Annotated in this window: 56 protein-coding genes (2 of these 56 running past the window's edge); 42 read left to right on the top strand and 14 right to left on the bottom strand. The window is 64.7% G+C overall.

Annotated elements, in window-relative coordinates:
• Together ftsY and ffh are read left to right on the top strand one after the other, a co-directional pair.
• Window positions 1-531 carry the final stretch of a signal recognition particle-docking protein FtsY gene (gene ftsY, locus IAU68_RS07630; RefSeq protein WP_171192714.1) on the top strand. The gene continues 1,035 nt to the left of window position 1, outside the view, so the window shows 531 of its 1,566 coding nt (coding positions 1,036-1,566); the start codon falls outside the window, past its left edge; its stop codon occupies window positions 529-531.
• A 108-nt stretch (window positions 532-639) separates the two neighbouring features.
• Window positions 640-2,256, top strand: coding sequence for a signal recognition particle protein (ffh, locus tag IAU68_RS07625; protein WP_171192713.1), 1,617 nt, complete (start codon window positions 640-642; stop codon window positions 2,254-2,256).
• Here the strand turns inward: ffh and IAU68_RS07620 are convergent.
• Window positions 2,253-4,457, bottom strand: coding sequence for an acyltransferase family protein (locus IAU68_RS07620; protein ID WP_171192712.1), 2,205 nt, complete (start codon window positions 4,455-4,457; stop codon window positions 2,253-2,255). The genes ffh and IAU68_RS07620 overlap by 4 nt on opposite strands.
• 342 nt (window positions 4,458-4,799) lie before the next feature.
• Here IAU68_RS07620 and rpsP point away from each other — a divergent pair, with 342 nt between their 5' ends.
• The 12 genes from rpsP to IAU68_RS07560 all read left to right on the top strand — a co-directional run bounded on the left by rpsP (window position 4,800) and on the right by IAU68_RS07560 (window position 15,648).
• On the top strand, window positions 4,800-5,306 hold the full coding sequence (gene rpsP, locus IAU68_RS07615; protein WP_171192711.1) for a 30S ribosomal protein S16: 507 nt from the start codon (window positions 4,800-4,802) through the stop codon (window positions 5,304-5,306).
• Window positions 5,307-5,403: 97 nt separating this feature from the next.
• Window positions 5,404-5,904 carry a ribosome maturation factor RimM gene (rimM, locus tag IAU68_RS07610; protein ID WP_171192710.1) on the top strand — a complete coding sequence of 167 codons (501 nt, stop codon included), beginning with the start codon at window positions 5,404-5,406 and terminating at the stop codon, window positions 5,902-5,904.
• Window positions 5,897-6,985, top strand: a complete 1,089-nt coding sequence (gene trmD, locus IAU68_RS07605) for a tRNA (guanosine(37)-N1)-methyltransferase TrmD (protein ID WP_171192709.1) — start codon at window positions 5,897-5,899, stop codon at window positions 6,983-6,985. The genes rimM and trmD overlap by 8 nt, the downstream gene beginning before the upstream one ends.
• Window positions 6,982-9,270 (top strand): Tex family protein, encoded by a 2,289-nt coding sequence (locus tag IAU68_RS07600; RefSeq protein WP_171192708.1) that lies wholly within the window; start codon window positions 6,982-6,984, stop codon window positions 9,268-9,270. The genes trmD and IAU68_RS07600 overlap by 4 nt, the downstream gene beginning before the upstream one ends.
• Before the next feature lie 113 nt (window positions 9,271-9,383).
• Window positions 9,384-9,731, top strand: coding sequence for a 50S ribosomal protein L19 (gene rplS, locus IAU68_RS07595; protein WP_095555173.1), 348 nt, complete (start codon window positions 9,384-9,386; stop codon window positions 9,729-9,731).
• A 181-nt stretch (window positions 9,732-9,912) separates the two neighbouring features.
• Entirely contained in the window at window positions 9,913-10,641 is a 729-nt protein-coding gene (lepB, locus tag IAU68_RS07590; RefSeq protein ID WP_231699140.1) for a signal peptidase I, read from the top strand.
• A 4-nt stretch (window positions 10,642-10,645) separates the two neighbouring features.
• A complete protein-coding gene (locus IAU68_RS07585; protein ID WP_171192706.1) occupies window positions 10,646-11,296 on the top strand; it encodes a ribonuclease HII in 651 nt (216 codons plus the stop codon).
• Complete coding sequence (locus IAU68_RS07580; protein WP_171192705.1) at window positions 11,293-11,598, top strand: DUF2469 domain-containing protein; 306 nt, start codon at window positions 11,293-11,295, stop codon at window positions 11,596-11,598. The genes IAU68_RS07585 and IAU68_RS07580 overlap by 4 nt, the downstream gene beginning before the upstream one ends.
• A 72-nt stretch (window positions 11,599-11,670) precedes the next feature.
• Complete coding sequence (locus tag IAU68_RS07575) at window positions 11,671-12,051, top strand: YraN family protein (RefSeq protein WP_171192704.1); 381 nt, start codon at window positions 11,671-11,673, stop codon at window positions 12,049-12,051.
• Window positions 11,996-13,561, top strand: a complete 1,566-nt coding sequence (locus IAU68_RS07570) for a YifB family Mg chelatase-like AAA ATPase (protein WP_328700687.1) — start codon at window positions 11,996-11,998, stop codon at window positions 13,559-13,561. Before IAU68_RS07575 ends, IAU68_RS07570 begins: the two co-directional genes overlap by 56 nt.
• Window positions 13,558-14,736 carry a DNA-processing protein DprA gene (locus IAU68_RS07565; protein WP_171192703.1) on the top strand — a complete coding sequence of 393 codons (1,179 nt, stop codon included), beginning with the start codon at window positions 13,558-13,560 and terminating at the stop codon, window positions 14,734-14,736. The genes IAU68_RS07570 and IAU68_RS07565 overlap by 4 nt, the downstream gene beginning before the upstream one ends.
• Before the next feature lie 18 nt (window positions 14,737-14,754).
• Window positions 14,755-15,648 (top strand): tyrosine recombinase XerC, encoded by an 894-nt coding sequence (locus IAU68_RS07560; RefSeq protein ID WP_171192702.1) that lies wholly within the window; start codon window positions 14,755-14,757, stop codon window positions 15,646-15,648.
• On the opposite strand, the gene IAU68_RS07555 is transcribed toward IAU68_RS07560, so the two are convergent.
• Window positions 15,611-16,132 carry a M23 family metallopeptidase gene (locus IAU68_RS07555; protein WP_171192701.1) on the bottom strand — a complete coding sequence of 174 codons (522 nt, stop codon included), beginning with the start codon at window positions 16,130-16,132 and terminating at the stop codon, window positions 15,611-15,613. The genes IAU68_RS07560 and IAU68_RS07555 overlap by 38 nt on opposite strands.
• 312 nt (window positions 16,133-16,444) lie before the next feature.
• On the opposite strand from IAU68_RS07555, the gene rpsB reads away from it, so the two are divergent.
• From rpsB to pyrH, 3 genes are all read left to right on the top strand, one after another.
• Window positions 16,445-17,377, top strand: coding sequence for a 30S ribosomal protein S2 (rpsB, locus tag IAU68_RS07550; protein ID WP_171192700.1), 933 nt, complete (start codon window positions 16,445-16,447; stop codon window positions 17,375-17,377).
• A 194-nt stretch (window positions 17,378-17,571) separates the two neighbouring features.
• Window positions 17,572-18,390 carry a translation elongation factor Ts gene (gene tsf / locus IAU68_RS07545; protein ID WP_171192699.1) on the top strand — a complete coding sequence of 273 codons (819 nt, stop codon included), beginning with the start codon at window positions 17,572-17,574 and terminating at the stop codon, window positions 18,388-18,390.
• Between the two features lie 204 nt (window positions 18,391-18,594).
• On the top strand, window positions 18,595-19,278 hold the full coding sequence (gene pyrH, locus IAU68_RS07540; RefSeq protein ID WP_222129927.1) for a UMP kinase: 684 nt from the start codon (window positions 18,595-18,597) through the stop codon (window positions 19,276-19,278).
• Here pyrH and IAU68_RS07535 read toward each other — a convergent pair.
• Window positions 19,267-20,343, bottom strand: a complete 1,077-nt coding sequence (locus IAU68_RS07535) for an amidase family protein (RefSeq protein ID WP_171192697.1) — start codon at window positions 20,341-20,343, stop codon at window positions 19,267-19,269. The two genes, pyrH and IAU68_RS07535, sit on opposite strands and share 12 nt — an antisense overlap.
• A gap of 74 nt (window positions 20,344-20,417) precedes the next feature.
• Between IAU68_RS07535 and frr the strand changes: the two genes are divergently transcribed.
• From frr to rlmN, 3 genes are read left to right on the top strand one after another with little or no spacing between them, the layout of a single operon-like run.
• Window positions 20,418-20,975, top strand: a complete 558-nt coding sequence (gene frr / locus IAU68_RS07530) for a ribosome recycling factor (RefSeq protein WP_171192696.1) — start codon at window positions 20,418-20,420, stop codon at window positions 20,973-20,975.
• 7 nt (window positions 20,976-20,982) lie between these two features.
• Entirely contained in the window at window positions 20,983-21,897 is a 915-nt protein-coding gene (locus IAU68_RS07525) for a phosphatidate cytidylyltransferase (protein WP_171192997.1), read from the top strand.
• A 52-nt stretch (window positions 21,898-21,949) separates the two neighbouring features.
• Window positions 21,950-23,053 (top strand): 23S rRNA (adenine(2503)-C(2))-methyltransferase RlmN, encoded by a 1,104-nt coding sequence (gene rlmN / locus IAU68_RS07520; RefSeq protein ID WP_171192695.1) that lies wholly within the window; start codon window positions 21,950-21,952, stop codon window positions 23,051-23,053.
• A 53-nt stretch (window positions 23,054-23,106) separates the two neighbouring features.
• Here the strand turns inward: rlmN and IAU68_RS07515 are convergent, their stop codons facing one another.
• The gene (locus IAU68_RS07515) at window positions 23,107-23,622 is read right to left on the bottom strand and encodes a DUF2631 domain-containing protein (protein ID WP_171192694.1); all 516 of its coding nucleotides are present in this window, start codon (window positions 23,620-23,622) and stop codon (window positions 23,107-23,109) included.
• A 160-nt stretch (window positions 23,623-23,782) separates the two neighbouring features.
• Here IAU68_RS07515 and dxr point away from each other — a divergent pair, with 160 nt between their 5' ends.
• Genes dxr through map form a run of 5 tightly spaced genes read left to right on the top strand, consistent with a single transcriptional unit; the run spans window position 23,783 to window position 30,159 of the window.
• A complete protein-coding gene (gene dxr, locus IAU68_RS07510; RefSeq protein WP_171192693.1) occupies window positions 23,783-24,982 on the top strand; it encodes a 1-deoxy-D-xylulose-5-phosphate reductoisomerase in 1,200 nt (399 codons plus the stop codon).
• Window positions 24,983-25,018: 36 nt separating this feature from the next.
• Complete coding sequence (locus tag IAU68_RS07505; protein ID WP_171192692.1) at window positions 25,019-26,227, top strand: M50 family metallopeptidase; 1,209 nt, start codon at window positions 25,019-25,021, stop codon at window positions 26,225-26,227.
• A 20-nt stretch (window positions 26,228-26,247) separates the two neighbouring features.
• Complete coding sequence (ispG, locus tag IAU68_RS07500) at window positions 26,248-27,411, top strand: flavodoxin-dependent (E)-4-hydroxy-3-methylbut-2-enyl-diphosphate synthase (RefSeq protein WP_171192691.1); 1,164 nt, start codon at window positions 26,248-26,250, stop codon at window positions 27,409-27,411.
• A gap of 1 nt (window position 27,412) precedes the next feature.
• Window positions 27,413-29,218 carry a penicillin-binding transpeptidase domain-containing protein gene (locus tag IAU68_RS07495; RefSeq protein WP_171192690.1) on the top strand — a complete coding sequence of 602 codons (1,806 nt, stop codon included), beginning with the start codon at window positions 27,413-27,415 and terminating at the stop codon, window positions 29,216-29,218.
• Between the two features lie 41 nt (window positions 29,219-29,259).
• Window positions 29,260-30,159, top strand: a complete 900-nt coding sequence (gene map, locus IAU68_RS07490) for a type I methionyl aminopeptidase (RefSeq protein ID WP_171192689.1) — start codon at window positions 29,260-29,262, stop codon at window positions 30,157-30,159.
• Between the two features lie 135 nt (window positions 30,160-30,294).
• On the opposite strand, the gene IAU68_RS07485 is transcribed toward map, so the two are convergent.
• From IAU68_RS07485 to IAU68_RS07470, 4 genes are all read right to left on the bottom strand, one after another.
• Complete coding sequence (locus IAU68_RS07485; RefSeq protein ID WP_171192688.1) at window positions 30,295-30,714, bottom strand: hypothetical protein; 420 nt, start codon at window positions 30,712-30,714, stop codon at window positions 30,295-30,297.
• Between the two features lie 53 nt (window positions 30,715-30,767).
• Complete coding sequence (locus tag IAU68_RS07480) at window positions 30,768-31,175, bottom strand: hypothetical protein (protein WP_171192687.1); 408 nt, start codon at window positions 31,173-31,175, stop codon at window positions 30,768-30,770.
• Between the two features lie 322 nt (window positions 31,176-31,497).
• Entirely contained in the window at window positions 31,498-32,910 is a 1,413-nt protein-coding gene (gene mtr / locus IAU68_RS07475; RefSeq protein ID WP_171192686.1) for a mycothione reductase, read from the bottom strand.
• A 41-nt stretch (window positions 32,911-32,951) separates the two neighbouring features.
• Window positions 32,952-33,962, bottom strand: a complete 1,011-nt coding sequence (locus tag IAU68_RS07470; protein WP_171192685.1) for an alpha/beta hydrolase — start codon at window positions 33,960-33,962, stop codon at window positions 32,952-32,954.
• Between the two features lie 129 nt (window positions 33,963-34,091).
• Between IAU68_RS07470 and mqo the strand changes: the two genes are divergently transcribed.
• Window positions 34,092-35,588, top strand: coding sequence for a malate dehydrogenase (quinone) (gene mqo / locus IAU68_RS07465; RefSeq protein WP_171192684.1), 1,497 nt, complete (start codon window positions 34,092-34,094; stop codon window positions 35,586-35,588).
• A 15-nt stretch (window positions 35,589-35,603) separates the two neighbouring features.
• Here the strand turns inward: mqo and IAU68_RS07460 are convergent, their stop codons facing one another.
• Window positions 35,604-36,809 (bottom strand): protein adenylyltransferase SelO family protein, encoded by a 1,206-nt coding sequence (locus IAU68_RS07460; RefSeq protein ID WP_171192683.1) that lies wholly within the window; start codon window positions 36,807-36,809, stop codon window positions 35,604-35,606.
• 24 nt (window positions 36,810-36,833) lie between these two features.
• Between IAU68_RS07460 and cobA the strand changes: the two genes are divergently transcribed.
• From cobA to IAU68_RS07440, 4 genes are read left to right on the top strand one after another with little or no spacing between them, the layout of a single operon-like run.
• Window positions 36,834-37,574, top strand: coding sequence for a uroporphyrinogen-III C-methyltransferase (gene cobA / locus IAU68_RS07455; protein WP_171192682.1), 741 nt, complete (start codon window positions 36,834-36,836; stop codon window positions 37,572-37,574).
• Complete coding sequence (locus tag IAU68_RS07450; protein ID WP_171192681.1) at window positions 37,558-38,508, top strand: class I SAM-dependent methyltransferase; 951 nt, start codon at window positions 37,558-37,560, stop codon at window positions 38,506-38,508. Before cobA ends, IAU68_RS07450 begins: the two co-directional genes overlap by 17 nt.
• A gap of 41 nt (window positions 38,509-38,549) precedes the next feature.
• Window positions 38,550-38,801: a type II toxin-antitoxin system Phd/YefM family antitoxin gene (locus tag IAU68_RS07445; protein WP_171192680.1), complete on the top strand. Its 252-nt coding sequence runs from the start codon at window positions 38,550-38,552 to the stop codon at window positions 38,799-38,801.
• Window positions 38,801-39,055, top strand: a complete 255-nt coding sequence (locus IAU68_RS07440; RefSeq protein WP_171192679.1) for a Txe/YoeB family addiction module toxin — start codon at window positions 38,801-38,803, stop codon at window positions 39,053-39,055. The genes IAU68_RS07445 and IAU68_RS07440 overlap by 1 nt, the downstream gene beginning before the upstream one ends.
• Here IAU68_RS07440 and IAU68_RS07435 read toward each other — a convergent pair.
• Window positions 39,052-39,780, bottom strand: coding sequence for an NAD-dependent deacylase (locus IAU68_RS07435; RefSeq protein ID WP_171192678.1), 729 nt, complete (start codon window positions 39,778-39,780; stop codon window positions 39,052-39,054). The two genes, IAU68_RS07440 and IAU68_RS07435, sit on opposite strands and share 4 nt — an antisense overlap.
• A gap of 124 nt (window positions 39,781-39,904) precedes the next feature.
• On the opposite strand from IAU68_RS07435, the gene gltS reads away from it, so the two are divergent.
• Window positions 39,905-41,125, top strand: a complete 1,221-nt coding sequence (gene gltS, locus IAU68_RS07430; RefSeq protein WP_171192677.1) for a sodium/glutamate symporter — start codon at window positions 39,905-39,907, stop codon at window positions 41,123-41,125.
• Between the two features lie 4 nt (window positions 41,126-41,129).
• Here gltS and IAU68_RS07425 read toward each other — a convergent pair whose 3' ends face one another.
• Complete coding sequence (locus tag IAU68_RS07425) at window positions 41,130-41,852, bottom strand: DUF1648 domain-containing protein (protein ID WP_171192676.1); 723 nt, start codon at window positions 41,850-41,852, stop codon at window positions 41,130-41,132.
• Window positions 41,853-42,098: 246 nt separating this feature from the next.
• On the opposite strand from IAU68_RS07425, the gene IAU68_RS07420 reads away from it, so the two are divergent.
• Window positions 42,099-42,956 (top strand): hypothetical protein, encoded by an 858-nt coding sequence (locus IAU68_RS07420; protein ID WP_171192675.1) that lies wholly within the window; start codon window positions 42,099-42,101, stop codon window positions 42,954-42,956.
• On the opposite strand, the gene IAU68_RS07415 is transcribed toward IAU68_RS07420, so the two are convergent.
• On the bottom strand, window positions 42,940-43,605 hold the full coding sequence (locus IAU68_RS07415) for a YaaA family protein (protein ID WP_171192674.1): 666 nt from the start codon (window positions 43,603-43,605) through the stop codon (window positions 42,940-42,942). The genes IAU68_RS07420 and IAU68_RS07415 overlap by 17 nt on opposite strands.
• Before the next feature lie 31 nt (window positions 43,606-43,636).
• Between IAU68_RS07415 and IAU68_RS07410 the strand changes: the two genes are divergently transcribed.
• Window positions 43,637-45,424, top strand: coding sequence for a proline--tRNA ligase (locus IAU68_RS07410; RefSeq protein WP_171192673.1), 1,788 nt, complete (start codon window positions 43,637-43,639; stop codon window positions 45,422-45,424).
• On the opposite strand, the gene IAU68_RS07405 is transcribed toward IAU68_RS07410, so the two are convergent.
• Window positions 45,421-46,206: a DUF4439 domain-containing protein gene (locus tag IAU68_RS07405; RefSeq protein ID WP_231698993.1), complete on the bottom strand. Its 786-nt coding sequence runs from the start codon at window positions 46,204-46,206 to the stop codon at window positions 45,421-45,423. The two genes, IAU68_RS07410 and IAU68_RS07405, sit on opposite strands and share 4 nt — an antisense overlap.
• A 30-nt stretch (window positions 46,207-46,236) precedes the next feature.
• On the opposite strand from IAU68_RS07405, the gene rimP reads away from it, so the two are divergent.
• The 9 genes from rimP (at window position 46,237) to IAU68_RS07360 (ending at window position 55,561) form a co-directional block, all read left to right on the top strand.
• Window positions 46,237-46,788, top strand: a complete 552-nt coding sequence (gene rimP / locus IAU68_RS07400) for a ribosome maturation factor RimP (RefSeq protein ID WP_171192672.1) — start codon at window positions 46,237-46,239, stop codon at window positions 46,786-46,788.
• Window positions 46,785-47,798: a transcription termination factor NusA gene (nusA, locus tag IAU68_RS07395; RefSeq protein ID WP_171192671.1), complete on the top strand. Its 1,014-nt coding sequence runs from the start codon at window positions 46,785-46,787 to the stop codon at window positions 47,796-47,798. The genes rimP and nusA overlap by 4 nt, the downstream gene beginning before the upstream one ends.
• A 173-nt stretch (window positions 47,799-47,971) precedes the next feature.
• Window positions 47,972-48,304, top strand: a complete 333-nt coding sequence (locus tag IAU68_RS07390; RefSeq protein WP_171192670.1) for a YlxR family protein — start codon at window positions 47,972-47,974, stop codon at window positions 48,302-48,304.
• 106 nt (window positions 48,305-48,410) lie between these two features.
• The gene (gene infB, locus IAU68_RS07385; protein ID WP_171192669.1) at window positions 48,411-51,254 is read left to right on the top strand and encodes a translation initiation factor IF-2; all 2,844 of its coding nucleotides are present in this window, start codon (window positions 48,411-48,413) and stop codon (window positions 51,252-51,254) included.
• Window positions 51,255-51,353: 99 nt separating this feature from the next.
• Window positions 51,354-51,794, top strand: a complete 441-nt coding sequence (gene rbfA / locus IAU68_RS07380; protein WP_171192668.1) for a 30S ribosome-binding factor RbfA — start codon at window positions 51,354-51,356, stop codon at window positions 51,792-51,794.
• Window positions 51,794-52,780 (top strand): DHH family phosphoesterase, encoded by a 987-nt coding sequence (locus IAU68_RS07375; protein ID WP_231698992.1) that lies wholly within the window; start codon window positions 51,794-51,796, stop codon window positions 52,778-52,780. The genes rbfA and IAU68_RS07375 overlap by 1 nt, the downstream gene beginning before the upstream one ends.
• Window positions 52,777-54,111, top strand: a complete 1,335-nt coding sequence (locus IAU68_RS07370; RefSeq protein ID WP_171192667.1) for an MATE family efflux transporter — start codon at window positions 52,777-52,779, stop codon at window positions 54,109-54,111. The genes IAU68_RS07375 and IAU68_RS07370 overlap by 4 nt, the downstream gene beginning before the upstream one ends.
• On the top strand, window positions 54,108-54,908 hold the full coding sequence (locus IAU68_RS07365) for a metallophosphoesterase family protein (protein WP_171192666.1): 801 nt from the start codon (window positions 54,108-54,110) through the stop codon (window positions 54,906-54,908). Before IAU68_RS07370 ends, IAU68_RS07365 begins: the two co-directional genes overlap by 4 nt.
• Window positions 54,908-55,561 carry a 4'-phosphopantetheinyl transferase family protein gene (locus tag IAU68_RS07360; protein ID WP_171192665.1) on the top strand — a complete coding sequence of 218 codons (654 nt, stop codon included), beginning with the start codon at window positions 54,908-54,910 and terminating at the stop codon, window positions 55,559-55,561. The genes IAU68_RS07365 and IAU68_RS07360 overlap by 1 nt, the downstream gene beginning before the upstream one ends.
• Window positions 55,562-55,566: 5 nt before the next feature.
• On the opposite strand, the gene truB is transcribed toward IAU68_RS07360, so the two are convergent.
• Window positions 55,567-56,049, bottom strand: partial view of a tRNA pseudouridine(55) synthase TruB gene (truB, locus tag IAU68_RS07355; protein WP_171192664.1) — the 3' portion only. It continues 411 nt past the right edge of the window; 483 of the gene's 894 nt are visible here — the last part of the coding sequence; the start codon falls outside the window, past its right edge — the gene reads right to left on this strand; the stop codon is at window positions 55,567-55,569.

Here is a 56,049-nt window from a genome sequence, read left to right as displayed (position 1 = left end):
CTGGTGTCCATGGGCCACTCGGTGGTGCTTGGCGCTGCTGATACGTTCCGTGCCGCGGCTGCGGACCAGTTGGAGACCTGGGGTCGCCGCGTTGGCGCCTCCACCGTGCGCGGTAAAGAGGGGGCGGACCCTGCATCCGTTGCGTTCGACGCGGTCGCGACCGGTGTGGATGAGGGGGCGGATGTGGTGCTCGTCGATACGGCGGGCCGCCTGCACACGTCCACCGGGCTGATGGACCAGTTGGGCAAGGTCAAGCGTGTGGTGGAGAAGAAGAGCAATGTTGACGAGGTGCTGCTCGTCCTCGACGCCACCGTCGGCCAGAACGGTATCGCCCAGGCACGTGTGTTCCGCGAGGTCGTCGACATCACCGGCGTCGTGCTGACCAAACTGGACGGCACCGCGAAGGGCGGCATTGTCTTCCAGGTCCAGGAGGAGCTCGGCGTGCCGGTTAAGCTAGTCGGCCTCGGCGAGGGCGCGGATGATCTCGCGCCGTTCGAAGTGGAGAGTTTCGTCGACGCACTGCTCGGTTAGCGGTTGCTTGACGACGACTCCGCGCCCCGGTGATGTGCCCATCGCCCGGGGCGCGCGCTAGTCTTGTGGGGATTATTTTCCGCTAGCAGCAAAGGGAGCGTGCACACCGTGTTCGAGTCACTGTCCGATCGCCTCCAATCAGCCCTGGGTGGACTGCGGGGCAAGGGCAAGCTCACCGAGGAGGACATCAACGCCACCGCGCGCGAGATCCGTATCGCGTTGCTTGAGGCGGACGTGTCGCTGCCGGTTGTGCGTGCGTTTATCAAGCGAGTGAAGGAGCGCGCGCTCGGCGCCGATGTCTCCGCGGCGCTGAATCCGGCGCAGCAGGTGATCAAGATTGTCGACGAGGAACTCACCGGCATCCTCGGTGGCGAGACCCGCCGGCTGAACCTGGCGAAGAACCCGCCGACCGTGATCATGCTCGCCGGTCTCCAGGGTGCGGGTAAGACGACCCTGGCCGGCAAGTTGGCGAACCACTTGGCGAAGCAGGGGCACACCCCGATGCTGGTCGCATGTGACTTGCAGCGCCCGGGCGCGGTGCAGCAGCTCCAGATTGTCGGCGAGCGCGCAGGCGTGCCCACTTTCGCGCCGGATCCGGGCACGTCCATCGACTCCTACGAGCACGAGATGGGCAGCTCGCACGGTGACCCGGTCGCCGTGGCGCAGCAGGGCATCGACTACGCCAAGCAGAATAAGAACGACGTGGTCATCATCGATACGGCGGGCCGCCTCGGTATCGACGAGACGCTGATGACCCAGGCGCGCAACATCCGCGACGCGGTTAACCCGGACGAGGTCCTCTTCGTTATCGATGCAATGATCGGCCAGGACGCGGTGAAGACCGCGGAGGCCTTCGCCGAGGGCGTCGACTTCACCGGCGTCGCCCTGACCAAGCTCGACGGCGACGCCCGTGGCGGCGCCGCGCTGTCGATTCGTGAGGTTACCGGCAAGCCGATCCTGTTTGCCTCCACCGGCGAGAAGCTCGACGATTTTGATGTCTTCCACCCGGACCGCATGGCCAGCCGCATCCTCGGCATGGGCGATCTGCTCTCGCTTATCGAGCAGGCCGAGCAGACCTACAACGAGCAGGACGCCGAGGCGGCCGCGAACAAGCTCGCTTCCGGTGAGCTGACGCTGGAGGACTTCCTCGACCAGTTGCTCATGATCCGTCGCATGGGTCCGATTGGCAATCTGCTCAAGATGATGCCGGGCGGCAAGCAGATGAACCAGATGGCGGACATGGTCGACGAGAAGCAGCTCGACCGCATCCAGGCCATCATTCGCGGTATGACGCCGGCGGAGCGCCAGGATCCGAAGATCCTGAATGCGTCACGCCGCAAGCGCATTGCCAACGGTTCGGGTGTGAAGGTTTCCGATGTCAACCAGCTGGTGGAACGCTTCTTCGAGGCGAAGAAGATGATGGGCCAGATGGCCAGCCAGTTCGGTATGCCGGGGATGCCGGGCATGGGCCGCAGCGCCACGAAGAAAAAGCCGAAAGGCCGCAAGGGCAAGAACGGCAAGCGCAAGCCAGCCAAGCGCGGTGGCGGCGGTATGCCGGGCATGCCGAAGATGCCGGGTATGCCGGGCATGGGCGGCGGCATGCCGGACCCGAAGGAGCTGCAGAAGCTTCAGGAGCAGCTGCCGGCCGGCATGCAGGGAATGGATTTGAACAACCTCGACTTCAACGAGGCGATGAAGAGGATGCAGAAGGGGAAGTTCTTCTAAGCGTCCGCGGGGGCGGAGTCCTCGATAGCGGGGGCTTCACCGGGGGCTTCGGGCGACTCGGCGGCGGGGGTGTCGTCGATAAGCCCGAGCTCGGTGAAGATGGGCTCGAGGTGCTCCCACAGTAGGGGGGTGAGCGTCGCGGCGTACGCGTTCGAGATGTGGTTCTGGTCGCGGTAGATGTAGACGTTTCCGATCTGTGGCGGGCACGTACCGTCGATGCAGTACCAGTCGGCGGTGTCGATTTCCCATTGGCGGTTTGTTCCGTCGAGGAAGAAGGATGCGGGATCCTCCGGCGCGTAGGCCATGGACGCGTCCATGGAGCATTCCGCCTCGGAGTAGCCGGCGACGATGCACAGGTTCGGGTCCATCGGGTTGCCGTCGATGGTGAACATCCACGGGTTGTCACGCAAGCCGACGAACGGGATGTCGAGCTCCGCGAGGTGGTTCCACAAGTCGGTGTAGGCGGCGGGCACGTAGTCGGCCGAGGCGACGCCGTCGCCGGCGCGGCCCGCGGGTCTAGTGGAGGTGGACACGATCATGTCGGGATCCAGGTCCACAATCCTGGCCAGGGCGTGCTCGCCCCACTCGGCGCACGTGTCGGAGACAATGTCCTGGTTCGACGGGTTTTCTGGGCCGCCGACGACGAGTGGGCACTCCTGGCGCACGAAGGAGACGACCTTGAAGTGGTGCTCGCGCCCCAGGATTTCGAGTGGGATGACAAACGGTTCGATGTGGGATCCGCCGACCATGACGATGGTGGTCTCCGCCTCGAGGTCGCCGTAGACGCAGTCTTCCGGCGGCATGTAGTCGGCCTCGTGCGGTTTGAACACCATGCAGCCGGTTTCACCGATGACGGGGAACATGCCGGCGATCAGGTTCGGATCCGGCTTGGGCTCGACCTGCGGGACGTCGGCGCCCGCCAGTGCCATCGCGCCCGGGTAGGTTGTCGGGTCGAGCGGTTTGTCGGCGGAATCGACACGGTTGTTCCAGAACGGCTGGACCGCCAGCGACACGCCAAACAACGCCACGGTGACCATACCGCCGATTGCGCGGAACATGCCGGGCCAGGTGCGTAGCGACGACCGCGCGTCCGCCACCGGCGTATCCGTCGCAAGCGGGCGGCGGCGGTGCTGGCGAAGCGGGTCTTCAACGAGCATGTGGGTGATGTGCGCGAGCGCGAGCGAGACGAGGATGACCAGCGCGCCGAGCCAGGCCGGCGGGGTGTCGTAGCCGCCCAGCGAGGTGACGATGATCAGTAGCGGCCAGTGCCACAGGTACAGCGAGTAGGCGATCTTGCCCAGCCACGTCATCGGTGCAGACGAGAGCACGGTAGAGACCGCGTTGTTGTTGCCGGAGAGCACCACAAGGGCAGCACCGGTCAGCGGCAGCAGCGTCAGCGGGCCAGGGAATGCCAGCGAAGTGGGGATGACGATGCCGGTGATGGTGATCATTGCCACGCCGAGCAGTGCGGTGAACCAGGCGGTGGCCTGCGGCAGGAAGCGTTCGGCAGGGACGAACGCGAGCAGGGCACCGAGGGAGAGCTCCCATGCGCGGGAGAAGGTGGAGTAGTAGTTCTCGCCCGTGCCGACGAACCCGAAGCGGGCGGACCATGCGAACGACGTGATGGTGATCACGGCGAGCACCCCGATGGCGACGCGCCTGGTGATCTTCGGGTCCGCCTTGAGCTTCGAGACCACGAAGGCGATGAGCGTGCCCATGAGGATGCCGAAGATGTAGAACTGGCCCTGCACGGACATCGACCACAGGTGCTGCAGTGGGGACGTGTCCTGGCTAGCTGCCGCGTAGTCGGCGTTCTGCGCGATCAGCTCCCAGTTTTGGTAGTACAGCATCGACGCAGTCACTTGGCGGGCGAGCTCGTCGCTCATCAGCTCCGGGGTCAGCGCGAGGACCAGCAACACCACGCTGACGACGACGAGCGCGAGCGCCGGCACGAGCCTGCGCATCGTGCGCCACAGCGGCCACCACGGATTCAGGTTCGGGTTCGGCCGCAGGGCGTAGCGCAATTGACCGCCGAGGAAGAAGTAACCGGAGAGCAGGAGGAACACGTCCACGCCGCCGGAGACGCGTCCGACGAAGACGTGGAAGAGGACGACGAGTGCGATGGCGTATCCGCGGAGCCCGTCCAGGTCCACCCGGTATGCGCTGGAGCCCTTCTTTTGTTGCGCCCCCTGACCTGACATCGTGTCCAACCTCGCCAACTACATCTATTTCTTTTGACCGCGACCCGCGTCGCAAAACCGTAAAGACCATACCGCCTGGAATGGCTTGAGCCGAAACGCAAAACGCGGGTGCGGGTTTGGTTTCCCGCGGTTGTACCCCGTAAAGTGTCACAGGTTGTCCGGCAATTGTGTTGCCAGGCACGACAAGTCCATAACTGCGTACGCGCCGGATCCGTCTTGCTCTTGCTCTGTCAAGGCAGGTCGCCCGGCCAGGCACGCGCAGGGTAAATAAGAAGGGTTGAACCGGCTCGTCGATAAGCGACGAGTGTCTGCACTGCCCAGTGACCTAAAAGGAAGTACACCATGGCTGTAAAGATCAAGCTGCAGCGCGTCGGTAAGATCCGCAACGCGCAGTACCGTGTTGTCATCGCTGATGCCCGCACCCGCCGCGACGGTGCCGTCATCGAGAACATCGGCATCTACCACCCGAAGGAAGAGCCGTCGCTCATCCGCATCGATTCCGAGCGCGCTCAGTACTGGCTGGGTGTCGGTGCGCAGCCGACCGAGCCGGTGCTCGCACTGCTGAAGGTGACCGGCGACTGGCAGAAGCACAAGGGCCTCGACGGCGCTGAGGGTACCCTCAAGACCGCTGAGGAGAAGCCGTCCAAGCTCGACCTGTTCAACCAGGCGCTCGAGGAGGCCAAGAACGGTCCGACCGCCGAGGCCATCACCGAGAAGCGCAAGAAGGCTAAGGAAGACGCCGAGGCCAAGGCTGCCGCTGAGGCCGCTGCCGCTGAAGAGGCTGAGGCTGCCGAGTCTGCCGAGGGCGAGTCCGCTGAGGCTGAGTCTGAGGAGACCTCCGCCGAGTAAGCGCCCTTCGCTTAGCGACGACACCCCGCACCGCATCTCGCGGCGCGGGGTTTTGTCATGTGAGCGGACAGGCCCCAGCCTGCTACCGTTTCTCCCCATGGAGCTCAACATCGGCCGCGTGGTCAAGTCCCACGGTGTGAAAGGTGAAGTTGCCGTCGAGTTGCTGGCGGACGAATCGGAGGAGCACATTGTTGTCGGCGCTGTGCTCACCGGCCGCCAAGCGGGCAAGGAACAGCACTTGACTGTGAAGACGGTGCGCCCGCACCAGAAGCGGCTGCTGGTCAGCTTCGAGGAGATCCCAGACCGCACTGCCGCGGACAGTTTGCGCGGGATGAAGTTTGTCACCGCACCGCTGGAGCGCGACGAGGATTCTGACGAGTACTACAACCACGAACTCATCGGCTTGCTGGTGCGCCACGACGGCGCCGAGGTCGGCAAGGTCACCGGCGTGATGGATGCGCCGAACCGGAAGATCCTGGAGATCGACTACCGGGGCAAGGAAGTGCTCGTGCCGTTCGTGATGGACTTTGTCCCGGATCTTGATCTGGACGAGGGGTATCTCACTATCACCCCGCCGGAGGGGCTGCTTGATGTCTAGCCCGAAGCTGCGCTTAGACGTCGTCACCATTTTCCCGGAGTACCTTGATCCGCTGCGCCACGCGCTGCTGGGCAAGGCGATCGAGCAGGGCATCCTGGCTGTGGGCGTGCACGATTTGCGCGACTGGGCGGCTGGAAATCACAAGTCGGTCGACGCGCCGCCGCTCGGGGGAGGTCCGGGCATGGTGATGAAGCCGGAGGTGTGGGGGCCGGCGTTGGACGACATCGCCCAGGGGCGCGCAGGCGCGGAGCTCGACAGCGCGGAGGCGCACCGCAACGACCGATTGCGCCACGACGACGTCGCCCAGGTCGCACCACGTCCGTACGAAGCTCAGGACGAGGACCGCGACAAGCCGCTGTTGCTGGTTCCCACGCCGGCGGGAACACCGTTTACTCAGCGAGACGCCCAGGCGTGGTCGCGCGAGGAGCACATCGTGTTTGCCTGCGGGCGCTACGAGGGGATCGACCAGCGCGTGTTCGAGGACGCGGAGAAGAAGTACCGGGTGCGTGAGGTCTCTATCGGCGACTACGTGCTCATCGGCGGCGAGGTCGCGGTGCTGGTGATCGCCGAGGCGGTCACGCGGCTTATCCCCGGCGTGCTGGGCAACACCGAAAGCCACGAGGAGGACAGTTTCTCCGACGGGCTGCTCGAGGGGCCGAGTTACACGAAGCCCCGGGTGTGGCGCGGCCTTGAGGCCCCGGCGGTGCTCACCTCCGGCGACCACAAAAAGGTCGAGGCATGGCGCCGGGAGCAGTCGCTGAAGCGGACCCGGGCGGTCCGACCGGATCTGCTCGAGCGAGCGGCGCTTAGCGACGACGACCGGTTCATGCTCGATGCGCGCGAGGTGGAAACGAGGGTGGATGTGGGGGACAAGCGTGTCGTCGCCAAGCAAGTGCGGCGCGCGTTGAAGAAGGCCGGTTACCGCGCGGACCGTATCGAGCGGGACGGTGCAACGCTCACGGTTCGTGGCAGGACGGCGCTGGCGTTAGACGAGGCGACGCGGGTTGTCGCAAACGCCGTCGGCGCCTATGAAGGCGGCGACACCCTAGGGAATTTCGCGCGACTAGAATCGCCGGAATGACATCAATCGCAGCCACCGTCGCGAACGAACTCAATATCCGGGACAACCAGGTCGAGCAGGCGCTCAAACTGCTCGCCGAAGGCAACACCGTCCCGTTCATCGCCCGTTACCGCAAGGAGGTGACGGGCGGCCTCGACGACGCGCAGCTGCGCCACATTGAGGAGCGCAACACCTACCTCGTTGAACTCGCCGAGCGCAAGCAAGCCGTGCTGGAAAGCATTGAGGAGCAGGGCAAACTTACCGACGATCTGAAGCGCGAGATCCTCGCCGCCGACACCAAGGCGCGCGTGGAGGACCTCTACCTGCCGTACAAGAAGCGCCGCAAGACAAAGGCGGACATCGCGCGCGAGGCTGGGCTGGAAGATCTCACGCAGCTGCTTATCGACGACCCCGCCGCCGCCCCCGAAACTCTCGCCGAGCGATTCACCTCTGAGGGCTTCCCGGACGCGAAGGCGGCGCTCGACGGGGCGCGTGCGATTTTGGTGGACCGCTTCGCCACCGACGCCGACTTGGTCGGTGCCGTGCGCGACCGGGTGTTTGAGCAAGGCACCATGCGTGCCGGTGTTGTGGAGGGCAAGGAGCAAGAGGGTGCGAAATTCGCCGACTACTTCGAGTTTGCCGAGTCCTTCGACAAACTGCCCAGCCACCGTATTCTGGCGCTGTTTCGCGGGGAGAACGAGGGCGTGCTCACGCTCGACCTCGATGCGGGCGACGAGGCCGTCTACGAAGGCATGATCGCCGAGCGATTCGATCTACCCGTGAAGGATTCGGCCTGGTTGGCCAAGGCGGTGCAGTGGGGGTGGCGCACGAAGCTGCAGGTGTCAGCGAACCTGGATACACGTATGCGTCTGAAGGAGAAGGCGGAGGCCGGCGCGCTCGAGGTGTTCAAGACGAACCTGCGCGACGTGCTGCTCGCAGCCCCCGCAGGCCAGCGCTCCACGCTCGCGCTCGATCCGGGCTACCGCAACGGAGTCAAGTGCGCGGTTGTCGATGGCACCGGCAAGGTGCTGGCCACCACCATCGTCTACCCGCACCAGCCGCAAAACCGGTGGGACGCCTCGCGGGCCGAACTCGCGTCGCTTGCCGCTCAGCACGGGGTGGAATTGATCGCTGTGGGCAACGGCACGGCGTCGCGCGAGTCGGAGAAGCTCGCCGGCGAGGTCGCGGACCTCATCGCCCAGGCTGGGGGCAAACGCCCGACGCCGGTGGTGGTGTCCGAGTCCGGTGCGTCGGTGTACTCCGCAAGCCCGATCGCGGCCGAGGAGTTTCCGGATATGGACGTCTCGCTGCGCTCTGCGGTGTCGATTGCGCGCCGCCTCCAGGACCCGCTTGCGGAGCTGGTCAAGGTGGACCCGAAATCCATCGGTGTCGGCCAGTACCAGCACGACGTGAACCAGACCGCGCTCGCGCAGACGCTCGATGCTGTGGTGGAAGATGCGGTGAACTCCGTCGGTGTGGACGTCAACACCGCTTCGGCGCCGTTGCTGGAGCGAGTCGCTGGGCTTTCCGGCACGGTGGCGAAGAACATCGTGGCTTACCGCGATGAGCACGGCAGCTTCACCACTCGCAAGGAGTTGGGCAAGGTGCCGCGTTTGGGCCCGAAGGCGTTCGAGCAGGCCGCGGGCTTCCTGCGCATCCAAGGTGGGAAGAACCCGCTCGACGGCTCCGCGGTGCACCCAGAGGCGTACCCGGTGGTCGAACGCGTCGCGCAGTCCACTGGCTTGAGCACCGAGCAGCTCATCGGCAACACGGCGGTGCTGACCAAGCTGACACCCGCCGACTTCGCCGACGACACGTTCGGCGTGCCCACGGTGACCGACATCCTGGCCGAGTTGGACAAGCCGGGCCGCGACCCGCGTCCGGAGTTCAAAACCGCCGAGTTCAAAGAAGGTGTCAACGAGGTCAAGGACCTCAAACCCGGCATGATTCTCGAGGGCACGGTGACCAACGTCGCCGCCTTCGGCGCATTCGTGGACGTGGGCGTGCACCAGGACGGCCTCGTGCACGTGTCCGCCATGAGCCACAAGTTCGTCTCCGACCCCCACGAGGTGGTCCGTTCCGGCGAGGTGGTCAAGGTCAAGGTGATGGACGTCGATGTCGCGCGCAACCGCATCGGGTTGAGTTTGAGGCTTGACGACGAACCCGGCCAGCCCAACTCACCCAAGCAGCGTGGCGGGCAGAACCGGAAGCAACACCAGAAGCGGGGTGGTGGCCGTGGCGGGGATCGTCGTCAAGCGTCAGGCTCGATGGCGGATGCGTTGAAGCGTGCGGGATTTGGGAAGTGACCGGGCAGTATGTAAAATGCTGCAGGTTGTTGTAACCGACACGAACCGGCCGAGCGCCCCAAAAGGGGAAGAGCCGCCAGGGTCCTCTGTCCGAAACGAAAAGGATTGCTTTCATGAGCAACGGCATCATTGATCTGGTCGACGCAGGCCAGCTCCGCGACGATATCCCGGATTTCCGCCCGGGCGATACCCTCGACGTGCACGTCAAAGTTATCGAGGGTTCCGTCACCCGTACCCAGGTGTTCACCGGCTTCGTCGTTCGTCGCCAGGGCGGCGGCATCCGCGAGACCTTCACCGTCCGCAAGGTTTCCTTCGGTATTGGCGTTGAGCGTACCTTCCCGGTGCACTCCCCGAATATCGAGAAGATCGAGGTCGTCCGCAAGGGTGACGTCCGTCGCGCGAAGCTGTACTACATGCGCGACCTGCGCGGCAAGGCTGCCCGCATCAAGGAGCGCCGCTAGTTTCTAGCCGGCATCGCGTGCCCCGTCCGAGTTCGCTCGGGCGGGGCACGTTGCGTTCTCGGAAGTGTCGGCCCGCGGTGCTAACGTATGCCGGGTGACCAACACGAACGTGCCCGCGAACGGGCAGCCGCAGAACCCCAAGCCGCACAACCCCTACACCACCGGGGATGAGGCCTACGAGGTGGCGCCGGTGGAAGACAAGCAGGCGGAGAAGAAAGACCTGCCCTGGTACATCGAGATTCCGGTGGTGGTGGCGCTCACGCTCGTCATCATGTTCGTGCTGCAGACCTTCATCGGCCGGCTTTACGTCATCCCGTCCGCGTCGATGGAACCGACCTTGCACGGCGAGGACGGCTCGGGCGACCGCATTTTTGTGGAGAAGGTCAGTTACTACTTCTCTGACCCGGAGCCGGGCGATGTCATCGTGTTTGCCGGTACTGATTCGTGGAACACAGGTTTTTCCTCGAACCGTTCCTCCAACCCGGTGATCCGCGGCATGCAGGAGGTCGGCTCCTGGGTCGGCCTCGTGCCCAAGGATGAGAACACGCTGGTCAAACGCATCATTGCTACCGGCGGCCAGACGGTGTCTTGCCAGGAGGGTGACCCTGCGGTGATGGTGGACGGCGAGCCGATCGACCAGTCGTACACGCTGCAGCCCAATTTCTACCCGGTGGATCCCTCGAACGGCTCCGACGCCTGCGGCGGGCCGTACTTCGGTCCGGTGACGGTGCCGGAGGGCAACTACTTCATGATGGGCGACAACCGCACCAATTCGCTGGATTCGCGCTACCACCTGGGGGATCAGTACCAGGGCACGATTCCGGAGGAGAATATCCGCGGCAAGGTGCAGTCGGTGGTCTTCCCGCTCAGCCGCATCCAGGGTGTGTCTGACCCGGACATCCAGCAGTAGGGCAGTGCGCCGACTCAAACAGCTGCGCACCTACGAAGTCGCGCTGGAAAAGGCGGGACTGGGTCCCGTCGCGGGTATCGACGAGGCCGGGCGCGGCGCCTGTTTCGGTCCCGTCACCATCGCGGCGTGCGTCCTGCCGCCGGAGCCGATCGCCGCGCTGGACGGGCTGACCGATTCCAAGAAACTCAGCGCCAAAAAGCGTGAGGTGCTTTACGACGACATCCGCACCGCTGCGATCGCCTACGACGTCATCCACGTCCCGGCGGCGGTGATCGACCGCCGGGGCATCCAACACGCCAACCTCGATGGCGCCCGCAGGGCCGTCGCTGGTTTGGGCGTGGATCCGGGGTACGTGCTTGTCGACGCGTTTCGGGTGCCGGGGCTGCGCGCGCCGCAACTGCCGATTGTCGGCGGCGACTACACGGCGCGCTGTATCGCGGCCGCCAGTGTGCTGGCGAAGGTGAGCCGGGACCGGTTGGTCACCGAGATGGCTTCCGAGTATCCGGTCTACGGCCTGGAAGGCCACAAGGGCTATTCCACGAAGGTGCACATGGACGCGGTGCGCCGCCACGGGGCAAGTAGGGAACACCGTTATAGTTATTCGAACGTCAGGGATGCTGACAGGTTCCACACTGAGTTAAGGGGTCGTGCATGAGCGCCGAGGATCTTGACAATTACGAGGCAGAAGTCGAACTCTCCCTGTACCGCGAGTACCGCGACGTGGCCAGCCAGTTCTCCTACGTCGTGGAGACCGACCGCCGCTTCTACCTGGCCAACGCGGTGAAACTCATCCCGCACACCGACGGCGGCGACGTCTACTACGAGGTGTTGATGTCGGACGCGTGGGTGTGGGACATGTACCGTGCGGTGCGCTTCGTGCGCTACGTGCGCGTGATCACGTACAAGGACGTCAACATCGAAGAGTTGGACAAACCTGAGTTGACCTTCCCCGAGTAGGGAACCAAAGGCGTACTTTCCCCGTCTAAATAGGCACCAACACTTTGGTCCGAATAATGACAGGGGGAGTACATGCACACGGATTACGCAGCCCAGCACGAGCTGGGCCTTGCGGGGGAACGCGCCGCGGTGAAGTGGTATCTCGAGGAGGGGTACACGCTGTTAGGCCAGCGCCAGCGGATGATCTCGGGGGAGATCGATGCGGTGGTTGAAGGCTGCGACGGCACGATTGTGTTCGTCGAGGTGAAGTCGCGTCGCGGTGGCGGATTCGGCGCCGCGGAGGCGGTTACGGCGAAGAAGTTTCAGACGATGCGACGCTGCGCCGCGCAGTGGCTGGAGAAGCATCCGGAGTTGGGGTACCGGGAGATCCGCTTCGATGTCGTGGAGTGCGTCATCGATGGCGAAGACTGCATCATCCGGCGTTTTCCGGGGGTGGAAGATGCCGCTTGCTAGCACGATCAGCGCCACGGTCGAAGGCATTACGGCGCGGCTAGTCACCGTGGAAGCCAACGTCGGCCCGGGCCTTCCAGGCATGCACATGGTGGGCCTTGGCGACGCCGCCGTGAAGGAGTCGCGCGAGCGCATCCGCACCGCGATCTCGAATTCTCAGCTGCCGTGGCCGCGCACGAAAATTATGGTGTCGCTATCGCCAGCGCACCTGCCGAAGGCCGGTTCACACTTTGATCTGCCGATAGCCGCGGCGGTGCTCGGCAGCCTCGACCCGCGCGTGCAGTGCAGGCTCGAGCGCACGATGTTGCTCGGCGAGTTAGCGCTCGATGGCACGCTTCGTCGCGTCGACGGGGTGCTGCCGATGCTCATCGCGATGCTTCACGACGACTCCAGCACCCGCCCCACCACCGTCGTCGTGCCGCGTGAAAATGCCGCGGAGGCGTCGCTGCTGGGCGCGCGCAACATCCTGGTGGCCGATTCGCTTGCGCAGGTCTGGGCGTGGCTTGCCGGCGAAACACAGTTGGAGCAAGTCGGCGAGCCGCAGGTGTGTGAGCGGGCGGCGGGGCCGGACTTCGCCGACATCGCCGGCATGTCCGCCGAGCGTGAAGCGTTGGAAGTTGCGGCCGCGGGTGGGCACCACGTGATGATGATCGGCCCGCCGGGGTCAGGTAAGTCGATGCTGGCGGAGCGTCTGCCGTCGATCCTTCCGCCGCTGACCATCGAGGAGATGGTGGAGGTTACCGCACTGCACTCGGCGGCGGGGATCTCAAGCGGGGGGATCGTGTCCAACCGCCCGTTCATCGCGCCACACCCGTCGTTGACCAAGGCGTCGCTCATCGGCGGCGGATCCGGGGTGCCTCGCCCCGGTGTGGTCAGCCAGGCGCACCACGGTGTGCTGTTTCTGGACGAGGCCTCGGAGATTTCCGCGCAAGTGCTTGACGCGCTCCGGATCCCGCTGGAAAAACGCGAGGTACGCCTGACCCGGTCACGCCGCGAGGTGATCTACCCGGCGGATGCGCAGATCGTGCTGGCCGCCAACCCGTGCGCCTGCCAGCGCATCAACGGCAACTGCACCTGCCGGGTAGTGGACCGGGCGAATCATCTGCGCAATGTTTCCGGGCCGCTGCTCGACCGGCTGGACGTGTTCATCCACACCTCTGCGGATTCGACAGTGGTCAACCCATTTGAAGCGGAGCCGTCGCACGTGATCGCCGAGCGCGTCGCAGATGCGCGCCAGCGTGCGCACCGGCGGTGGGCGAGCGCGGGGGTGAACGAAACTGTCAACGCGCGAGTTGCGCCGCCGCTGATCCGGCGCGAGTTCCCGGCGGACGAGGCGGCGATGGCGTATATGTCTTCGCTGCTGCGCACCGGCGGCATCACCCAGCGCGGTGTGGACCGGAGTCTCAAAGTGGCGTGGACGCTCGCCGATCTTGAGGGCGTCGAGCGCCCCGACATCGATCACGTGGCGCGGGCGGTTGACATGCGCACCGCCCCCGAGGAGATGGCGGCATGACCAAGCCACCAAGTTCACCGGAATCTTGGGCGTACCTTTCGCGCGTGGTGGAGGGGCCGTCCATCCACCTGCAGCATCTGCTGTCGCAGGGCAAGACTGCCGACCAGATCGCTCACGGAGTGCGCACGCGCGCAAGTTGGCTCGGCTCGTTAGGGCCGCAGACGCAGCACCGCTACACCTGGGACCAGCCCGCCCAAGACCTCGAGCGCGCCAAAGCCGCCGGGTACAAGTTGGTCACCTCCGATTCACCGGAGTGGCCCGGTGAGCGCATCAAGCAGGTGTTCCACTGTGACTATCCAGAGTCGGGCAGAAAGCTCGACCTCGACCAGGACGCGGTCGCACCGCACGCGCTGTGGGTGAAAGGCAACGCGAACCTGGCGACGCTGCTTGCGCAGTCAGTGGGCATCGTCGGCACGCGAACCGCGACGGCGTACGGACGCGGCGCAACGGAAAACCTGGTCCAGGGTTTGGCAAAGCACCAGTACACAATCGTCTCCGGCGGGGCGCTCGGCATCGACACGGCAGCGCACCGGGCTGCGCTCGACTGCGGCGCGCCCACGGTAGTCGTCGCGGCGTGCGGGCCCGGATATTACTACCCGCTGAGCAACGAGATGTTGTTCGAGCGGGTGTGCGCTTCAGGCGGGGCGATCATCACAGAGTACCCGCCTGGGACCACGCCGGATCGGCACCGCTTTCTCACCCGCAATCGGCTCGTCGCCGGCCTGACCCAGGGCACCGTGCTGGTCGAGGCGGCCTTCCGCTCCGGGGCGTTAAACACGTTGAAGTGGGTGAACACCTTCAACGGCAAGGCGATGGCGGTGCCGGGGCCGATCACGGCGACCGAGTCGCTCGGCACCAATCTCGCGATTCAGAAGGAACAGGCGACGATGGTGCTCAACGCGGATCAGATCCACGAGATGATCAGCACACCGGGCACGATCGACGAGGCGTTGCAGCAGGAACTCAACTTCCCGAAAACACTCGTGCAGCAACTCAGCCACAACGAGCTGCGCATCTACGACGCCCTGCCGCGCGCCGGGGAGGGCGCGCGGCTCGCCGAGGATATCGCCGCCGATGCCGGCCTCACGATCGGACTGACGGTGCACATCCTGATGGATTTGGCGAAGCGGGGTGTGGTCCAGCGTGAGCGAAAGGTGTGGTCGCGCACTGAGTAACGAGTAAACTGCCGTGACATGAGTCAACCTGTGGGGCAGATCCGGGCGGCAGTCGACGATTTCGCTGACTACGCCGCGCTCGTGCTCGGGCGATCCCCGAACACGGTGAAAGGTTACGTCTCCGACTTGGGCACACTGACCGGGTACGCGGACACCTTCGACGCGTTCACCCTGCCCACCCTGCGCGCCTGGCTTGCCGACGCCTTGCGCGCCGGGCGCAGTCGCGCCACCCTGGCCCGTCGCACCGCCGCCGCGCGCGCGTTTTCCACGTGGGCGTACCGGCAGGGCTACATCGAGCAGGATGTCGCGGCTCGGCTTAAGGCCCCGAAGGTGAACCGTCCGCTGCCGAACGTGGTGCGCGCTGAGCGCGCCACCGAACTCGTCGAGGCGGACACCGCCGACGACGCCCACCCGGCCGAGCACCTACGGGACCGGGCCATGCTGGAATTGCTCTACGCCACCGGCATGCGCGTCGGCGAGCTCACCGGCTTAAACATCGCAGATGTCGATCTCGGCCGCGGGCTCGCGCGCGTGACCGGTAAGGGCAACAAGCAGCGCGTCGTGCCGTTCGGCAGCGAAGCCACAATCGCGCTCAGCGAGTGGCTCGAGTTCGGCAGGGCTGAGATTGCGAAGGTCGACGACGCGATGTTCGTCGGCACGCGGGGCGGACGCATCGACCAACGTCAGGTGCGCCGCGTGGTCGAACGCGCCGGGCAGCGCGCGGGTGTGGCCGACATCAGCCCGCACACCCTGCGCCACACCGCCGCGACCCACATGCTCGAAGGGGGCGCGGACCTGCGCGTCGTGCAGGAAATGCTGGGGCACTCGAGCCTGCAGACCACCCAGATCTACACCCACGTCTCCGCGCAGCGGCTCAAGAACGTCTACGACCGGGCGCATCCACGGGCTTAAGCCGGATCCGCGGCGGCTCGAGCAGTGTGAGCGGGTCGATGTATTTGTCCGGCCCAGTCAGCGCGCCCCAGTGCAGGCCGTCGTGCTCGCCCGCAAAGCGTGTCGACGAGCGCGCCAGCACCCCAATCGTCTCACCCTCGCGCACGCTCGTTCCCACCGGGAGATTCGTGCGCACCGGCTGGTAGGTGGTGCGGATCCCGCCGGCGTGCTCGACGGTCACCACCGGTGCGCCCGCGACCGAGCCAGCGAAGGCAATCACACCGTCGCCGGCGGCCACCACCGGGGCACCGATGCGCAATGGCAGGTCAACACCCCGATGGCCGGGCTTCCAATTCTGTTCCGGGATCGAAGCGGGCCGGGCGACCTCTTGCGGGTGCGGTGTGCCGGCTGCCGGGTCCACCCAGGCCCAGGCGGGCCGCGGAGCACATAGGATCAAGGTGGTGAGGATGGCCAAGGCGGGGCGTGGTGTCGTCGTCAAGCGCATGCTCTCAATGGAGCACACCGGCAGGCGTCGGTGGAAGAGGCGGCGGAAAATCTGTGGACAACCCGGGCATGTTGAGCCACGAGTTATCCACAACGGTGCAGATGAGTTGGGTTTTCTGCACATGAGCGGGTAAGGTTGCCGGGGCAGTTTGTGCGAGTGTGCACCGACTGACTACGCGCGCCGGATAATGCCTGCTCAGCGACGGTCCCTCTCACAGGGTGCGGGGCAGACACGGTGCCAGGGTGTGGGATAAAAACCCGCACGTGAGACCTTATAAGTAACCGAACTACATTCTCCGAAGGAGACTTTCCCATGGCAGTTGTAACCATGCGTGAACTCCTCGACGCCGGTGTCCACTTCGGTCACCAGACGCGTCGCTGGAACCCGAAGATGCGTCGCTTCATCTTCACGGAGCGCAACGGCATCTACATCATCGATCTTCAGCAGACGCTGACCTACATCGATGAGGCATTTGAGTTTGTCAAGGAGACCGTCGCACACGGCGGCACCATCCTGTTCGTTGGCACCAAGAAGCAGGCGCAGGAGCCGATCCAGGAAGAGGCGCAGCGCGTCGGCATGCCGTACGTGACGCACCGCTGGCTGGGCGGCATGCTCACCAACTTCCAGACCGTGTCCAAGCGCATCGGCCGCATGAAGGAACTCCAGGCGATGGACGCAGCCGAAGACGGCTACGCAGGTCGCGGCAAGAAGGAAGTCCTCATGCTCACCCGCGAGCGCGTCAAGCTCGAGCGCGTGCTCGGCGGTATCGCCGACATGACCAAGGCTCCGTCCGCGCTTTGGATCGTGGACACCAACAAGGAGCACATCGCCGTCAACGAGGCGCAGAAGCTGCGCATCCCGGTCGTGGCTGTCCTGGACACCAACTGCGACCCGGACGTTGTCGACTTCCCGATCCCGGGCAACGACGACGCCATCGGCGCCGTCAAGCTGCTCACCCACATCGTGGGCGAGGCAGTCGTCGCTGGTAAGCAGCAGCGCGAAGAGCGCCAGCTCGCTGCCGCACGCGACGCCGCCGGCGACACCGACGCGAAGCGTCAGGCTGAGGCTGCTGAGGCTGCCGCACAGGCCGCGTCTTCCGACGAGGTTTCCGCAGCCGACGCTGCGAAGGCCGCTGCCGCCGCCGAGACCGCTGCTCCGCAGGAGGTCGCGGAGGTCCAGCAGCCGCACGCTGTCCGCGCTGCTGAGCAGGCCAAGCAGGACGACAAGTCCGAAACCCAGGCGTAAGCCGACTGGCTTCGGCCAGCATTGAAACGCACACCCCGCGTTCCGCTCACGTCCGCCGGTTCCCGGCCGGGACGCGGCGGGCGCGGGGTGCGCGCATATACACGTGGCAAGTCATGCCGCCGGCACGCTCGTCGGCTACGCTTGAAACGGTTTGAAACCTTAACGCAACATTTTCACGAGGAGGATCGCCCAATATGGCGAACTACACTGCTGCTGACGTCAAGAAGCTCCGCGAGATCACCGGCTCCGGCATGCTCGACTGCAAGAAGGCGCTCGAGGAGACCGACGGCGACTTCGACAAGGCCGTCGAGAACCTCCGCATCAAGGGTGCGAAGGACGTGGGCAAGCGCGCAGAGCGCAACGCGCTCGAGGGCCTCGTTGCTGTTTCCGGCAACACCATCGTGGAGATCAACTCCGAGACCGACTTCGTGGCCAAGAACCAGGAGTTCAAGGACCTCGCAGCCGAGATCGCAAACGCTGCTGCGGCAGTGAAGGCGAACTCGCAGGAGGAGCTGGCCAAGGCTGATGTGAACGGCGAGACCGCCCACGACGTTCTGGAGCGCCTCTCCGCCAAGATCGGCGAAAAGCTCGAGCTGCGTCGCGCCGCCACCATCGAGGGCGACCAGGTGGCGAAGTACCTGCACCAGAAGGCTGCGGACCTGCCGCCGGCCGTCGGTGTGCTCGTCGCTTACACGGGCGACAACGCGGAGGCTGCACACCAGGTCGCTTTGCAGATCGCTGCGATGAAGGCCCGCTACCTCAACCAGGAGTCCGTGCCGGCTGACGTCGTCGAGAAGGAGCGTGCGGTCCAGGAAGAGATCACCCGCAACGAGGGAAAGCCGGAGGCTGCCATCGCCAAGATCGTCGAGGGCCGCATGGGCGGCTTCTTCAAGGACGTAGTCCTGCTCGACCAGCCGTCCCTGGCTGACTCCAAGAAGACCGTGAAGCAGTTCGCTGAGGAAAGCGGCATCGAGATCACCGATTTCGTGCGTTACGAGGTCGGCCAGGCGTAAGCCATCTCGCACCGCAACCCCGTGTTGCCTGCCCGCGTGAGCGTGGGCGGCGGCGCGGGGTTTCGTCGTTACGCCCAGCGTTTCTAAACTCCGACGGAGGCGTGGCTAAGATCGTCTCCGAACAACCCGCATTTGGCCATCCGCGCAAAGGAGCGTTTTACGGTGACTGACCTCAACCCCAACCGCACAGGTTTCAAGCGAGTCATGCTGAAGCTGGGGGGTGAGATGTTCGGCGGCGGCAAGGTCGGCATCGATCCCGATGTCGTCGAGTCTGTCGCCCGCCAGATCGCGGATGTTGCCCGCGGCGGCACCGAGGTGGCAGTTGTCATCGGCGGCGGCAACTTTTTCCGCGGAGCCCAGCTGCAGCAGCGCGGCATGGACCGTGCGCGGTCGGACTACATGGGCATGCTCGGTACGGTGATGAACTGCCTCGCGCTGCAGGACTTCCTCCAGCAGATGGGCGTAGATTGCCGCGTGCAGACCGCCATCAACATGGCGCAGATCTCCGAGCCGTACCTGCCGCTGCGTGCGGTGCGCCACCTGGAGAAGGGCCGCGTGGTCATCTTCGGCGCCGGCATGGGCATGCCGTACTTTTCCACCGACACCACCGCAGCCCAGCGCGCGCTGGAGATCGGCTGCGAGGTGCTTCTCATGGCCAAGGGTGTCGACGGCGTCTACGACTCCGATCCGCGCGAGAACCCGGACGCGAAGCTGTATTCGGAGATTTCTCCGCGGGAAGTCATCGAGCACGGCCTGAAGGTCGCCGACGCCACCGCGTTCAGCCTGTGCATGGACAACAACATGCCGATTCTGGTGTTCAACCTGCTGCAGGAAGGCAACATCGCGCGCGCCGTCTCCGGTGAGCAGGTGGGCACGCTAGTCGCGTAGCCGCTTTTCGACGACCTCCGCCACCGCCAACAACTCCGGACCGGTGAGCGTGAGGCTTCCCAGGTGCACCCCGCCGATTGCGATCGCCGGGGTGCCAATCATATTGAACAGCGAGCACCACGGCGACCAGGCGGTCTGCGCGTGGAACGACTCCTCTGGGTGCAGCGCGGGGAAGTAGCCGATCCTCGGCGGGTCGGTGGCGAGCGTGGGGGAGAGCACTGCGTCGACGTCCCACTGGGCCGCCAGCATTGCGGGCAGTGCGCGACGGTGGGCTGCGGCGGCTTCGATGCGTGCCCGCGTGAGCCGGTGGGACTGCTCGACCAGCCACGTGATGTAGTCGCTATCTAACGGATCCGTGTTTCGGAAACTCGCGGTGATGGTGGTGGAAAAGTGCGCGTACGTCTCGCGTGACTCTTGGTACGGTTTCAAAGCCACCGTGTCAAAATCGAGGGCTCCTGCGAGCTTGTCGACAAGAGCACCGCGCCGATCGTCCACATCTGGATCAGCGAAAATCCCCTCGGTGAGCACACCGATGCGCACCGGCCGCCGCTTGGGCCGCGACCAGCCGCACAGCGTGTACTGGTCGGTCACCGCGCGGGTGAGAAATCCGTTCGCGGAAAGCCCCTGGCTTGCCGGCTTAAATCCCACGACTTCGCAGGCCGCGGCTGGTACCCGGATGGAGCCGCCGGCATCCGTGCCGTGTGCTGCGCGCACGGTGCCGTCGGCAACAACGACGGCTGCGCCCGTGGATGATCCACCGGGTGTGCATCCGGGGTAGGCGGGTGATTCCAATACTGGTACGCCGGGGCGTTCCGCGTAGCAGGTGGCGCCGAGCTCGGAGGTCAGTGTCTTCGCCGGGATCTCCGCGCCGCGGGCCAGGAGGTCGAGGACGAAGGGGTCGGTGGTCGTCGCTACGTATGCGCGCTGCGGGTTGCCGTGGGTGGTTTCCACGCCCGCGATGTCGGTGCCGTCTTTGACCGGGATCGCCCAGCCGGCGAGGCTTCCGGTGCGTGGATACGGCCGCGTCTCGCGTGGCGGAAGCGAAGTGAACGCGGGGTGCAGCATGGCGCCAGTGTAGGCGTCGGATGCGCTGGTAGGTTAGTAGGGACGCCGAATCAAGAAAAGGTAGGGATTTACCCATGATTGATGATGTTTTGCTTGACGCCGAAGAGCGCATGACCTCTTCCGTCGACCACGCACGAGAGGACCTGTCCACCATCCGCACCGGCCGCGCCAACCCGGCAATGTTTAACGGTGTGATGGCGGACTTCTACGGTGTGCCGACCCCGATTACCCAGATGGCGACCGTCTCCGTGCCGGAACCGCGCATGCTGATGATCAAGCCCTACGACATGTCCACCATGGGCGAAATTGAAAACGCCATCCGCAACTCGGATCTGGGCGTCAACCCGACCGACGATGGTCAGGTCATCCGCGTCTCCGTCCCGCAGCTCACCGAGGAGCGCCGCCGCGACCTGGTCAAGCAAGCCAAGCAGAAGGGTGAGGACGGCAAGATCGCCATCCGCAACATCCGCCGCCAGGGCATGGAAGCACTGAAGAAGATCCAGAAGGACGGCGACGCCGGCGAGGACGAGGTCACCTCCGCAGAAAAGGCGCTGGACAAAACCACGCAGGGCTTCGTCGCCCAGATTGACGAGATCGTGCAGCGCAAGGAAGACGAGCTGCTGGAGGTCTAGCGTGCTCATTAAAGACCACGAGGAGCACGAGGAACGCGCGACCCCGAGCCGGTGGCCGGTGCACGCGCCGAAGCCGAAAAATAGTGCGGGCCGCGACCTGCGTGCCGCGATCACCACTGGTGTGGTCCTCGGTGCGCTTGTCATCGCCGCAGTGTGGATCGGCCCGCCGGCTTGGTACCCGCTCGTCGCCGCCTCTGTGGCGCTGGCGATGTGGGAAGTGATGACCCGGCTGCGTGAAGCCGGCTACCAGCAGCCGCGCACGCTGTTGATCATCCTCGGTCAGGCGATGCTGTGGCTGTCGGTGCCGTACGAGACCACAGGGTTGGTCGCGGGGTTTGCGTTCACCGTGCTGGTGGTCATGTTCTGGGGAATGTTCCACCAGGGCAGGGACACCCGTCCCGAAAACTATTTGCGCGATACTGCGGTGAGCCTGTTCGTGCTCGCGTGGATCCCGCTGTTTGGTACTTTCGCCGCGATGATCTCCATGATCAGCGAGGGCGGGGTAGACGGCTCCGCGTTCATCGTCGCCTTCATGCTGTGCGTGGTTGCGAACGACGTCGGCGGGTACGCGGCGGGCGTCATGTTTGGCTCGCACCCGATGGCCCCGGCGGTGAGCCCGAATAAGTCCTGGGAGGGCTTCGCTGGCTCGCTTGTCGCGGGCATTATCACCGGCATCCTCGTGGTCACGTTCCTCATTCACGGTCCGTGGTGGATGGGCATCGTCCTCGGCATTGCGCTGGTGATCTGCGCGACGATGGGCGATCTGGTAGAAAGCCAATTCAAGCGCGAACTGGGCATCAAGGACATGTCGAATCTATTGCCCGGCCACGGCGGGATCATGGACCGCCTTGACGGGATGCTGCCGGCTGCAGCTGCCACGTATATCCTGCTCACCACCATTGCGTTGATGAACCCGGCGTAGTCGCGCTGTAGATTCGAAATCCACCGCACGACGTGCAAAGATGGGGCGCACTATGAGCGATTTCCCCCAAATCCAACTTCTCACGCCGAAGCGCGGCATGCCCCCGAAGCACTTCGCTGACCTGTCGAAGCAGGAGCGTATCGACGCCCTCAAGGACCTCGGCCTGCCTAAGTTCCGCGCCGACCAGATCGCGCGCCATTACTACGGCAAGTTCGAAGCCGATCCGTTGACGATGACGGACCTGCCGGAGACGCAGCGCCAGACTGTGAAAGACGCGCTCTTTCCAACGCTGCTGCACCCGGTCCGCACATGGGAGACCGACGAGGGCGACACCACAAAGACCTTGTGGCGCCTGCACGACGGCATCCTGCTCGAGTCCGTGTTGATGCGCTATCCGGGCCGGGCGACCCTGTGTATCTCTTCGCAGGCAGGCTGCGGTATGGCTTGCCCGTTCTGCGCGACGGGCCAGGGCGGGCTTGACCGCAACCTTTCTGTTGCGGAGATCGTCGACCAGGTCCGCGCCGCAGCCGCCATGATGGCCGCGGAAGGATCCCGCCTGTCCAACATCGTGTTCATGGGCATGGGCGAGCCGCTAGCGAACTACAAGCGCGTCGTCGAGGCGGTGCGTCAGATCACGCAGCCGTCGCCGGACGGGTTCGGCATCTCGCAGCGCAACGTCACCGTCTCCACAGTGGGGCTTGCGCCCCAGATCCGCATGCTTGCCGACGAAGACCTGTCCTGCACCCTCGCCGTGAGCCTGCACACCCCGGACGACGAGCTTCGCGACGAATTGGTGCCGGTGAACAACCGCTTCGCCGTCTCAGAGGTGCTCGACGCTGCGCGTTACTACGCCGACAAGACGGGCCGGCGTGTGTCCATCGAGTACGCGTTGATCCGCGACATGAACGACCAGGACTTCCGCGCCGACATGCTGGGGAAGAAACTCCACCAAGCGCTCGGTTCGCGCGTGCACGTTAACGTGATCCCGCTGAACCCGACGCCGGGCTCGAAGTGGGACGCCTCGCCGAAGGAGCGCCAGGACGAGTTCGTGCGCCGTGTCGCCGCCCAGGGTGTGCCGTGCACCGTTCGCGACACGAAGGGTCAGGAGATCGCCGCGGCGTGCGGGCAGCTCGCAGCGGAGGAGAAGACGGGGTAGCGAAAACCCGCCGTGCCGGGGTGGCGCGGCGGGTTTTCGTCGATGAGCGAGTGCTAGATGCGCTCGTGCTTTCCGCCGGTGGACTCGACCTCGATAACCTCGACGGTCTCGCGGGTGGTCGCCGGGCGCTCGACAGCGGTCCGCTCGGTGCGTGCCGGTCGCAGGTGAGCGACGCGACCCGGCTCGATGTTCAGGGCGCGCAGCTGGCTGTCGGTGAGGTTTTCGTACACATCACCGGACAGGGTGGCCTGGTTGTAGATCCAATCCGGTTCCTGGTGGCCAGCCGGCTTGTTGTGGGAGGTGACGGTGCGCACCTGGTTGAGCTTCGGCTTGGTGGCAAACAGGATCAGGCCGAGCGCGATGAGCACAGCGAGGGCGATGAGCCAAATGGTCTCGACGTGGCCCTCGTGATTGCCGAAGTTGTAGGCGATGAGGAAGGCAACGGAGATCCAGCCTGCGGTCTGGATTGCGCCGTCGCTCAGCCCGCTCCAGCCGAAACGGGCAGACGGGACGTCTGCCTCAGAGACACCGTTGTACACCTGGGGTGCGTTTTCCTTTGCGTGGGCCACTGCAACGCTCCTTATCAGCACTGGAACGATCGCGGGTGCGATCGCCGGAAATGATGAAACTATCGCTGCCTATCATCGCACACCCCAGCCGGAGACGGCGACAATAACCCCCAAGGGGTTCAAACTTTCGCACCACATTTTGATGATTAGGGCTACTATAATGCCGAAACGGGTGGGGTCATGGCACTATGGACGCGTGCGAAACGTATTGATCTTGGGCTCGACCGGTTCCATCGGCACTCAGGCCGTGGAAGTGATCCGGGAAAACCGCGACAAATTTAACGTCGTCGGCATAGCCACCGGCGGCAACAAGCCTGAGCGTGCCATCGAGCAGGCGAGGGAGTTCGGCCTGCACGCCGACCAGGTTGCGGTGCGCAATATCGAAGGTGCCAAGATCGTGTCCAAGGAGATTGGCGGATTCGTCATCACCGGCGACAACTGTGCTGCGGGCTTGGTGGAGTCCCAGCCCGCGGACGTCGTCGTGAATGCACTCGTGGGAGCTGCGGGGCTGCCGGCCACGATGGCCGCTTTGAAGCGTGGCGCGACGCTGGCGCTTGCAAATAAGGAATCGCTTGTCGCCGGCGGCCGACTGGTGCTCGATGCCGCGAAGCCGGGCCAGATTGTCCCGGTGGATTCAGAGCACTCCGCGATGGCGCAATGTCTGCGCTCGGGCAACCGCGATGAGGTGGCCCGCTTGGTGCTCACCGCCTCCGGCGGCCCGTTCCGTGGGATGAAGCGCGACGACTTGCTCGGTGTTACGCCGGAGCAGGCGGTCGCTCACCCGACGTGGTCGATGGGTGCGATGAATTCGATCAACTCCGCCACGATGGTGAATAAAGGGCTGGAACTCATCGAGGCCTCCCTGTTGTTCGGCATCGACCCGGACGACATCGACGTGACCATCCACCCGCAGTCGGTGATCCACTCCATGGTCACGTTCACCGACGGAGCAACAATCGCGCAGGCGTCGCCGCCGTCGATGAAGCTGCCGATCTCGCTTGCGCTGAACTGGCCGCGCCGCGTGCCCAAGGCCCAGGAGTCGCTCGATTTCACGCAGGCGTTTGAGTGGGGCTTCGAGCCGCTTGACGACGATGTCTTCCCGGCCGTCCGCCTCGCCCGCCAGGCGGCACGTCTCGGTGACCCGTTCCCGGCGATTTACAACGCAGCCAACGAGGGCGCTGTCGAGGCGTTCTTCGCGGGACGAATCAAGTTCCCGCAAATTGTGGACATCATCGGCGAAGTACTTGACGCGGCGGGTGAGTTCGCCGAAGCTCCCAAGGATGTGTCTGACGTCATGCGGATTGAGGCTCGGTCCCGCGAGCGTGTCAACGCCGCCATCGCGCGTATTGAAAAGCGCTAGCCGGGCCGGCTCCTTCAACCTCGGGGGAGATGTGTGATGGGCGCGCTCGGCATTGTCGTCTTCGCGCTCGCGATCACGGCGTCGATTGCTCTGCACGAGGCGGGGCACATGTTCACGGCGCGCGCCTTTGGCATGAAGGTTCGTCGCTACTTCATCGGCTTCGGTCCTACCGTATGGTCCACCACGCGTGGCGGCACTGAATACGGCCTTGCGGCGCTTCCATTCGGCGGGTTCTGCGACATCGCCGGCATGACTGCAATGGACCCGGTCACCGCGGAGGAGGCTCCGCACGCGATGGTGAACAAGCCAGCCTGGCAGCGCATCGCGGTGCTCGCCGGCGGCATTGTGATGAACATCCTCGTCGGCGTTGTGGTCATATACTTCGTCGCGGTTTTCTCCGGGATTCCGAACCCGCAGGCGGACTTCACCCCCAGGGTAGAAAAGACCGTCTGTGTTGCCGACCAGGTGGACGAGAATACCTTGGCGGATTGCACCGGGCCCGGCCCTGCCGGCGAGGCTGGCGTGCGCGCCGGCGACAAGATACTCGCTGTCGACGGCCAAGCGTTGGAGACGTTCGCCGACCTGCGTGATTACGTTGCTGCGCGCCCGGGGGAGACGGTGACGCTGGACGTGGAGCGCGACGGGTCGTCGCAAAGCATCGCAGTGCCCTTGGGGGATGTCGAGCGCATCAACCCTGCCACTGGCGAGCGCGTCCACGCAGGTGCTGTGGGCATTATGGCTGCCCCGGTAGAAGACGCGGTGAAGCAGTTCGGACCGGTTGAGGCTGTGCCCGCGACGGCGCACTTCACCGGACAGCTGCTTGGCGCGACGGTGGACGGGCTGATCTCGTTCCCGGGCAAGATCCCGGGGGTGGTCGCATCGATTTTCGGCGGTGAACGCGACATCGAGGGGCCTGTCAGCGTGATCGGCGCGTCGCGCACCGGCGGCGAGCTCGCGGAGCAAAACCAGTGGGCCGTGTTCTGGATGATGCTGGCCAGCCTGAACTTCTTCCTGGCGCTGTTTAACCTCGTGCCCTTGCCGCCGCTCGACGGCGGTCACATCGCGGTGGTGCTCTATGAAAAGATCCGCGACTTTATCCGACAGCTGCGCGGGCTTGGGCCGGGTGCTCCCGCGAATTACGAGAAGTTGATGCCGCTGACCTACTTCATGGCCGCGCTGCTGCTCGTCGTCGGCGTGCTCGTGATGGCAGCGGACGTGGTCAACCCCATCCGAATATTTGGCTAGCGGTGCTAGAGTTAGCCACCATGAATACCCCCATCGGATTAGGCATGCCAGAAGGCCCAGCACCCACCTTGGCCGAACGTCGAAAGACCCGCCAGCTGATGGTGGGCGACGTCGGTGTCGGCTCGGATTACCCGATTTCCGTGCAGTCGATGACCACCACGAAGACGCACGACATCAACGCCACCCTGCAGCAGATTGCGCAGCTCGCCACCGCGGGCTGCGACATCGTGCGTGTTGCGTGCCCGAAGACCGTCGACGCTGAAGCGTTGCCGGCGATTGCGGCGAAATCTCCCATTCCGGTGATCGCGGATATCCACTTCCAGCCGAAGTACATCTTCGCGGCGATCGACGCTGGATGCGCGGCTGTGCGCGTGAACCCCGGCAACATTAAGGAGTTCGACGGCCGCGTCAAGGAGGTCGCCAAGGCGGCAGGCGACGCAGGCATTCCGATCCGCATCGGCGTCAATGGCGGCTCGCTCGATCCGCGTCTTTTGGCCAAGTACGGCAAGGCAACGCCGGAGGCGCTCGTGGAATCCGCTATCTACGAGGCCGGACTGTTCGAGGAGCACGGCTACGGCGACATCGCTATCTCGGTGAAGCACTCCGACCCAGTGCTGATGGTGGAGGCCTACCGCCAGCTCGCCGAAAAGACGGACTACCCGCTGCACCTCGGAGTGACTGAGGCGGGCCCGAAGTTTATGGGAACGATCAAGTCGTCTGTTGCCTTCGGTGCGCTGCTCTCGGAGGGTATTGGCGACACTATCCGCGTATCGCTGTCCGCCGACCCGGTGGAGGAAATCAAGGTCGGAGATCAAATCCTGCAGTCCCTGAACCTTCGCCCGCGCAAGCTCGAGATCGTTTCCTGCCCGTCCTGCGGCCGCGCCCAGGTGGACGTGTACAAGCTGGCTGAGGAGGTCACTGCCGGCCTCGAAGGCATGGAGTTCCCGCTGCGCGTCGCCGTGATGGGCTGTGTTGTCAACGGCCCGGGCGAGGCACGCGACGCCGACCTCGGCGTGGCATCCGGCAATGGCAAGGGCCAGATCTTTGTCAAGGGCGAGGTAGTGGAGACGGTGCCGGAATCCAAGATCGTGGAAACACTCATCGAATACGCGAACCGCATCGCCGAGGAGGAAGGCCTCGAGGAAGTCGCCGGAGCCAAGGCCGAGGTCAAGGTCACTCGCTAACATGCGCCGCTTCGCCGCAGTGCTGTCCGGGGTGGTGCTGGTGTCGTCGATAAGCGCTTGCACCCCGCGCCCCAACGACGCCGAGCCCACCGCCAGCGCGTTTCTCGAGGCGCTCGAGCAGCGCGAGGTGGACGCGTCGCTTATCGACGACCCCACCTCCGCCACCGATTCCACCAACGCCACCTGGGACGGCCTGCAGGCGGAGAAGATGACCGCCACGCTCAAAGACGTCCACCAGGAAGACAACCTGGCTACGGCGACCTACGAGCTGGCGTGGCAGCTGCCGCGCGAGCGTGAGCTGACCTACGACGCACAAATGACGCTCACACAGTCGGGCGAGCAGTGGTCCGTGCGATGGCAACCGTCGGTGCTGCACCCCAGGCTTGGCGCGCATCAGCACCTGGAGTTGCGCTCGATCGCACCCGCGCAGGCGAGCGTGGTCTCCTCCGACGGGGTGGAGCTGCTCAAACCGGGCACTGCGTACCGCGTGCTCGTGGATACCGACCAGATGCGCACTGCTGGGGCTGCCGCGGCCGCGATCAGTGGTGCGCTGGCGAAAGCACATGAGACAGACCGCGCTGTGCCACTGCACGACGCCGAAGGGCTGTCGAAGGACATCTCTGAGGCCTCCGGGGTGTTCTCTGCCGCTGTGATCCCCGCTGGCGCCCGCGACGCGTTCGCGGAGGCACTTGGCGACGAGCCCGGCGTGCGCCTCAACGAAGAAGCCGCCATGGTCAACGCCCAGCCGAACTTCGCGCCCGACATCATGGCGCGTGTGGGCGAGTTGGTGCGCGACGATCTGACCGGCGATGCTGGCTGGAGCATCGACGTGGTCAACGAGAACGGCGCGTCGTACGAGGAGATCACACGCGAGGATCCGGCGCCGGCCCCCGCGATTCACATCAGCCTCGATCACCGCGTGCAGGAAGCCGCCGAAAAGGCGCTCGAACCCGTTGCGGGGCAGCAGGCCATGATTGTGGCCATCCGTCCCTCCACAGGCGGGATTCTCGCCGTGGCCCAAACGCCGGCGGCGGACGCAGACGGCAACTTGGCGACGATGGGCCAGTACCCGCCCGGCTCCACCTTCAAAATCGTCACTGCAGCCGCTGGCCTGGCACGTCAGGGGATGAACCCTGGCACACCCGTTCCGTGCCCGGGAACGATGAACCTGTTCGGTCGTACTGTGACCAACTACGCCGGCTTCGGACTCGGCACCGTGCCGCTAGAGACCGCCTTCGCGCGGTCGTGCAACACCACGTTCGCGGATATCTCCACCAACCTGGCCCCGGGCGAATTGAAGGACGTGGGCAAGCAATTCGGCCTCGGCGTAGACATGGAGATCCCCGGCGTGGAGACCATCACGGGCTCCATCCCAGATGGCGAAGAGCTGCTTGACCGCACTGAGGCCGGCTACGGTCAAGGCCTCGACCTGGCGAGCCCGTTCGGCATGGCGCTTGTCTCCGCCACCGCGGCACACGGCACGATGCCGGTGCCGTACCTGGTGAAGGGTGAAGAGACGAAACTGAGCGAGGAAATCGCACCGCTGCCGCCAGAGGCGATCGACCAACTGCGACAGATCATGGCTGCGGTGACCGCGCCCGGTGGTACTGCGAGCGCGTTTACGGCTGAAGGCGACATTCGCGGCAAGACCGGTGAGGCTGAGATCAACGGCGGCTCACACTCCTGGTTCACCGGCTACCGCGTTGACGACGACATCGCTTTCGCCACCCTCGTCGTCCTCGGTGGCGGTTCTGAGGCTGCGGTTGCGCTATCGAACACGATGCTGGCCAATCTTCCACTCGGGTAGGGGCGAAGGCCGGATTTGCGGGCGGTACTAGCATTGCCCGTATGAACCCACGAGGAATGTTGACACCAGGAAAACCCACCCCTGAGCGCAAGGTTCCGGCCAGCATCGAGCGACCGGAATACGCGTGGAAGGACGAGGTACAGGAAAACGTCGGCGAGCCCGTCGTCCAGAGTGCAGAGACCATCGAGGCGATGCGCGAGGCCAGCAAGATCGCGGCAAACGCGCTCGCACTCGCAGGTGCTGCAGTTGCGCCGGGCAAAACCACCGACGAGATTGACGGCATCGTCCACGATTACCTCGTCGAGCACGGCGCCTACCCGTCGACGCTCGGCTACCGTGGCTACCCGAAGTCGTCGTGCATCTCGCTGAACGAGATCGTCTGCCACGGCATCCCGGACACCACCGTGATCAAGGAAGGTGACATCGTCAATATCGATGTCACCGCCTACAAGAACGGTGTGCACGGAGACACCAACGCGACGTTCTTCGCGGGGGACGTCGCCCAGGAACACAAGGATCTTGTGAACCGCACCTACCAAGCCATGATGCGTGGCATCAAAGCCGCAAAGCCGGGACGCCAGATCAACGTCATTGGCCGCGTGATTGAGTCTTACGCCAAGCGCTTCGGCTACAACGTGGTCACCGACTTCACCGGCCACGGTGTGGGCACCACCTTCCACAACGGTCTTGTGGTGCTGCACTACGACTCGGACGCGTACACCGACATCCTCGAGCCGGGCATGACGCTTACCGTCGAGCCGATGATCAACCTGGGCGCGCTGCCATACCACGTGTGGAACGACGGCTGGACCGTGCAGAACAACGACGGCGAGTACACCGCACAGTTCGAGCACACTCTCGTGATCACCGACGATGGCAACGAGATCCTCACCATCCCGGACGCAGATGTCGCGGCCGGGCAGCACATGCTGGGGGAGTAGCCCTTAAAGAACGAAGGGGCGGGGCTGCACCGTGTGGTGCAGCCCCGCCCCTTCGCGCTTCTAGGCCGGTCTTAAACAGCAAGAAACCCCGTCGCCTAAGCGACGGGGTTTCAGCTTCTGCTCAAGCGCTATGGCTTAGCGGGAGAGCGGGTGCTCCAGCCAGCCGTTGTAGAAGGCGAAGTTGAAGCCAGCGATGACGAGGCCAACCAGGGCGCCGATGGCAGCGACGATGGAGCCATCAATCCAGTAGCGAGCCCACTGCGGGACATCCTCAGCGTTGGTGGTGTTGCCGAAGGCGTCGGTCGGGTAGAACGGATCCTGCTCATCATTGAAGTACTGGGAAGAACCCTTGCCATCGAACAGGCCCTTGGTGCCGTCGCTGACAACCTCGCCGAAGTCCTTATCGGTCTCCTTCTGCTTGCCGACGAAGACGACGGCCTTGTCGTTGGAGGTGGTCTCGGTGGTGCCTTCCTCAGCGGAGGCGATTGCGGTGCCGCCAGCAACGACGGTCAGAGCGGTTGCGGTAGCAACTGCAGCGGTGCGGAAGTTACGCATCGTTTTCCTTCTTTCGAAAGTGAGTTGGAGTTGGTTAGCGGAAATCCGCGAACTTAGAACTGGACGTCGCCGTGGACGATGAAGTTGTACAGCGGGCCAACGATAAGACCGACGAGCGCGGAGACAACGGTGAAGATGGTTGCGCCGTAGGCGAGCTTGGCGTATTGCGGCTGTGCGTCGAAGTTGTCCTTCTCGCCGAAGATTGCCCGACCGTCGGTGCCGCGCAGGTTGCCGTCCTCGTCGCGGAACTGGAGCCACTCGGAGTGGGTGATCTTCTCGGAGGAAGCCGGCTCGACGCCGTCCTTGCCGTCCTTGTCTTCGACCGGACGGGACGGTGCGACGTAGGTGTTCTCTGCCGCGGTGGTGTCCTCAGTGGTCTCTGCGGTTGCGACTGCGGTGGAGCCGAATGCCACAGCGACGGCGGTTGCGCCGGCGAGGGCTGCCTTACGGAAATTACGCATGAAACGAAATCCTTCTCTGATAGTTCTTGCACGACGTCCGGGTGGAATTCAAAGAAGTCCAGGGGCATTGAGCTCCTAGGACCGATAGCAAGCCTTGGGGGCTCGGTCCCGGTGTCTGCATCGACAATAGCCGAAGCCTTGTGGCCCCGTGCAAGTCCCCTCTGCAATTTCATGCAAAAACCATCCCAAAGTTGGGCAACCTCAATGTCGGCTGTGAAGTCTGCAAGGTTTCCGAACTAATCGACGTGGGCTTTTGGCAACTTTTGAGTCGAATGTTGTGCAAATGTGACTTGGCCCCCAAAAGAGGGGGTGAAGCAAAGGTTTAGACTTCTTTGAAGGTCAGGTCGAGGCCGAGGATCGCGTTTTCGGTAACTTCGGAAAGAGCCGGGTGGATCCAATATTGGCTACGTGGGAAGTCCCGCAGATCTAAGTCGTACGCCATCACGGTGATCATCTGGTGGATGAGAGTGGAGGCCTGCGGGCCCATGTAGTGCGCGCCAAGCAACTTGCCGGTGGAGCGGTCGGCGACCAGCTTCACAATGCCGGTGCTGTCCTCCAGGCCCCAGCCGTATGCCACGTCGCCGTAGTTTTGCACTTTCACGGTCACGTCGTGGCCGGCGTCGCTCGCCTGCTGCTCGGTCATGCCCACCGTGGCGATCTGCGGGTGGGTAAACACAGCCGATGGCACGTGGTCGTGCGGCATCGGCACCAGATCGTCCGTTTCGCCCCATGTGGCCAGCACGTTGTGGGTCACGGCGCGGGTCTCCGCGTTGGCGACGTGCTTGAGCATGTACGGCGAGGACAGGTCTCCAAGCGACCACACGCCGTCGGCGGTGGTGCGTCCGTACTCGTCGACCTTCACGTGCCCATCCGGTTGGATCTCCAGGCCGCCGGCCGCGACGTTTAGTGTGTCGCTGTTCGGAACGCGGCCCGTTGCAATGAGGAGGGCCTCGGAGGTGACAGCGGTGTCGTCGTCAAGCGTTAGCGTGACACCGTCGTCGCCCTGGGTCGCTGCTTTCACGGTGCGTCCGATGTGGGTGGTGTAGCGCTTGGCGGCGATGTCGTTGAAGGGCTCGCGCAGATCCTCATCGAGGGCGCGCAGGAGCGGGGAGCGGTTGATCACGGTGACCTCGGTGCCGAGAGCGTCAAAGACGTGCGCGAACTCCATTGCAATGAAGCCGCCGCCGACGATGGTCAGCGATTTGGGCTGCTCGTCGAGACGCATGATGTCCTCGTTGGTGTGGTACTCGATACCTTCAGCCCACTCAGGGATGAACGGGCGTGCGCCCGCGGCGAGGATGATCGTGTCCGCAGTGATCGTCTCCTCCTCGCCGGCGCGCCCGGTTTTCAGGGTCTTTGGTCCGACAAAGGACGCCTCCATGTCGTAGACGGTGACGTTCGGGCATCCGTTGCGTCGGTAGTCCTCGCCGCCTTTAGCGATCAAGTCGATGCGGTTGTCAAAGACGCGCTCACGGATCGCGGCCCAGTCCGCGCCGTTGTACTCCAAGTCCACGCCGAGTTTGCCGGCCTCCCGGGCTGCGAACGCGTGCTCGGCGGCGAGGACGTACATCTTGGTCGGGATGCAGCCGACGTTGAGGCACGTGCCGCCGAACGCGCCCTTCTCAACCAACGCGACGTTCTTGTCGTCGAAATCCGGGGTGAGGATCGAGTTGCCGGAACCGGCGCCCACGATAATCAGGTCAAAGTGGGTGGCATTGGTGGCCGAATCAGGCATAGTCGTCTCCTCTATATAAACGTATGGGTTGCGTCTCGACGTTACTGCGCGCGGTTGAGACCGTCTAGCCACGCGAACGTGGCCTTAAACGCGGCCTCCCGGGCGTGGCGCTCGGAGAGGAACACGTCGTGGCGGGCGCCGTCGATGACTTCGACGCGGGCGTCGTCGGCAAGCGTCGGCGCCCAGCGTTGGATTTGCTCGACGTCTAAGACAGTATCCGCGGTGTCGGCGGCGGGGGAGTACTTCTGGTTGAGGTACGAGTGCGACGAGCGCAGCGTCAGCGTTGGCACGCCGGTGTCGATCTTGCCCGCATGGATCGGTTCCTGCGCCTTGATCACAGCGCGGATCCAGCCGACGTACTTGCGGTGGCCGTCGAGCGGTTTCCATTTCGTGTTAAAGCTCCACTCGCCGTGCTCGGCGTCGTGGATCGACGTGCCGTACGTGCCCAGGCTGCCGCCGGGGAGCGGAAGTGACGGGAAGATCGCACCGACCGATTTGAGCACCGGCTTAAGCGGCTTGACCATCCACGACGGGAACTGCAGGTCCAGCCACGGGCTGTTGAGTTCGATGCCTTTGATTAACGCGTGGTCGTCCGGCGAATTGCGTCGCAGGTCGTCTGCCCACAGCGGGACAATCAGCCCGCCCGTGGAATGCGCGAGTACGACAACGGAACCGTGTTCGCGCGCCAGGATCCGCAGCGCGAGCGTGAGTTCTTCGAAGTAGCGGCGCATATCCAGCGTGAAATGCCAGCGCTGTCCCTTCTTGTGCGCGCGGCCGCAGCGGCGCAGATCGAGCGCGTAAAACGGGTAGCCGTGCTCGTGAAACTCGTCGGCCACGTGCGATTGGAAGAAGTAGTCCGACATGCCGTGGACCCACAGCACCGCGGGCAGGTTGCTTTGCGACGACCGCACGTCGCGCACCAGCACCGCCTCCGGGTGCTTCCCGGAATCCGGGTCCTTTGCTAATTGCAGCCGGGCCTGCTCGAAATTGTCCCCGAGCACGTCCGGTTTCCAGTCGAGAGAATGAACGGTTATTTCGTTTCGCTGAGTCATGTGACTGATGATACTGATGCGGGTTCGGTGTGTTCTGTGTCGTCGTCAAGCCTTATGCGATTTCGCGTACGCGTCGACGTATTATGGCGGTACCCCAAAATTGTCGAAACTCTCAAAGGATGACTACGCATGTCTGACAACGTTGGTAACAAGTACGCGGACGAGGTGGACATCCTGCACGTCGGCGCCGGCATTATGAGCGCCACCTTGTGTTCGATGCTGCATGAGCTGGAGCCCAGCTGGAGCCAGATGATCTTCGAGCGCCTCGACGGGCCAGCAGAAGAGTCCTCCTACCCGTTCAACAACGCCGGGACCGGTCACTCCGCCTTGTGCGAGCTGAACTACACGCCGGAGAAGAACGGGCGTATCGACGTCTCCAAGGCTATGGCGATCAACGAGAAGTTCCAGCTGTCGCGCCAATTCTGGTCGTACCAAGTGGAAAACGGTGTGATCAAGCAGCCACGCGCCTTCATTAACCCGGTTCCGCACGTCTCCTTCGCGCAGGGCGAGGATCAAATCGAGTACCTGCGTAAGCGCTACGACAAGCTCTCGGCAAACCACATGTTCCCGAACATGCAGTTCACGGACGACCGCGACGAGTTCGCCGACAAGCTGCCGCTGATGGCGCAGGGCCGCGACTTTGACGCGGAGCCGGTCGCTATCTCCTGGACCGACGCCGGCACTGACATCAACTACGGCTCGCTGACCAAGCAGTTTGTTGACGCGGCCAAAGCCAATGGCACGAAGGTCCGCTACGGCCACGAGGTTGTCAACCTGAAGCGCGAGGGTAACTTCTGGAAGGTTACCGTCAAAAACGTGCACACCGGTGACAAGCAGGTTGTTCGCGCCCGCTTCGTCTTCGTCGGTGCCGGCGGCTACGCCCTCGACCTGCTGCGTAAGGCGGGCGTTCCGGAGGTGCACGGCTACGCCGGCTTCCCGATCTCCGGCATGTGGCTCAAGACCACCAACCAGGAACTGGTGCAGCAGCACAAGGCCAAGGTCTACGGCAAGGCGAAGGTGGGTGCGCCGCCGATGTCGGTGCCGCACTTGGACTTGCGCGTCGTCGACGGCGAAGAGTCCCTGCTGTTCGGCCCGTACGGCGGCTGGAGCCCGAAGTTCCTGAAGGAAGGCTCCTACCTCGACCTGTTCAAGTCGATCCGTCCGGACAACATCCCGTCCTACCTCGGTGTCGCCGCCACCAACGTGGGCCTGGTGAAGTACCTGGTCCAAGAGGTCTTCCGCGACTTCGACGGCAAGGTGGACATGCTGCACGAGTACTACCCGGCGGCTGACGGCAAGGACTGGGACGTTGTCGTCGCCGGCCAGCGCGTGCAGGTGATCAAGCCGGCTGCGGCTCCGCGCTTTGGCACCCTGGAGTTCGGCACCGCCCTGGTCAACGACCAAAACGGCACCATCGCCGGCGTGCTCGGCGCATCCCCGGGCGCATCCATCACCCCGGCCGCCATGATCGAGCTGCTGGAGCGCTGCTTCGGCGAGCACATGATCGACTGGGCAGACAAGCTCCATGAGATGTTCCCGACGTACGGCAAGTCGCTCAAGCGCGACAAGGAAGCCTACGATGAGCAGTGGGCGTGGACCCAGAAGACGCTGGGTCTCGACGACTAACCTCGCCGACGCGCCCTACGTTCCGCAGAAGGTGACGTAGGGCAGCTGTCCTTCCGGCCGGGCCATCCATTCGGGCCCGGCCGTTTCGTTATACGGGTCACTTACCGCGGCGAGCAGCTCGTTGTATTGCTCGTACTCGCCACGCTGCTCGGCGGCGTCGATCGCCTCCTGCAGCATCTGGTTGCGAGGTATGAAAATCGGGCCGGGCTTACCGTTGATGCCGTGCTCTCGGTTGTAGGTGGTGATGTCGGCAGCCTGATTCAGCCCGTCGTGGTCGTCGCCGATCCAACGCGCCCACGCTTCATCCCAGGCCGGCTGGATTGTTGCCACGTACTCGTTGACTTTCTCCTGGCCGAGCAACGGGAAGACTGCCTCAGCCAGCCGCGCCATGTTCCACGCAATAATCGTCGGCTGGTTGCCAAACGCATAGCGGCCCATCCGGTCGATGGAGGAAAAAGACGCGTTGGCGTCGAAACGCTCGGTGAACGCGCAGGGGCCGTAGTCGATCGTCTCGCCGGAAAGCGCCGCGTTGTCGGTGTTCATCACTCCGTGGACGAAGCCGAGGCGCATCCAGTGGGCGACCAAGTCGAACTGGCGACGAGTGACTGTGTCCAGCATCTGGCGCGCGTCGTCGAACCCGGCCGCGCCCATCACGTTGCGCACGAGGTCCTCGGACTGGGTCGCGGCGTACTGCACAGTGCCAACGCGCAGGTGGCTTGTCGCCACCCGCACCTCGATGCCGCCCGGGACCGCTCCCTGCTGCCGGATGACCGTCCCACCGGTGGTGAGCACCGCCAGCGAGCGTGTCGTCGGCACGCCTATCGCGTCCATGAACGTGGACACGAGGTGTTCGCGCAGCATCGGGCCGATCGCGCCGACGCCGTCCGAACCAGGCCGCGAAAATGCGGTCGGGCCAGAGCCTTTCAGCTGAATTTCGAAGCCGTTGATGTCGCCGAGCAGGAGCGCGCGGCCGTCGCCAAGCAACGGAACGAACTGGCCGAACTGGTGTCCCGCGTAGGCCATGGCGTGGCCGCCTTCAGCGCCGGAAAGCCAGGCAAGCCCGTCGTCGCCTCGCAGCCAAGCGGGGTCGAGGCCGAGTTCGCGGGCGAGCGGCTCATTCAGTGCGACGAGCTGCGGGTTTTCAAAGCGTGTGCCCGTCTCTTCGTGCGCGAGCTCCGGTAGTGAGTCAGCGAGTGTGTGGTCGAGCTGGGGTCGTGTCATGGTGCCACCCTAGACTGTGACGGTATGAGTAACGGCCACATCACTCTTGTCGGCGGCGGTCCCGGGGGGTGGGACCTGCTTACCATCCGTGGACTTCGCGCGTTGGAGGCTGCGGATGTCATCCTTGCGGACCATTTGGGCCCGTCCGCGGAACTCGAGGATTTCTTGGACCTGTCCGGCAAGGAGGTAGTCGATGTAGCGAAGCTGCCCTACGCCAAGCAGGTCGCCCAGGAGCGCATCAACGAGATGTTGGTGTCGTACGCGCGCGACGGCAAGGATGTCGTGCGGCTGAAAGGTGGCGACCCATACGTGTTCGGCCGCGGCTTCGAGGAGTTGCAGGCTTGTGCGGCAGCCGGGCTCGAGTGTTCTGTGGTGCCGGGGGTGACCTCCGCGATTTCGGTGCCGGCGGCCGCTGGGGTGCCGGTGACCCAGCGCGGGGTCACGCACGCGTTCACGGTTGCCTCCGGCCACCTGCCTCCGGGGCACGAGAAGTCGCTCGTCGATTGGTCGGCGCTCGCGCGCACCGGCGGCACCATCGTCGTTGTGATGGGCGTGCGCAACGCCCGGGCGATCGCGGATGCGCTGCTGGAAGCCGGCCTCGACCCCGCAACCCCAGCTGCCGTGATCCAGGAAGGCGAGACCGATACGCAGCGGGTGTTCTTCGCCACCACGGCCACGCTTGCCGACGAGATGGAAACCCGCAACATCGCCGCCCCCGCCGTCTACGTCGTCGGAGAGGTGGCCGGCCTTGCGCACGCTGGATAGCCTCATTTGGGACATCGCTGATATCCAAGCAGGTGAGGCGGTGATCATCTGCAACGATCCCACGTTGGATCTCACCCGCGCAGCGCTGTCCTCCGGTGCGGAAGTGGTGTTTGCGGATCCTGACCACACCCGCTGTCAGGAAGCCCGTGCGCTCGGCGCAGAAGTTGTGGGCGACGTGCGTATCGACGACTACTTTTCCGGCGCATCCGGCACCGCCGTGGCAATCGGGGAGATGCCCAAGTCGCTCGCCCGGCTGGACTACCTGGCGCGCTCCATCGCGTCCGCCGGCTTTTCACAGGACCGGGTAGTCCTCGGCGCGAACAATAAGCACCTCTCCCGTGGAATGAACGCGGTGCTGGGGGAGTCGTTTCAGGATGTGGCCGCCTCTCTTGGCCGCGGAAAGTTCCGCTGCCTGGTTGCTTCCGGCGCGCGGGATGTGACCTACGAGCCTGTGCGCGGCGACGGGCTCGTAGCTATCGGTGGCGTGTTCTCCGGTGCGAAGCCGGACCGCGGCGGCGAACTGCTGCGATCTTGCCTGCCGGACGAGCCCGGCAGGCTGCTCGATTTAGGGTGCGGCAACGGATCCGTCACCCGGGGCATGAGCGCGGCAGCCACCGACTCGGACGCGGATGCTGTGCTCTCCGCCCGTGCCATCGGCATCGATGCGACGTGGGACGACGCTGGCTCCCGTTTTGCGGACGCGTCCTTCGACACCATCGCCCTGAACCCGCCGTTCCACGACGGCACCGCCGTCGACGCCACGCTTGTGCAGCACCTGCTTGATGCGGCGGTGCGCCTGCTTGCGCCCAGCGGGGCGCTGTACCTCGTGCACAACTCGCACCTGCGCTACCGCAGTGAGGTGGAGCGCCGCTTTGCCAAGGTGGAGCAGGTCACGCGGGATAAAACGTTTACGGTGCTGCGCGCTATTCCTTGAATTGTGGTACCGTTTTCCGGTACCAGTTAAAGGAGGCCGTTTTGTCTATCAGCGCATCTGAAGCGCGCCGGACGTTGTACCCGCTTATTGAACGAGTGAATAACGACCGCGATGCAGTCGAGATCGTTTCGCGAAACGGTAACGCAGTGTTGATGGCCGCAGAAGATTACGAGGCCTGGGTGGAGACCGCATACCTCTTTAAGTCGCGAGAAAATGCACGCCGGCTGACACGATCCTACGATGACGCGCTTAACGGCGCAGTGTCCGAACACGACGTTGATTTGGATGCATAGTGCGTCTGGTTTGGACAGACGATGCCTGGAGCGATTACCTCCATTGGCAGAGTAATGACCGGAAAACACTCAAACGTGTGAACCAACTGCTGAAAGATATGTTGCGAGATCCGTTTGAAGGAATAGGCAAGCCCGAGCCACTCAAATACGGTGCTGAAGGTGCGTGGTCAAGGAGGATCACGCAAGAGCACCGCCTGGTGTACATGGTTTCCGGGGGAGACCTGGTGATCCTGCAGGCTCGATACCACTACTAACCCAGCAGCGTGGGCAGCGCTGCTGCAGCGGTGTCCTCGATGACCACATCAGCTAGGTGCGACAGATCGGTGCGCATCGGGGTGACCTCGATGATCGGGATATCGCGGGCGTGCGCCATCAGCGGCAGACCGGCAGCGGGGTAGACCACGCCAGAGGTGCCCACGATCACCAACGCGTCCGCGGCGCGCATGCGTCGCTCGGCTTCCTTCCACTCGCCCTCGGGCAAAGCCTCGCCGAACCACACCACGCCCGGGCGCACCGAACCGCCGCAGACTGGACACGCCGGCGGGGTGATCTCCGCGACTGGTTCCTCCGGGAGTTCGATGGGGCTGGTGTAGGGCTCGTCGCAAAGCGAACAGCGGAACTCGAACAACGACCCGTGCAGGTGGACGACATCGTTGCTGCCGCCACGCTCGTGCAGGTTATCGATGTTTTGCGTGGTCACCGTCGTCTTCGGCGAGCGTGCAATGGCCACATGGCCGGCGTTCGGCTCCGCCTGCTGCGCCAGGCGGGCGCGCCAGAGGTACCACGCGAACATGGTGTCCGGGTCGTCGTGCCACGCGTCGATCGAAGCCATGTCCTGCGGGTCGACGTTCTCCCATAGGCCGGTCTGCGCGTCGCGGTACGTGGCGATCCCGCTGTCAGCACTCATACCGGCGCCGGTGAAAACTTCGATGTGGCTGGCGTCGTCGAGAAGCTCGCGTGCGTCGTCGATGGTGGTCATACGGGGCACCGTACCCTGCGTGTGAAAACTCGGCAGGCTACCCCCGGTGCGTGTCCGTTGTCACAAGGCGACTGCGCGTCGTAAACTGCGCTGCAACCGAAGCGAGACGGAAAGACGGCCGGCGATGGCGATCGAGTTCAGCATGATCCAGACCATCGGCTTTGCCGTCGTGCTGCTCGTCATCGGGCGTTGGCTGCGCAACAACGTCGCGTTCTTCGAGCGCTTCGCCATCCCCGCGCCCGTCATCGGCGGGTTCCTTTTCGCCCTGTTCAACCTGGTGTTCAAGCTCACCGGGTGGGTCGACATCACCTTCGACACCACCCTACAGGGCTTCTTCATGACCATGTTTTTCACCTCCGTCGGATTTGGCGCGAGCGTGGCCGTGCTGGGCAAAGCAGGAAAAATGGTGACACGGTTCCTGCTCGTCGCATCTGTGCTGGTGGTGCTACAAAACGTGCTCGCCGTGGTGCTTGCCCCGCTTGTGGATATTCCATCTTCGCTGGCCTTGATGACTGGCTCGGTGTCCATGACGGGCGGTCACGGCGTGTCTGGCGGCATGGCACCGCTCGTTGAGGCACAAGGCGTCGACCGTGCAGAAACCGTCGCGTACACCGCCGCCACGTTCGGTTTGCTCATGGGCTCGCTGATGGGCGGGCCGGTGGGCGACCGGTTGATCAAAAACAACCGCCTGCAGTCCACCGTGTCCAGCGAAGCTGGTGTCGACGACAGCCTAATCGCCCTCCGCCGCCGCGAACTGCGCAGCGATCAAGTTATGCAGGCGTTTATCGTCCTGCTCATCGCCATGTTCGTTGGCACCTACATCACCGACGGCATCAACTGGGTGATCAGCCAGTTCACGGACAAGGCGGCGTTTCCCAACTACCTCGGCGCGATGCTCGTCGGCATCCTGTTCCGCTACATCTCGGATACGCGCAACGAACGCCAGTACCACGAGTTCGTGCCCACCCAGGAGGTGGAGATCATCGGCAACGTGGCACTGGCGCTCTTCCTCGCCCAGGCGCTGATGACGATCAAACTGTGGGAACTGGCCGACCTCGCCGTGCCACTGCTCGTACTGCTGGCCGCGCAGACGCTGCTGATGTTCCTCTACGCCTACTTCATCACCTTCCGCGTGATGGGCCGCGACTACGACGCTGCCATTTTGTCCGCCGGACACTGCGGCTTCGGCATGGGCGCGACCCCGAACGGCGTGGCCAACATGGAATCGGTGGTGCAGAAGTACTCGCCGTCGAAACTCGCGTTTTTCGTGCTTCCGATCATCGGAGGAATGTTCATCGACTTCGTGAACATCCTGGTCGTCACCGTGTTCCTCAATGTGGTGTGATCGGTTAGATAAACGGCAGGACAATACACGCGGCGGCGATCGCGATGATGCTTGCGGCCACCCGCCACAGGTACCGCTTGCCCGGCGCGTGCGCGGTGTTGACCGCGATCTTTCCCGGGTTAGACGGCAACACCGCTGCGACCATCGGGTCGTTTGGGGCGTTGTACGTTCCCATACCGCCCGCGTAGCGCAGGTGGTGGTTGCGGGTTTCTTCCTCGGCGCCCGGCGCGATGCTGTCGTTGCTGCGGCTAATCCGAAGCGCCACTGCGACGACGTAGACCATAAACGCGACCCACATGACGATCTCCAGCCAGAAGGGGAGGTTCACATCCGGCACCACCATGGAGATGTTCAGTATGGCGAACAGGGCCGCGATCGCGAGGACGATTTTGGACATGACGGTGGCGGCCGCGTCGCAAAGCTTCTCGACGCGCTGGGTCGCCGTTTCCGAAACAGGCAGCGCGTCGGCGACGGGGACGTCGACCATTTGCCGGGCCAGCGCTCTCGGCGGGACGCACAGCGGCATGGCCAGCGACATGATGATGCCGATAACCAGCAGGGCTGTTGCGTTGATTAGCGTTTTCGGTTTGAACCCGTCCGCCTCACCGGCGGTGTTGATGTGCACCGGGACCGGGTCGGGAATCACATCCCAGCGCAGCAGGATGTACGCGAATGCGGCGGCATAGATGAGGGCGGCCGCAGCGTAACGGCGGTGGTTGGGGCGCATGAAGGGGAGGTTAGCAGCCCCAAAGGAAACGACGATATCGACTTTTACGGTCGAAACCGGGGCAAAACCCCAGGTCGCCTTTCTCCAGACTTGGTAAAAGACGATATCTACTTTTAGGCCTGTGGATAACGCGGGACAGCAAGGCGCGAAGTTATCCACAGATAACGTCCTGCTCTTTCGCAAACGACGTCGCTCTGCCATGTTTGACGCATGGATGTGGGGAGGCAGCGGGAGATCCTGGGGAAAGTGATCCCCCGCGAAGGAAAGACACACAGCAACGTCGTGATGTTGTCGTCGCGGCACGCGATGCACCGCACCGACTTTCGCGCGCTGGAGTTTTACGAGAAGCGGTGGGTGCAAGCGGTAGCGGGCGGCCAAGCGGCGAGGAAGGCGGCTCTTGCTGGCAGGTCAGCGGCGCGGGTGTTGGGGATGTGGGTGGTGACCACGGACCGGCACGAACCGGTCGAGCTACTGCTGCCAAACGGCAGGACCCCACCGAAAGGTCAGTGGCCAGCAAGAACCGTGTACCACCGCGCCAGGAACAGGGTAGCCACCATCAGGCACTTCGATACTTTGCGCGCCACCGACGAGGTGACTACCGCGTTCGAGATCGCGTTGCGGCACGGGTTCAGGGAGGGGCTGGTCGCGATGGATTGGCTGCTCAAACACCACACGGACCGAAAGACGGTGGTGGAAGAGATGGCCAAGCTCGGCCGCGTGAAAGGCATCGCGGTGCTGCGCAAGGTGATCAAATACGCGGTTGATAATTCGCGTTCGCCGTTCGAGTCGTACGCCCGGGCGATACTTATCGAGCATGTCGCCGACGACTGGATCGTCAACGGCATTTTCGCCGGCTACGAAGTGGACTTACGCCGCGGATGGCTCATCATCGAGATCGACGGTGACTACAAGTACGACGGGGTGACGTTCAAGAAAACCGACGAGACGCTTCGGCTCGAGCGCAGACGAGAGAAGCACCTGTTGAAGACGGGAGTGTTCGCTATCAGGCCGTCGCGGAGCGACCTGTTGCTCAGGGAGAAGGAGTTTATCGACGACGTCCGCACCTTCCTCGCGCAGCCGCGGATTGTCACACGCGCATTGTGAGCAGCGTGCCGTCGACGGCAACGTCGAACCCGGCAGCAGCCGCGATATCGGCGACATCGCCGATAGACGCAGCATCGTGCGGCGCCAGCGCGCGGGCCAGCTCGCCTTTATATTTCTTGTTGAAGTGGCTGATCACCTTGCCAGTTGCCGCCTGCTCCACACGCACGGTCCCCGCACCTGAGACCGGCCCGAGCTGCTGGTAGGCGCCGGAGCGCATGTCGACGACAAACCCGCACTCCGACAACACATCCGTGACTGCGGAGCCCCACCAGGCGCGCATCGTCTTGCCGTCCAGCTTCATGCCCGCGGACAGGCGGTAGCGGGGGATGAGGTTGCCAGCGCGCACCACACCGAACAGCGCAGACCCCACGGCAAGGCGGGACAGAGCATCAGCAGACAACGAGGCCACATCGAGCGAGTCGTACAGCACACCCGTGTAGCGCTCGATCGCCGGCATCACCGGTGCGGAGCGCAGCGTGAGGTTTTCCTCCGCCTCGGGCTGCTTGGAGGCGGGGGCATCGACAAGCGTGTGCGAGAGTTCGTCGAGAAGCGAAGCCCGGACGGGATCGAGCGACGGAAACGACAACGACATCGCCGCGTCGACACCGCCGGGCGCTTTGGTTTCGGAGGGTGGGAGCACGATCAGCATGCGCACAAAGCTACCGGGTAAACTGCCCCGCATGATTACTCGCCTGTCCACGCTGTTCCTGCGCACTCTGCGCGAAGATCCCGCCGATGCTGAAGTGCCGAGCCACAAACTGCTGGTCCGCGCCGGGTACGTGCGCCGCGCCGCGCCGGGCGTGTACTCGTGGCTGCCGCTGGGGCTGCGCGCGCTGCGCAAGGTCGAGGGCGTTGTGCGCGAGGAGATGGACGCGATGGGCGGCCAGGAGCTGCTGTTCCCGGCGCTGCTTCCCCGCGAGCCGTACGAGGCGACGAACCGCTGGAACGAATACGGCGACGAGCTGTTCCGCCTCAAAGACCGCAAGGGCGCGGACATGCTGCTCGGACCCACGCACGAGGAGATGTTCACCGCGGCCGTGAAGGACCTGTACTCCTCGTACAAGGATTTCCCGGTCACGCTGTACCAGATCCAGACGAAGTACCGCGACGAGGCGCGTCCGCGCGCGGGCATCCTGCGTGGGCGCGAGTTTGTGATGAAGGACTCCTACTCTTTCGACATGTCGGATGAGGGGCTCGACGAGTCCTACGCCAACCACCGCGCGGCCTACCAGCGCATCTTCGACCGCGTGGGCTTGCGTTACGAGATTTGTAAGGCCACCTCCGGTGCAATGGGCGGCTCCGCCTCCGAGGAGTTCCTCGCGTACTCCGACAACGGCGAGGACACCTTCGTGGTTTCCACCGCGGGCGATTACGCCGCCAACGTCGAGGCCGTGACCACGGTCGCGCCCGCCCCGCGTGCGATCGACGGCCTGCCGGAAGCGGTCGAGCACGACACGCCGTCGTCGGAGACCATCGATGCGCTCGTCGAGTGGGCGCAGGGGGCCGGGGTGCGTGTCGACGACCACCCCGCCCAGGCCGAAGACACCCTCAAATGCATGATGATCAAGGTCGACGACCCTCGCGCCGTGGACGAAAACGGCGAGCCGGTCGGCCCCCAGCTAGTTGGAGTGCTTATCCCGGGCGATCGCGAACTGGACGAAAAGCGCCTCGAGGCCTCGCTCGAGCCGGCCACCTTCGAGCTGGCGAGCGACGAAGATTTTGCCAAGAGCGACTTCCTGGTCAAGGGCTACGTCGGCCCCCGCGCACTGCAGGCCAACGGTGTGCGCCTGCTCGCCGACCCGCGCGTGGTGGAGGGCTCGTCGTGGATCACCGGCGCCGACGCGCCGCAGAAGCACGTCGTGGGCCTGGTCGCAGGCCGCGACTTCACGGTCGACGGGTTCGTCGAGGCCGCCGAGATCAAGGAGGGTGACCCGTCGCCGACTGGCAACGGCACCGTCAAACTCGCCCGCGGTATCGAGATGGGCCACATCTTCCAGTTGGGCCGCAAATACACCGAGGCCATGGACGTGCAGATTCTGGACGAAAACGGCAAGCGCGCCGTGCCGACGATGGGTTCTTACGGCATCGGCATTTCCCGCATGTTGGCCGTGGTCGCGGAGCAGCGCCACGACGACAAGGGGCTGGTCTGGCCTGTCGAGATCGCGCCGTACCAGGTGCACGTGGCGGTGGCCAACAAGGACGCCGCGGCGCTCGAGGCGGGCGACCGCATCGCCGCTGAACTCTCCGACGCGGGCCTCGAGGTGCTATTCGACGACCGCCCGAAGGTCTCCCCGGGCGTGAAGTTCAAAGACGCCGAACTGCTCGGCATGCCGTTTATTGTCATCCTGGGCCGCGCGTTCGCGGACGGCAACGTGGAGCTGCGCATCCGCGGCGGCGAGACACTTGAGGTCCCGGCCAACGAGATCGTGGTCAAGGTCCAGGAACTCGTGACTGAGCGTCTGGGCTAAGCCCGCTGGGCGTGGGCGGCGAGCAGAATCGCCGCCTCACGCCACTGCTTCGACTCTGCGTGCGCCGCGGCGTAGCGCCATTGTTTGACCAGGTCGTCTTGCATCGTTGTTACGAGCTCGGTGGCCTGGTCTGCTGTTTCCGGCTCGGCGTAACCGTCGGCGAAGGAGTAGCCGGCAGCGGGGACAAGCGCCTGCCCGTCCGCTCCGTCGAGCAGGCGGGTAAGCGCCGCGGTGCGTTCGTGCGACGCCTCGCGCAGCGCACCGATGCGCGCCCGCAGGTCGCCGTCGGCGTGCGCCAGTGCGATGCCGAGCCCGTAGTAGAGTGCGTTTTCGCGGGCGAGGAGGTCGGCGGCGGAGGCGGTGTCGTCGGCAAGCGGGCCCTCGATGCGGTCGAGATTGACGGGGGCGAGCGCGACAGCGTCGACGGCCTGCGCGACCACGAGGTCCACCGATTCCTCCGGCACCTTGTCCGCTGCGACGACGGTGCGTTCGAGCAGCGCGCCCGCATCTGCCGAGGGCAGATCTGTTTCGTCGAGTTCGACGTTGCACGACGACGGAGTCTCGCCGGCGGTGTCGGTGCCGCACAGGCGCAGTGCTTCGTCGACAAGCTGCACGCTGTGGAAGGTGCGCAACTCAGCCCAGTCGGCGTTGGCGGAGCCCTCGTCCGCCGTAGCCTGCTTTGCCAGCGACATGATTTCGCCGTTGGCGCGCGGTCCGACAACATCCATGACCGTGCAGCTGGTCAACAGCAGCGCGGCCGGCAGCACCATCAGTTTCTTCACCCGCTGCACGTTACACGCTAGGTTTGACGCATGGCATTTCCCACGAACGACGAACTTGAGCAGTTGATCAGCCCGGTAGTCGCGGCGTACGCGATGGACATTGAAAACATCCGCACCGTCAAGGCGGGCAAAAAGTCGCAGGTGGTCATCGCGCTCGATTCGGATACGCACCCGACGCTCGACGAGCTCGAAGAAGTGTCCAACGAGCTCTCCGCGCTTTTCGACGACACCGAGTCCCGCGGCGAAGTGAACTTCGGCGCCGGCTACACCCTGGAGCTGACCACTCCGGGTGTGGACATGCCGTTGACGGCCCCACGCCACTTCCGTCGCAACCGCGGGCGCTTGGTGAAGGTGGGGGACGAAGCGTGGCGCATGGGCCCACTCGACGATGCGGAGGAGAACGTGGCGCTGGTGCGTACCACGAAGAAGGGTGAAGAAATCCGTGTCGCACCGGTTTCGGAAATTGCTGGTGTGGTGGTAGAAATTGAGTTCAACGCGCCCCCGGCAGCAGAGGTTGAGTTGGCGGATCAGGCGTTTGCAGAGCTCGACGCCGCGAAAGCGGAACAGGAAGGAAACAAGTGAATATTGACTTGAACGCGCTGAAGAACATCGAGGCGCAGCAGGGTATCCCGATGGACGACCTGCTCAGCACCATCGCGAATGCGCTGCTGTATTCGTACCGCGAGTTCAAGGAGGTCCCCGCGACTGAGGGGGCCAAGGCGCGTGTGGACATCGACACCGACACCGGCGATGTCGCTGTGATCGTCAGCGAGCTAAACGACGACGGCGAGGTCGTCTCCGAGTACGACGACACCCCGGTGAATTTCTCCCGTATCGGTGCCGTCGCCGTGCGCGACGCGATCAAGGGCCGCCTGCGCCAGGCGGAGGCCGGTCGCGTCTACGGTGAATACGCCGGCCTGGAGGGCCAGATCGTCTCCGGCATCGTGCAGCGAGACGCGCACGCGGAATCCCGCGGTATCAGCATCGTGCAGCTCGGCACCGAGGCCGACCCGCAGGACGGCATCCTGCTGCCGGCCGAGAAGATTCCGGGCGAGGTGCTGCGCCACGGCGACCGCATCAAGGCTTATGTCGTCGGCGTGAACAAGGGCGACAAGCGCGTGCAGGTCAACCTGTCGCGCACCCACCCGGAGCTGGTGCGTGGCCTGTTCGCGCTCGAGGTGCCGGAGGTTGCCGACGGCTCCGTGGAGATCGTCAGCATCGCCCGCGAGGCCGGCCACCGCTCCAAGGTGGCTGTGCGCGCGACGGTCAAGGGCGTCAATGCCAAGGGCGCGTGCATCGGTCCGCGCGGCGCTCGCGTGTCCAACATTATGCAGCAGCTCGGCGGCGAAAAGATCGACATCATCGACTGGGATGTCGACCCGGCCAAGTACGTCGGTAACTCGCTGGCTCCCTCGAAGGTGGTGGACGTGACCGTGCTCGACCTCGAAGCACAGGCAGCGCGCGTCACCGTGCCGGATTACCAACTGTCGTTGGCCATTGGCAAGGAGGGTCAAAACGCCCGCCTGGCTGCGCGTCTGACGGGGTGGAAGATCGATATCCGCTCCGACGCGGACGCCGTGGACGACGAATAATTTCCGCCTTCTCAGGCAAATGACCACAAACCCGCAGGAAGTACAGTTTCTGCGGGTTTTGGCGTACAGTGTTCTCTGGCTTTGCGTCCGCACGTCAGGTGCGGCGGCCCGCCGCGCGCGGATCGTGCGTCGGTGTGAAGACGGGTTTATAGAGGTATGCGGAAAGGATGCGGATGAGCGGATCGCGCAAGCACCCCATTCGCACACGCACCTGTATTGCCACCCGCCAGACGCACCCCGACGTCGAACTGTTGCGCGTGGTCGCCGACCCGGACGTGCCGGGAAGGATCCTCGCCGATCCGGGCAGAACACTACCTGGGCGGGGAGCATGGATCACCCCGTCGTTGGACGCAGTCGAGCTGGCGGAACAACGTCGCGCCTTCGGGCGGGCGCTCCGTCTGTCTACGCAAGTGGACCTAGGTCATGTACGTACGTACCTCGCTTCGTCGCAACGTAAGGGCGGCGGGGCAAACGACCCAGACGATAAAGGAAAGACCGAACACTGATGAGTACGCAACCATGAAGCAGCATCAGCGATGAAAGTCACTGACCACGTCTAGGGGCCGGTAGCCGAAGGGCACCTGGCTCCTAGCATCAACGACAAGGAGACATGTGTCCGGAAAGCTACGCGTACACGAGTTGGCTAAACAGCTCGGCGTAACAAGTAAGGAATTGCTCGCCACGCTGAAAGAGCAGGGCGAGTTTGTGAAGACGGCGTCCTCGACGATCGAGCCGCCCGTCGTAAAGAAAATGAAGGCGCACTACGCCGAAAAGAACGGCGGCGCGTCCGAGAAGGACGAGAAGAAGGACGCGCCGGCTCCGAAGAAGCCGCCGCTGAAGAAGCCGGGTCAGAACCGTGCAAAGTCGGCGGCGCCGAAGCCTGCCGGAGCCAAGCCGGCCCAGGCGAAGCCGGTGCCGTCCGCGCCGAAGGACCCGGCCACTAAGCCGGCCGGCGGCGAGCCGACCCCAAAGCCGGGTGCGGCCAAGCCTGCTGCTCCGAAGCCGGGTGCGGCCAAGCCTGCTGCTCCGAAGCCGGGCGCCGCGAAGCCTGGCGCTCCCAAGCCTGGTGCACCGAAGCCTGCAGCTCCGAAGCCTGGTGCACCGAAGCCTGGTGCACCGAAGCCTGCAGCTCCGAAGCCGGGGGCGGCGAAGGGTGATGGTCCGAAGCCGGGCGCGATGCCGCGTCCGATGCCCAAGCCGGGCGGCCGCCCGCGCGTGGCCAACAACCCGTTCTCGTCCAACTCCGGCGGTGGCCAGCGTCCGCCTCGTCCGGGCGGGGGTCGTCCGGGTGGCGGCCGCAGCGGTCAGGGCCAGGGTGGCCCGCGTCCGGGCGGCGCTCGCCAGGGCGGCGGTTCCCGTCCGTCCCCGGCGGATATGCCGGCAGGTCCGTCGCCGACACAGATGCCGTCCAAGGCAGCCGCACCGGGTGGTCGCGGCCGTGGCGGCGGTGGACGTGGTCGCGGTGGCGGCCCGGGTGGTCCGCGTTTCGGCGGTCCGGGCGGCGGTTTCCGCGGCCGCGGCGGACGCCGCGGCGGTACCGCAGGTGCATTCGGCCGTCCGGGTGGTGCGCCCGGCAAGCGTCGCAAGTCCAAGGGCCAGAAGAGGGCTGAATACGAGGAGATGCACAAGCCGAACGTCATCGGTGGCGTTCGACTGCCTGACGGCGGCGGCAAGACCGTGCGCCTGCGTCAGGGTGCGACCCTGTCCGACCTTGCAGAGAAGATCAACACCGATGCATCCTCGCTGGTGCAGGCGCTGTTCAACCTCGGCGAGATGGTGACCGCTACGCAGTCTGTGTCCGAGGAGACGCTGCAGCTGCTCGGCGCGGAGATCAACTACGAGGTTGAGATCGTCTCGCCCGAGGACGAGGATCGCGAGCTGCTCGAGTCCTTCGACCTGCAGTTCGGCGAGGATGAGGGCGGCGAAGAGGCGCTCGAGCAGCGCCCGCCAGTGGTGTCCGTCATGGGCCACGTCGACCACGGTAAGACCCGTCTGTTGGACTCGATCCGCAAGGCGAACGTGGGCCGCGGCGAGGCCGGCGGCATTACCCAGGGCATCGGCGCGTACCAGACCGAGGTCACCCTCGAGGACGAGCCACGCAAGATCACGTTCCTGGATACCCCGGGCCACGAGGCGTTCACCGCCATGCGTGCCCGTGGTGCGAAGTCGACCGACCTGGCCATCCTTGTGGTGGCAGCGGACGACGGCGTAATGCCGCAGACCGTCGAGGCGATCAACCACGCGAAGGCGGCCGATCTGCCGATCGTGGTTGCCGTGAACAAGGTGGATAAGCCGGAGGCTCAGCCGGACAAGATCCGGGGCCAGCTCACCGAGTACGGGCTCGTGCCGGAGGAGTACGGCGGCGACACCATGTTCGTCGACATCTCCGCGAAGCAGGGCCAGGGTATCGACGACCTCCTCGAGGCCGTCCTGCTCACCGCCGATGCAGCGCTCGAGCTCACGGCAAACCCGGACATGGACGCACAGGGTGTGGCAATCGAGTCCCACCTGGACCGCGGCCGCGGCCCGGTGTCCACCGTGATCGTGCAGCGCGGCACGCTGCGTGTCGGCGACTCCATCGTCGTCGGCGGCAACTTCGGCCGCGTGCGCCGCATGGTCGACGAGTGGGGCAATGACGTGGAAGAGGCGGGCCCGTCCCGTCCGGTCCAGGTCCAGGGCCTCAACGGTGTCCCGGGCCCGGGCGACAACCTGCTCGTGGTCGAGGACGACCGCGTGGCGCGCCAGATTGCGGCGCAGCGTGACGCGCGTATGCGCGCGGCGATGCAGGCCCGCAGCAAGAAGCGCGTGTCCCTGGAGAACCTGGATCAGGCGCTCAAGGAGCGCAGCCAGCTTAACCTCATCCTCAAGGGCGACAACGCCGGTTCGGTGGAGGCCCTGGAGGATGCGCTGCTCAAGATCGAGATCGACGACGAGGTGCAGGTCAACATCATCGACCGCGGTGTCGGTGCTGTGACCCAGACCAATGTCACCCTGGCGGCGGCGTCGGACGCGATCATCATCGGCTTCAACGTGCGTGCAGACGGCAAGGCCACCGAGGAGGCCAACGCCGAGGGCGTCGAGATCCGCTACTACTCGGTCATCTACCAGGCGATCGAGGACGTGGAGAACGCGCTCAAGGGCATGCTCAAGCCGATCTACGAGGAGCGCGACCTGGGCGAGGCGGAGATCCGCCAGATCTTCAAGGCCTCCGCTGTCGGCCTCATCGCCGGCTGCATGGTCACCGAGGGCAAGGTCAAGCGCGGCGCGAAGCTGCGCCTGGTCCGCGATGGCAACGTCATCACGCCGGACGCGACGATCGAGTCGCTGCGCCGTGAGAAGGACGACGTCAACGAGGTGGCCAAGGGCTACGAGTGCGGCATGGTGCTGTCCTACCCGGATATCCAGGTGGGCGACATCATCCAGACCTACGAGATGGTCGAGGTGCCGCGCGACTAGTCGTCGCAAAGCAACTGCTTGACGACGAAACCCCCGCTCCGCGCGAACACGCGCAGGGCGGGGGTTACACTATCCGGAAGTTTCTCAAGAAGGAGTGACATGGCTGACAACCCACGTGCCCAGCGTCTGGCGAAGCAGATCCAGACGATCGTCGCTTCCGCAATCGAGCGGGAGATTAAAGACCGCAGGCTGGAACTGGTCACTGTGACCGACGCGCGCGTCACCGGAGACCTCCACGACGCGACGATTTACTACACCGTCCGCGGTGTCGAAATTGACGACGAGCCCGATTACGAGCAGGCCGCCGAAGCGCTCAACCGGGCGCGCGGGCAGATCCGCAAGATCGTCGGCGACCAGCTTTCGGTGCGGTTCACGCCGACCATCTCGTTTGAGCGCGACACGGTGCCGGAGTCCTCTGCACACATGGAGGAGCTACTCAACCGCGCCCGCGCCCGCGACGAGGAGCTGGCGCGGCTGCGCGCCAACGCCACTCCGGCCGGCGATGCGGACCCGTACAAGCGCTCCGGTGAAGGGGAGTAGTGGAAGTCTCACTGTTTCCGAAGTACACCCAGCAGTTCGCTGCGGTGGCAGACCGGATCCGCTCTGCTGCGCGGGTCCATGTGATCGCCCACGTCAAACCCGACGCCGACGCCATCGGCTCGGCGTGCGCGTTGTCGAAAGGGCTGGACCAACTCGGTGTGGGCAACAACGTCTACATCGGCCAGTCGGTGCCGCATTCTGACAACATGCGCACCATCCCGGGCGTGGACGACATCATCTACGGCGGCGAGCTGCCCGACGGTGGTGTGGTGGTGACGGTGGACTGCGCGTCCGCCGACCGCACCGGGACGTACCTGCCAGCTATCTCGGCGGACCCGGAGCGGGTGATCGTGATCGACCACCACAACACCAACCCCGGCTTCGGCGGGCGAAACCTCATCGTCGAGTCTGAATCCACCACCGTGATGGTGCGCGAACTGCTTGCCCATCTGGGCGTGACGCTTGACGACGACATCGCCTACTGCCTGTACGCGGGGCTGGTCACCGATACCGGCAACTTCCGGTGGGGCACACCGCGCATGCATGTGCTCGCCGCCGAGTTGATGGAGTTCGGGTTAAACACCCGCCAGATCGCGCTGGATCTTATGGACACGATGAGCGCGAGCGACCTGCAGCAGATGGGCTCAGTCCTGGCAGAGACGCAGATCATGCCGGCGAAGGGCCTCAACGTTGCGGTGCTGACCGTTCCGGTGGGGCTGCTCACCCGCATGAGCCAGACCGCGGTGGAAGCGATCATCGACTACGCCCGCGCGCTTGAAGGCACCGACGTCGGCGTCGTGCTCAAAGAGCAGGAGAAGGGGAACTGGGCGGTGTCGCTTCGTTCGACCATCGTCGACGTCTCCGCGGTGGCGGCGTCGCTCGGCGGCGGCGGGCACACCGCGGCTGCGGGCTATACGGGACTGGGCACCCGCGAGGATGTCGTCCGCGACCTGCTCGCTGCCCTGCCGGATGTGTCGCAGCGATGACGGGGGCCGTATCTTCGCGGACCCCGTCCGCGCGCGACATTTTGCTGCTCGCGCTGCCGGCGCTCGGGGTGCTTGCTGCCAACCCGCTGTATCTGTTGTTGGATACGGCGGTCGTCGGCAGGCTCGGCACCGCTGAGCTGGCGGCGTTGGCGGCCGGTGCTGCCATCCAGTCGACGGTGACCACGCAGCTGACATTCTTGTCCTACGGCACGACCGCGCGAAGTGCCCGCTTTTTCGGAGCCGGCAAGCGCCAGAAAGCGATCGAGGAGGGGGTGCAAGCCACCTGGGTCGCACTCGGCGTCGGTGCGGTGCTGGCCACCATCGTGTGGGTGTTCGCCCAGCCGCTAGCCCAGGCGCTCGCAGGCGATTACGACACCAGCGTGCGCGCTGCGTCGTGGATGCGGGTGTGCGCGTTCGCCATCCCGATGACGCTTGTGATCATGGCCGGCAACGGCTGGATGCGCGGGGTGCAAAACACCCGGCTGCCCTTTTTGCTCACGCTGTGCGGGCTGATCCCCGGAGCGGTGTCGCTGCCGCTGTTGGTAAATCGCTTCGGGCTGGTCGGATCCGCGGTGGCCAACGTCATCGGCATGGGGATTACCTCAGTGCTGTTCGTTGTCGCGCTGATTCGCGAACACCGTCGCTCCGGCCACGGGTGGACGCCGCGCTGGGAGATCATCAAAAAGCAGCTGGTGCTCGGCCGCGACCTCATTTTGCGCTCCCTGTCGTTCCAAGTCTCGTTGCTCACCGCCGCCGCGGTGGCAGGCCGCTTCGGTGTAGTTGCGCTGGCGGCGCACCAGTTGATGCTGCAGCTGTGGAACTTCCTCACCCTTGTGCTCGACTCGTTGGCCATCGCGGCGCAGACGCTGACCGGTTCCGCGCTCGGCCGCGGCGGCGCTGACGACGCCCGCGTGGTGGGCCAGGTGGCGTTGAAATACTCCATGGTGTTCGCTGTGGCGCTGGCGGTGGTGTTCGCGGTGTTCCGCGAGCCGATTTTGTCGCTGTTTACGGCGGATGAGGCGGTCGTCGATACGCTTGTCGCCCCGTGGTTCTTGTTCATCGCGATGATCGTGGCGGGAGGCGCAGTGTTTGCGCTCGACGGTGTGCTGCTCGGTGCGTCCGACGCGGCCTACCTGCGTAACCTGACGCTGTTTTCGCTCATCGGGGTTGCGCTGCCGATCATTCTCGCTTCCGGCGCGTTTGGTTGGGGGCTTACCGGCATCTGGGTCGGACAGCTCGGCCAGGTGCTGGTGCGGCTCGTCGGCGTGGTGTTGCGGTTCCGCTCGATGCGGTGGGCCGTGACCGACGTCGATGGTAAACAGGGTGCATGACCACCACCCTCTGGGCTGTGAGCGACCTGCATGCCGCGGTGAAGCTCAACGGCCCGAAAATCGCCGAGATTCAGCCGGCTGACCCATCGGACTGGCTCATTGTTGCCGGCGATGTTGCGGAGCGTTTTGAGTTGATCGTCGAAGTGATGGGAAACCTCGCCGAGCGCTTCGACACGGTGATCTGGGTGCCGGGCAACCACGAGCTGTTCTGCCGCTCCGCCGACCGTTACCGGGGGCGCGAGAAGTACGCCATGCTCGTGCAGGCGATGCGGTCCATCGGCGTGATCACCCCGGAGGACCGCTATCCGGTCTTCGGCGGGGTGACTGTCGCGCCGCTGTTTACCCTCTACGACTATTCGTTCCGCAGCCGCGAGTTCACTGTCGACGAAGCGCTGCAGGCGGCCCACGAGAAAAGCGTGGTGATGACCGACGAGTTCGCCATCGCCCCGTTCGTGGATATCCGCGGCTGGTGCTGGGACCGGCTGGCGTACACCACGAAACGCCTGTCGCGCATCAGCGGGCCGACGATCCTGGTCAACCACTGGCCGCTCGTGCAAGAACCGGTGCAGCAGATGAAGTGGGCGGAAATCGCCCTGTGGTGCGGCACCCGGCACACGCGCACGTGGCCCAAGCGTTACGACGCCCAGGCAGTCGTGTACGGTCACCTGCACATGCCGGGGGTGACCACCGTCGACGGTGTCGACCACATCGAGGTTTCCCTGGGCTATCCGCGCGAGTGGCAGCACTATCCACCTGGGCGGCCGTTCCCGTACCCGGTCATGGAGGTTGAGCAGTGATGCAGGACATTTCGCTGTTCCCTCCGGAGGCGCGGTGCGTGTTTTTCCTTACCGACGACGCAGGGGATCTGACGCGTTACGACGATCTACACCCCGCCGAGCGGCAAGAGGTTAAAGCAGCCGTGGACGTTCGCAAGGGCGAGTTCGGCGACGCGCGCTGGTGCGCCCACGAGGCGCTGCGCGAACTCGGCGTGGAATCCGCCGGAGCGATCTTGCGCGGCGAGCGCGGCATGCCGCTGTGGCCGGAGGGCTACACCGGCTCGCTCACCCACACCGACGGGCTGCGCGCCGCGGTGGCCGCCTCCACCCGCCACGTCCACTCGATGGGGCTGGACGCCGAGCCGGCCGAGGCGTTGCCGGACGGGGTGTTGCGCTCCATCGCGAGCGACACTGAGATCGCAATGGTGGAGCGCATGCGCGCAAACGGGCAGCCGTGGGCGGACCGGCTGTTGTTTTGTGCAAAGGAAGCAACCTACAAGTGCTGGTTCCCAATGACGCGGCGCTGGCTGGACTTCGACGAGGCGGAAATCGAGCTGCGCGCCGACGGCACGTTCATTTCCCAACTGCTCGCACGCCCAGCCCCGGTGCCGCTGTTTGAAGGCCGCTGGGTGGTGCGCGGCGGCTACGTCATCGCCTCCACCTACGTGCGCTGACGCACCTACAGCGTCGACGGTCGCGCCACGAACACCGTGGCCAACCGTTTTCCCTGCTCCTTGACCAGCGCAACGGCCCGCCCGTCGGGGCCGACCGCAGCGTGCACGCCCTTCAGCCCGCGCGGTTCGAGCCATTTGCCCATGGAAAGTGCTGCGTACTCCTCGGCGGTGACGTCGAGTACCGGCCAGGCGCGGGTGAGTGCGTCGTCCATGGACAGTGACAGCTGCGCGTTTTTTTCTAGCTCCTCGAGGGTGCGGGCGTCGTCGAGGGTGAATGAGCCGACACGGTGTCGTCGTAAAGCAATCAAGTGCCCGCCGACGCCGAGCGCGGCGCCGAGATCGCGCCCGAGCGAGCGGATATACGTGCCGGTGGAGCAGTGCACGCGCGCGTCGACGTCGATCACACCGTCATGGCGGCGGATCTCGCCGAGCTCGAAGGCGTGGATCGTCACCGGGCGGGCCGGGATGTCCACGTCCTCGCCGGCGCG

This window comes from Corynebacterium lujinxingii, assembly GCF_014490555.1.
In the GTDB taxonomy this organism is placed as follows: domain Bacteria; phylum Actinomycetota; class Actinomycetes; order Mycobacteriales; family Mycobacteriaceae; genus Corynebacterium; species Corynebacterium lujinxingii.
The sequence above is the reverse complement of the archived record's forward strand: the minus strand, read 5'-3'. Positions and strand labels throughout refer to the sequence as shown.

What these genes read in the sequence shown, in the direction of transcription:
- IAU68_RS07600 (WP_171192708.1), top strand. Translation starts at nt 6,982, where the DNA reads ATGACATCAATCGCAGCCACCGTCGCGAACGAACTCAATATCCGGGAC.
- IAU68_RS07535 (WP_171192697.1), bottom strand. Translation starts at nt 20,343, where the DNA reads ATGCTGCACCCCGCGTTCACTTCGCTTCCGCCACGCGAGACGCGGCCG.
- IAU68_RS07480 (WP_171192687.1), bottom strand. Translation starts at nt 31,175, where the DNA reads ATGCGTAATTTCCGTAAGGCAGCCCTCGCCGGCGCAACCGCCGTCGCT.
- IAU68_RS07435 (WP_171192678.1), bottom strand. Translation starts at nt 39,780, where the DNA reads ATGACCACCATCGACGACGCACGCGAGCTTCTCGACGACGCCAGCCAC.
- IAU68_RS07560 (WP_171192702.1), top strand. Translation starts at nt 14,755, where the DNA reads ATGAGTCAACCTGTGGGGCAGATCCGGGCGGCAGTCGACGATTTCGCT.
- pyrH (WP_222129927.1), top strand. Translation starts at nt 18,595, where the DNA reads ATGCTGAAGCTGGGGGGTGAGATGTTCGGCGGCGGCAAGGTCGGCATC.
- IAU68_RS07580 (WP_171192705.1), top strand. Translation starts at nt 11,293, where the DNA reads ATGAGCGCCGAGGATCTTGACAATTACGAGGCAGAAGTCGAACTCTCC.
- mtr (WP_171192686.1), bottom strand. Translation starts at nt 32,910, where the DNA reads ATGCCTGATTCGGCCACCAATGCCACCCACTTTGACCTGATTATCGTG.
- rlmN (WP_171192695.1), top strand. Translation starts at nt 21,950, where the DNA reads ATGAGCGATTTCCCCCAAATCCAACTTCTCACGCCGAAGCGCGGCATG.
- trmD (WP_171192709.1), top strand. Translation starts at nt 5,897, where the DNA reads ATGTCTAGCCCGAAGCTGCGCTTAGACGTCGTCACCATTTTCCCGGAG.
- IAU68_RS07365 (WP_171192666.1), top strand. Translation starts at nt 54,108, where the DNA reads ATGACCACCACCCTCTGGGCTGTGAGCGACCTGCATGCCGCGGTGAAG.
- IAU68_RS07410 (WP_171192673.1), top strand. Translation starts at nt 43,637, where the DNA reads ATGATTACTCGCCTGTCCACGCTGTTCCTGCGCACTCTGCGCGAAGAT.
- IAU68_RS07555 (WP_171192701.1), bottom strand. Translation starts at nt 16,132, where the DNA reads ATGCGCTTGACGACGACACCACGCCCCGCCTTGGCCATCCTCACCACC.
- rimM (WP_171192710.1), top strand. Translation starts at nt 5,404, where the DNA reads ATGGAGCTCAACATCGGCCGCGTGGTCAAGTCCCACGGTGTGAAAGGT.
- IAU68_RS07415 (WP_171192674.1), bottom strand. Translation starts at nt 43,605, where the DNA reads ATGCTGATCGTGCTCCCACCCTCCGAAACCAAAGCGCCCGGCGGTGTC.
- gltS (WP_171192677.1), top strand. Translation starts at nt 39,905, where the DNA reads ATGGCGATCGAGTTCAGCATGATCCAGACCATCGGCTTTGCCGTCGTG.
- rpsP (WP_171192711.1), top strand. Translation starts at nt 4,800, where the DNA reads ATGGCTGTAAAGATCAAGCTGCAGCGCGTCGGTAAGATCCGCAACGCG.
- tsf (WP_171192699.1), top strand. Translation starts at nt 17,572, where the DNA reads ATGGCGAACTACACTGCTGCTGACGTCAAGAAGCTCCGCGAGATCACC.
- IAU68_RS07460 (WP_171192683.1), bottom strand. Translation starts at nt 36,809, where the DNA reads ATGACACGACCCCAGCTCGACCACACACTCGCTGACTCACTACCGGAG.
- map (WP_171192689.1), top strand. Translation starts at nt 29,260, where the DNA reads ATGAACCCACGAGGAATGTTGACACCAGGAAAACCCACCCCTGAGCGC.
- IAU68_RS07390 (WP_171192670.1), top strand. Translation starts at nt 47,972, where the DNA reads ATGAGCGGATCGCGCAAGCACCCCATTCGCACACGCACCTGTATTGCC.
- frr (WP_171192696.1), top strand. Translation starts at nt 20,418, where the DNA reads ATGATTGATGATGTTTTGCTTGACGCCGAAGAGCGCATGACCTCTTCC.
- IAU68_RS07620 (WP_171192712.1), bottom strand. Translation starts at nt 4,457, where the DNA reads ATGTCAGGTCAGGGGGCGCAACAAAAGAAGGGCTCCAGCGCATACCGG.
- IAU68_RS07360 (WP_171192665.1), top strand. Translation starts at nt 54,908, where the DNA reads ATGCAGGACATTTCGCTGTTCCCTCCGGAGGCGCGGTGCGTGTTTTTC.
- IAU68_RS07495 (WP_171192690.1), top strand. Translation starts at nt 27,413, where the DNA reads ATGCGCCGCTTCGCCGCAGTGCTGTCCGGGGTGGTGCTGGTGTCGTCG.
- ispG (WP_171192691.1), top strand. Translation starts at nt 26,248, where the DNA reads ATGAATACCCCCATCGGATTAGGCATGCCAGAAGGCCCAGCACCCACC.
- rbfA (WP_171192668.1), top strand. Translation starts at nt 51,354, where the DNA reads ATGGCTGACAACCCACGTGCCCAGCGTCTGGCGAAGCAGATCCAGACG.
- IAU68_RS07370 (WP_171192667.1), top strand. Translation starts at nt 52,777, where the DNA reads ATGACGGGGGCCGTATCTTCGCGGACCCCGTCCGCGCGCGACATTTTG.
- IAU68_RS07425 (WP_171192676.1), bottom strand. Translation starts at nt 41,852, where the DNA reads ATGCGCCCCAACCACCGCCGTTACGCTGCGGCCGCCCTCATCTATGCC.
- dxr (WP_171192693.1), top strand. Translation starts at nt 23,783, where the DNA reads ATGCCGAAACGGGTGGGGTCATGGCACTATGGACGCGTGCGAAACGTA.
- IAU68_RS07470 (WP_171192685.1), bottom strand. Translation starts at nt 33,962, where the DNA reads ATGACTCAGCGAAACGAAATAACCGTTCATTCTCTCGACTGGAAACCG.
- IAU68_RS07485 (WP_171192688.1), bottom strand. Translation starts at nt 30,714, where the DNA reads ATGCGTAACTTCCGCACCGCTGCAGTTGCTACCGCAACCGCTCTGACC.
- IAU68_RS07505 (WP_171192692.1), top strand. Translation starts at nt 25,019, where the DNA reads ATGGGCGCGCTCGGCATTGTCGTCTTCGCGCTCGCGATCACGGCGTCG.
- cobA (WP_171192682.1), top strand. Translation starts at nt 36,834, where the DNA reads ATGAGTAACGGCCACATCACTCTTGTCGGCGGCGGTCCCGGGGGGTGG.
- IAU68_RS07575 (WP_171192704.1), top strand. Translation starts at nt 11,671, where the DNA reads ATGCACACGGATTACGCAGCCCAGCACGAGCTGGGCCTTGCGGGGGAA.
- rplS (WP_095555173.1), top strand. Translation starts at nt 9,384, where the DNA reads ATGAGCAACGGCATCATTGATCTGGTCGACGCAGGCCAGCTCCGCGAC.
- rimP (WP_171192672.1), top strand. Translation starts at nt 46,237, where the DNA reads ATGGCATTTCCCACGAACGACGAACTTGAGCAGTTGATCAGCCCGGTA.
- IAU68_RS07565 (WP_171192703.1), top strand. Translation starts at nt 13,558, where the DNA reads ATGACCAAGCCACCAAGTTCACCGGAATCTTGGGCGTACCTTTCGCGC.
- mqo (WP_171192684.1), top strand. Translation starts at nt 34,092, where the DNA reads ATGTCTGACAACGTTGGTAACAAGTACGCGGACGAGGTGGACATCCTG.
- IAU68_RS07570 (WP_328700687.1), top strand. Translation starts at nt 11,996, where the DNA reads ATGGCGAAGACTGCATCATCCGGCGTTTTCCGGGGGTGGAAGATGCCG.
- rpsB (WP_171192700.1), top strand. Translation starts at nt 16,445, where the DNA reads ATGGCAGTTGTAACCATGCGTGAACTCCTCGACGCCGGTGTCCACTTC.